Here is a 42,254-nt window from a genome sequence, read left to right as displayed (position 1 = left end):
CACCACTGATCCCCGCACACGCCGAGGGCCCGCCGCAGCGTCTGCGGCGGGCCCTCGGCGTGTGCGGCGTCCTGTCGCGGCGTCAGCCCCGCAGGATCGCGGGCACGGCGGCGAACAGCGCGGCCGCCAGCGTCACGGACAGGCAGAGGGCAGCCCACCGGGCGCAGATCCGCCGGCACTCGCTGCGGTAGCGGGCGGCGAGCCGGCGGCAGCGGTCGACGGCACGGTCCACGACCTCCTCGGCGTAGCGCAGCCGGTCGGCGGCGTAGGCCCGCTCCAGGCTCTCGCGCTCGGCAGCCGGCAGCCAGGCGAACTGGCCGGCGAAGGCCCGGGCGTCCCGTTCGGCCGCGGCGACCTCCGCCTCCCAGGCCAGGAAGCCCTCCAGGCGGGCGATCTCCACGCGGGTGTCCACCTTCTGCCGCGGGGTCCGCGCCTTCGGCGGACGCTGTCTGCCACCCATTGACCGCTCCTTCGTGCCGTCGCCAGCTCCTTCGCAGCGAAACCACGCAACTACTATCAGTGACGAACGGAGGGTGCCGGGCGACTCGCCGAGCCCCGGGCGCCAAATGGGGCCGCGAACTCCGGACACGCTCCGCGCACGGGCGTGTACCATCGGCAAGCATTGCGACGGTGCACCCCGGGCTGGCCGGGGCACGAGCCAGGAGGTCGGCCATGCCCGATGCCGGTCGGTTCAGCGGGGCGGGCGAGCAGGGCGAGCGGGCGGTCTCGGAAGCCGCCGCCGTCCTGGAGCGCGAGTTGGCGGCCGGTCTGGCCGACGCCAAGGCGGCGGGCGAGCGCCTCGTCGACGAACACCGCGTCGACCAGGAGGAGTTCGGGCGGCTGGTGCGCCGGGTCTCGGACAACACCCACGAACTTATCGACGCCGTCAGCGCCCGGGTGCTGGGCAACACGGCCGGCGACGCCGCCGAGCACACGCGCAGGATCGCCGAGAACGCCCACGACATCGTCGACCTGCTGCTCAACCTCAGCCGCCTCGCGCCGGCCCTCGCCAACCAGGGCCTGAGCACCGCCTTCGGACCGCAGCGCACCGCCGCCGGGGAGCCCGACGAGCGGCCCGGGGAGTGACACCGCCCCGGCTCACGGGTGGCGCCGAACTGGTCGAACGGGTGCTGGCCCGCTACCGGGAGCGCACGGTGGCCGCACTGCTGCGGCACATCCCCGAGCAGAGTCCGCCCTACCTCTACGACCTGGCCGCCGACTACCCGGCCCGCCCCGGCAAGGGCCTGCGCGCGGCGCTGTGCCTCGCCACCTGCGCGGCCTTCGGCGGCGACCCGGGCCGCGCACTCAACCCGGCCGTCACCGTCGAGCTGTTCCACAACGCCTTCCTGATCCACGACGACATCCAGGACGGCAGCGAGCTGCGGCGCGGCGAACCCACCCTCCCGGCCGCGTACGGCGTCGAGGTCGCGCTCAACGTCGGCAACGCCACCCACCTGCTCGGCCTCCAGCGGCTGATGGCCAACCGGCGGGGGCTGGGGGGCGAGCTGGCCTGGCGGCTGTTCGAGGAGACCGAGCTCATGTGCCGCCAGTCGCTGGAGGGCCAGGCCCTGGAGATCGCCTGGATCCGCGACAACGCGTGCGCCCTCGTCCCCGGCGACTACTACCGGCTGTGCCTCAAGAAGACGTCCTGGTACACCTTCCTCTACCCGTGCCGCACGGGCCTGCTGGTCGCCGAGGGCCCCTCGGCGGACTCCGGCCGGCTGGACCGGTTCGGCTGGTACCTGGGCGCGGCCTACCAGATCCAGGACGACGTGCTGAACCTCGCCGGGACGCAGGAGGAGTACGGCAAGGAGATCGCCGGGGACCTCTGGGAGGGCAAGCGGACGCTGATGCTGATCCACCTCCTGGAGCGCTGCTCCCCCGCCGAACGCACCAGAGCCGAGCGGTACTTGAGCCGTACGAGGTCCCAGCGCGGCCCGGAGGCCGCCGAGGACGTGCGGTGGCTGCTCGACCGGCTCGCGGCGTACGAGTGCGTGGAGAGCGCGCGGCAGGCGGCGGCCGGGCTGGTCGCGGCGGCGGAACGGGAGATCGACGGGGTGCTCGGCGCGACCGACGCCTGCGGGGAGCAAGAGGCGGACGAGGCACGGGAGTTCCTCCTCGCGCTGCCGGGATTCGTGGTCGAGCGGGGACGCTGACGGCCTGCCCGCCACCGGGACCCGTTCGCCGGACGGTCCTTCGGGACTGAGCCCGGGTCAACTATCGTCGTCGCCGGCAACGCTCCACGAGGGCGCGTTTCACGGGAGATGCGGAGTAGCTGTGCGCATCGGAATCATCGGCACGGGCGTGGTCGGGCAGACGCTGGCGAGCAAGCTGGTGTCGCTCGGCCACGAGGTCACGCTGGGCTCGCGGACCAAGGACAACGAGAAGGGGCTGGCCTGGTCCGCCGCGGCGGGCCCGCACGGCCACTGCGGCACCTTCGCCGACGCGGCGGACTTCGGCGAGGTGGTGTTCAACGCCACCGGCGGCACGGTCGCGCTGTCGGCGCTGCGGGCGGCGGGGGCCGAGCGGCTGGCGGGCAAGCTGCTGATCGACGTGTCGAACCCGCTGGTGTTCTCCCCCGAGGGCGAGCTCACCCTCGACCCGGTGAACACCGACAGCGTCGGCGAGCGGATCCAGCGGGAGTTCCCGGCGGCCCGGGTGGTCAAGGCGCTCAACACGATGAACGTCGCCGTGATGGTCGACCCGGCCGTCCTGCCGGGCGAGCACAACCTGTTCGTCTCCGGGAACGACGACGCGGCCAAGGCCGAGGCGGTCGCGCTGCTCGGCGAGTTCGGCTGGCCGGCGGAGTGGATCATCGATCTCGGGGACATCAGCGGCGCCCGCGCGACCGAGATGATGATGCCGTTCTGGCTGCGGCTCTACCGCCACTTCGGCACCGGCGAGTTCAACTACTCGTTCAAGCGCAACGCGTAACGGCCGCCCGAGGGGCCCGGGGGCGGCGCGCGGGGAGCGGAGCGCACGGGGGACAATGGACCGCATGTCCCGACGTCGCCCCGCTCCCCGAGCCGCCGCCCCCGCGCCCCGGCTGCTGCCCTCCTCCCCGTGCCCGTGCGGCCTGTCCGCCTCCTACGGCGACTGCTGCGGCCGGATGCACCGCGGTGTGGCGGAGGCCCGCACGGCCGAGGCGCTGATGCGCTCCCGCTTCAGCGCCTTCGTCGTGCAGGACGAGGCGTACCTGCTGCGCAGCTGGCACCCGGACACCCGGCCGGACTCGGTGGACTTCGACCCGGCGCTGCGCTGGACCCGGCTGGAGGTCGGCGCCACCACCGAGGGCGGCGCGTTCCACTCCGAGGGCACCGTCGCGTTCCGCGCGTACTGGACGGAGGGCGACGAGGAGGGGGTGCTCAGCGAGAACAGCCGGTTCGTCCGGCACGAGGGCGCCTGGGTGTACCTCGACGCCCTCTCGCTCGGCTGAGACCGGCTGCCCGCTCCCGGCTCCCGCCCGCACGGCTACAGGTAGTCGTCCAGACGCCCGAGGGCGTAGCCCTGTGCCGTGACCTCGTTCAGGACCTTGCGGAGCAGGTCCGGCATCGTGGCCTTCCAGTCCTCGGTGCCCCGGAAGTGGGTGAGGATGATGTCGCCCGGGTGGAGCTTCTGGTCGTCGTAGCGCCACTCCATGTGGTCCGGGAAGGCCTCCTCGTTCCACAGCGGCACCGCCTGGACCCCGCACGACCCGGCCGCGCGCAGCGTGTCGTCGTTGTACTCGCCGTACGGCGGGCGGAACAGCCGGGGGCGGACGCCGATCTGCTGCTCCAGCTGGTCCTGCTGGGTGCAGATCTCGTAGCGCTGGGTCTCGTAGTCGTGGATCTTCAGGTTGCGGTGGTTGATGGTGTGGTTGTTGATCTCCACGCCCTGGGAGTGGAGGTCGCGGAAGTAGCCGTAGTTCTCTCGGGCGAGGTAGTCGGAGACGAAGGCGCTGAGCGGGATCCCGAGCTCGGCGGCCATCTTGTTGAACTGCGGGTCCTTCTCGGCGCCGTCGTCGACGGTCAGGAACACCACCTTGTCGTCGGTGGGGACGCGGAACACCACGGGCGGGCGGCCGTCCTTGAGCTTCACGCCCTGCATCGCACGCAGCCGGGGCCTGGCGGCCGGGGGCGGGGGCGCCTTCAGCGGCGGCTCGGCCAGGCCCCAGCGCTGGGCGGTCTCGAACGCCGCGCGGACGGCGGTCTCCTGGCGGGCGACGGCCTCGCTGCTGCTCTCCTCCTCCTTGCGGGCGAGGCCCGGCAGCATGGGCGGCGCGGCGGGCGGGCGGGCCCCCGCCCGGTCGACGGCGGGCTCCCCGGCGGCCGCCGCCTCCGCCTGGGCGGCCGGTGCGGCGCTCGGGGCGTTGGCGACCTCCGCGGCCTTGGCGGCGTTGGCGGCCTTGGCGGCCTTGGCGGCGCCGGCGGGTGCGGCCTTGGGCCCGGCGGGTCCGGACGGCCCGGCGCAGCCGGCGACGACGGCGGAGAGGCAGACGGTGGCCAGCAGACCGGTCCGCAGACCCCTCCGGGCCGGGTGACTGCCCTTCAAACCCCCATTAATGCGATGATCTGATGGTGCGTTCATAACGCCACTGCTCCCCCGGAGGGCACCCCCGTCAATCCCCCCGTCACCCGCACGGCAGAACGACCCGCCCGGGACCTTGCCCAAGCTTTGCCCTGCGCAGGACGGCCGGACGGCCCCGCACGCACCGCGAAAACCCTTTGCCGCCGGGCCACCCGCAAGGCGACCATGCGGGGTATGACCACCGGCACCACCGCACCCGGCCCGGCCTGGACCGTCGCCCCCGCCGACGTGACCACCGACGAGGCACTGGCCCTGCTGCGCGAGTACTACTACGACGTCGCCAACCGGTACGGCCGGCTGCACCACGGCGAGGACTTCGACACCGAGGTCCTGGAGGCCGGCCTGGCCGACACCCCCAGCGACGACCTCGCCGAGCCCACCGGCCTGTTCCTGATCGGCCGCTACGACGGCCGCGCCCAGTCCTGCGCCGGGCTGCGTCGCCTCGACGCCGCCACCGTCGAGCTCACCCGCGTCTACGTCCGCCCCGGCCTGCGCGGCACCGGCGGCGGCGCCCGCCTGCTCGCCGCCGTCGACTCCGCCGCCCGCGCCCTCGGCGCCGGGCGCATCGTCCTCGACACCCGCCTCGACCTCGTCGAGGCCCGCGCCCTCTACACCCGCCACGGCTACCGCGAGATCCCCGCCTACAGCACGGGCCCGTACGCCGAGGTCTGGTACGGCAAGGACCTCACCGAGGCGGCGCGGTAAGGCACTTGGGGCCTACCGGGCCAGCGCCTCGGCCAGCTCGGCGGACGAGGGCGGGTTCGCGCCGGGGCGCGAGACGGTGACGGCCGCGGCCGTCACCGCGTGCGCGAGGCAGACCGCGAGCGGGGCGCCGCCCGCGCGGGCGTGCAGGAAGGCTGCCATGAAGGAGTCCCCGGCGCCGACGGTGTCCGCGACCCGCACCGGGCGGGCGGCGACCTGCTCCCGGGCGCCGTCGGCGGTGAGCGCGACGGCGCCGGCCACCCCCAGCGTCACGGCGACGACGGCCGGGCCGAGCCCGAGCCAGTGCCGGGCGACGGACTCCGGATCCTCGTCCGGGTAGAGCCAGGCCAGGTCCTCGTCGCTGGCCTTGACCACGTGGCTGAGGGCCACGCAGCGCTCGACCCGGCGGACGGCCCCGGCCCGCTCGCCCATCAGCGCGGGCCGCACGTTCGGGTCGTAGCTGACGCTCGCCCGGCCGCGCAGGCGCTCGACGACCCCCAGCACGGCCGCCGCGCCCGGCTCGGTCACGGCCGCGATCGAGCCGATGTGCAGGTACCCGGGCGCGTCAGGCCCCAGGAGATCGACACCGTGGGGAGTTCCGAGCGTCCAGCCGATGTCGAAGGCGTACTGCGCGCGCCCCTCGCCGTCCAGCTCGACGACGGCCGAGGGCGTCCGCGCCACGGCCTCCGCGCGCACCGTCACCCCGGCCGCCTCCAGGTGCGCCCGGATCAGGCGCCCGTGGGCGTCGTCCGCGAGCTGTGTGAGGAGCGTCGCCGCCCGCCCCAGACGCGCCAGGCCGTACGCGACGTTCGCCGGGCTCCCGCCGGGGTGCACCCGGTCCGGTACGCCGTCGGCGCGGACGACGTCGGCGACGCACTCGCCGATCACCAGGAAGTTCGGGGACGTGGTCACAGCGGCTCCTGGCGGTCCGGCGCGGAAGGGGCGGACCGCAAGCCTACGGCTGTGGGCGGGCATGAGAGTACGGCCGCCGGACCTGGCCAGGTTCTCCGGCGGCCGTGGCCCCGCCCGTCAGGGGGCGGAACTCTTCGACCGTATGACGGAGGGCCACCGCGCCGCTACCGCAGTGCTCCGTCCGGGGGACGCGACCGTGTCGCGGTAAACCCGCCCGGGAGGCCGCGTCCGTCCACTACCATCCGTGCCCGGAACATCTCCCGTGCCGTCAACCCGGAGAGCGGTGGTCGCCCTGATCCCCCTGCGTCGGACCCGAGCCCGCGGCCGTGCCGGGCTCGCCCTGGTGCTCGCGCTCAGCGCGGCGCTGCTGACCACCGGCGGGCCCGCGGCCACCGCGGCGGACGGGCTGGGCGACCCCGTCTTCCCGTCGCTCGGCAACCTCGGCTACGACGCGCTCGCCTACCACCTCTCGTTCGCCTACCGGCCGGACACCCGCACCGTCGACGCCACCGCGGTGATCACCGCGCGGCCCTCCCGCGACCTGGCGAGCCTGGACCTCGACGCGCTCGGCCTCGACGTCCACGAGGTCCACGTGGACGGCCGGCCCGCCGCGTTCCGCACGCACGACGAGAAGCTCACCGTCACCCCGGGCCGGGCGCTGCGCCGTGGCACTACCGCGCGGGTGCGGGTCACGTACACCGCGGACCCGCACGCCAGGCTCCCCCACACCGGCTGGGTGCCGACCGCGAACGGCTTCGCCGTCGCCGGGCAACCCGCCAGTGCGCACACCGTCTTCCCGTCCAACGACCACCCCAGGGACAAGGCCCGCTTCACGATCGACGTCACCGCCCCGGACGGACTGCTCGGCGTCGCGAGCGGCGAGCTCACCCGGACCACGCCCCTGGGCGACGGCCGCACCACCCGGCGCTACGTCTCCCGCGAGCCGATGGCCACCGAGCTCGTGCAGGTCTCGGTCGGGGACTACACCGTCCGCGAGCGCACCGGCCCGCACGGCCTGCCGCTGCGCGACGTCGTGCCCACCGCGCGAGCCGCCGACCTAGAACCGGCCCTCGCGCTCACCGCCGACCAGCTCGCCTGGGCCGAACGGCACCTCGGGCCGTTCCCGTTCGAGGCGTACGGGATCCTGCCGGCCGACACCGACGACCCGGACGCGTTCGGCTTCACCGGCCTGGAGACCCAGACCCTGACGCTGTACAAGCCGAACTTCCTGCGCCAGCCCGAGGCGGCGATCGGCTCGCACATGATGCACGAACTGGTGCACTCCTGGTTCGGCGACAGCGTCTCCCCCGCCACCTGGGCGGACCTCTGGCTCAACGAGGGCCACGCCGACTACTACGGCCTGCTCTACCGCTACGAGCGCGGCTGGCCGGACGCGTGGGGCTACACCACCCTCGTCGACCGCATGCGCTACCTGTACGGCCTCGGCGACCAGTGGCGCCACGACGCCGGACCGGTCGCCTCACCCACCGCGGCCGACCTGTTCGACAGCCAGCGCTACACCGGCGGCGCACTCGTGCTCTTCGCGCTGCGCGAGCGCGTCGGCGAGGACGCCTTCGACGCGATCGAGCGCACCTTCCTCGCCCGCCACCGGTACGGCAACGCGACCACCGCCGACTACATCCGCACCGCCTCCGAGGTCTCCGGGCAGGACCTCACCGCCTTCCTCACCGACTGGCTCTACGGCCACCGCACCCCACCCATGCCGGGCCACCCGGACTGGACGGTCGGCGCGCAGCCGGTGGCGGCCCGCGGGGCGGCCGGGCCCGTGGAGCACGGCTCCGGCACACTCTGACGGCGGGGCCGATCCCGTACGCCCCGGTCCGGTACGCCCCGATCGCGCCCGGCCCGTGCGTCCGGGCGCCCCGTGCGCGCCCCTGCGCCGCACGGGACGGGCGGCGCATCGTGGTGCCACGGCCCGCCCGCCGCCCGGCTCAGTCCCGGCCGGCTCGCGGGCCGTCCAGCGTTCGGGCCGGGCCGGGCCGCGGCCGTCCGCCGGGGCCCGGGAAAATATCCCCGGAACGGAGACAACCCGAACCGCGGGCCACCGCGTTCCACCTGCCGTGAGGACAACACCACGCACGCGGCCGACCGGGCCGCCACGGCGGACGGGAACGACGGGAACACCATGGCAGGGGCGGCGGGATGAGGGACGCGACACCGGACTTCGAGGAGTTCGTCGCCGCCTGCGGCCCGAAGCTGCTGCGCACGGCCTGGCTCCTGACCGGCGACCCGCACCAGGCCGAGGACCTGCTGCAGACCGCGCTCGCCAAGGTCTGGCCCAAGTGGGACCGGATCTCGATCGAGCACCCCGAGGCGTACGTGCGGAAGGTCCTGGTGAACTCGCACGTCTCCTGGTGGCGCCGCCGCTGGACCGGCGAACTCCCGCACGAGGAGCTGCCCGAGCCGCCGGTGCAGCGGGCCGACCCCTTCGAGGACGTCGTGCTCAGCCAGGTGGTGGCCACCGCCGTCCGGGCGCTGCCGCCACGGCAACGGGCCGTGGTGGTGCTGCGCTTCTTCGAGGACCTGAGCATCGAGGAGACGGCCGACGTGCTGCGCTGCACGACCGGCACCGTCAAGAGCCAGACGCACCGGGCGCTCGCCTCGCTGCGCGGCAAACTGCCGGTCAGGGAACTGATGTTGGACGGGGGACGGCGTGACGGGAACTGACTTCACCGACCCGGACCGGCCGGACGGACCCGGCGGCGCCGACACCGGGGAGGAGCAGGAGCTGCGGATCCTCCTCCAGCAGGCCGCGCCGCACCTCGCCGCGCCCGAGGACCGCATCCAGCGGATCCTCGACCGCGCCGACCGCACCCGGCGTCGCCGGCGGGCCGCCGGACTGGGCGCCGGGCTCACCGGCGGACTGCTCGCCGCCGTGCTGGCCGCCGCCCCGGCGATCGCGCCCTCGGGCCCCCACTCGGGCCCGCTGGGGGCCGCAGGGGCCCCGGTGCCCGCACCGAGCACGGCCGCGCCCTCGCCCTCCCCCGCGCCCGAAGGCCCGGACGCCGTGGGGCCGTTGGGGCCGGCGATCTCGTTCAGGTCGGTTCCGGAGATGGTCGTCAACGTGCCCAAGGGCTGGTTCACCCAGGACAGCGGCGGGTCCAGCCCCCAGCGCAGCATCGGCACCCTCGCCAATCAGGAGCTCATCCCCCTGTCCAGCTGCCCCGCGCAGCAGTCGATCTGCTTCCCGGTCGGGAAGCTGTACGCCGGCGGAGTCGTCCTGACCTTCCGGCTCGTCGACGACGCCGGCACGTTCTACAGGTACGTGGGCCAGTCCGGCCCGGGCGAGGTCACCGCCGTGGGCAAGGAGTGCGCGAGTGCCGGAGGCAGCGACCAGCTGGTCGGCTACCGGACCGTCGGGACCGGTGCGACCTCGACGCTGGTCGAGCTGACCGCGTGCTTCCGGGGGCCGTCCCTGATCGCCGCCCAGCAGGTGGCGCAGGTGCTGGAGTCGATCCGCTCCGCGGAGCGGAACAGCCCTGCCGCCAAGGACTCGGTCGGCTGACCTCCGCCGCCCCTGCCCTCCGTACTCCTTCCGAAAGCCGAACCGCCATGTCCCTACCCCGTTGTGCCCTCGTCGGGCTGGGCGCGCTGCTCCTGGTGAGCTGCGCGCCCGGCCCGGCCGCTTCGCCCGCCACCTCCGTCAGCGCCGCACCGACCGCCCCACCGGCGACCGCTCCGGCCGTCACACCCGCCTCCGCGGGCCGCCCCGCACCGCCCGAACTTCCCACCCAACTCCCCGGAGTGGGACCACAGTTGCTCGCCGATGTCCCCGCCGGGACCAGGCAGGCCCTGGTCGTCACCGGCGACGGCGCCGACCTCTCGACCGGGCGGGCCACGCTCTACCGCGACGACGGCTCCGGCTGGCTCGCCGGACCGACCTGGCCCACCCGCAACGGCAACCGCGGCTGGAGCGCCGACCACCGCCTGGGCGATCTGCGCTCCCCCGTGGGCGTGTTCACCCTCACCGCCGCCGGCGGCAGGCTGCCCGATCCGGGATCCCGCCTGCCGTACGACCACGACGGGGGATTCACCGTCTCGGGCACGGGCTTCGAGGGCGAACCGCTCGCGGGCTCCTTCGACTACGTCGTCGCGATCGACTACAACCGCGTCCCCGGCTCGACCCCGCTCGACCCGCACCGCCCGAACGGCAGCGGCCGCGGCGGCGGCATCTGGCTCCACGTCGACCACGGCGGCCCGACCCACGGCTGCGTCGGCCTGCGCGTCGACGACATGCGCGAGCTGCTCCGCGCGCTCGACCCGGCGCTGCACCCGGTGGTCGTCATGGGCGACGCGGCGGCGCTGGCGCGGTGAGCTGTCCATCCCCTCTCTTCCAGATTCGGCGATCGGCCGGGGAAGAACAAGACTGCAATTTCCGGGCGGAGAGGGGGACCCTGGCACCCATGACCTCTTCTCTCCCGGACACCGGGACCAGCAGAGACTCCCTCCCCTCGACTTCCGCGTCCCTGGCCCACGTCCGCTGGATCGCCGGCGGCACCGGCAGCGGCAAGAGCACCCTGGCCCGCCTGCTCGCCGCCCGCCACGGTCTCCCGGTGTACGACGGCGACCTCGCGGAGCACCGGTGGCTGACGCTCTGCACGCCGGAGCAGCACCCGTACCTCTCCGCCCTGCGCGACCTGCCGCCGGGTGCGATGTGGGACGGCCGCACGGCGGACGAGGTGCTGCGCGCGATGCCGAGCATGCACGGGGAGATGCTCGGCTTCGTCGTCGACGACCTCCTCGCCATGCCCACCGACCGGATCGTCCTGGTCGACTACTTCGGGATCCTGCCCGCCGACCTCGCGCCGCTGCTGGGCCGGCCGGGCCAGGCCGTCTTCCTCCTGCCGACCGCGGAGTTCCGGCGGGACGTGCTCCGCGCGCGCTACGCGGATCCGCAGCGCGCGCGGGCCACGTGGGGCGGCCGCGACCCCTCGGCGGTGCTCGCCGGGCGGCTCGCGCGCGACGTCCTCTGGGACGCGGAGGTCCGTGCCCAGGCCGCCGGCCACCGGCTCGACGTCCTGACCGTCGACGGCGCCACGCCGGCCGCCGACCTGGCCGACCGGGTGGCCGCCCGCTTCGGCCTGGACCCCGGGGCGTAGCGGGCGTCAGTACCGCAGGACGGCCGCGATGTGGTCGCGCGAGGCGAGCTCGCCGGACGGGACGAACTGCACGCGGGCGCCGGTGTCGAGGGCGCGCTCGACGATCTCGTCGACCATGTCCACGCGCACGTCCGGCCCGCCGTCGTCGGTGGGCACCAGGTGGGTGTCCGTCACCCGGACGGGCTGCCAGTAGTCCTCCTCCACCGCGACGACGGCGGCCCGGCCCTGCGTGACGTTCTGCCAGACCTCGTCGATGCCGGCGGCCAGGCCCTTCACGCCCTGGGCCTGGCTGAGGCGCTCCTGGACCTCGGCGACGGCCTTGCGGCCCTGGTCGGCCACCGTCGCCCGGACCGCCTCGGCCACCGCGGCCGGGGAGGCGTGGCCGAGTCCGCCGCGCGCGACCTGGGCGGAGGCGCGCTTGGCCGCCGTGCCGACGTCGTCGAGCAGGGAGATCGCCGCCGCCTCGCCGAGCACGTAGAGCGGGCGGGCGTCGGCCTCCAGGACGGCGGCCAGGGCGGTGTCGGCCGAGCGCAGGAACCTGCGGGTCTCCTCGTCGGTGAAGGTGCTCGGCACGTTGCCGATCCGCTCCGTGCGCTCGACGTCCCAGTCCGGCCGGACCTGGTCGACCGGGAACCCGCCGTCGTGCGGCACCAGCTTCGGCCCGGAGCCGCTGAACAGGGCGGCCCGGTCGGCGGAGACGGTGAGCACCCAGTAGGGCGCGCCGGAGACGTACGCGGCGACCAGGTTGCGGGTCAGGAAGGTGTCCGAGACGACGACCCGGGCCGGCACCGAGCGCGGGAGCGACCACACCTGGTGCTCGCCGGGCGCCGCGAAGATCACCAGGCCGTCCTCGGCGTGCACGAGGTCGACCTCCGCGAGCGCGCGGTCCAGCTGCTCGACGACGTCCAGCCGGTCCGCCCGGCTGACCGCCTCGTCGGCCTGCAGCCTGGCCTTCGCCTCGGCGACGAGGTTGCGCAGGCGCACCGGGTCCTGGGTGTTGTCGGGCTCGCTGCGGTGGGTCGGCAGCAGGACGGAGACGGCCGGGTAGCGCCGGGGGCGGCGCAGCTCGGCGAGGACGGCGGAGGTGAGCTCGGCTGCGTGCATCGGGTGCCCTTCGTGTCGCGGGGGTGGCGGGGCCTGGGACGGTCGGCGAACCCGGCCGGAAGGGAGGGGCGGAAAGATCGATTTGCCGGATTCGTTCCGGAACCCCTCCCCATCCCACCCCGCTCCTAAGCCCCCCGCCACCGGAACGCCCGCGCGCCGGGCCCGTAGCCCGCGCGCCAGGCCCCCGACCCGCGCGCCCGGCCCGCGCCCCCTGCCCCGTGACCCGCGCGGTGCGGGCTCGTTAGCCCGGGCATGAAGAAGCGCAGCATGCTTGCCGTGGCCTCGCTCGCCGTCGGCGTCGTCGCCTCCCTGACCGCCCCGAGCGCACACGCCAGCGCCGTGGGCGGGCAAGAGGGGCTGCCCGCGCCGCTCGGCTCGACGGCCGACCTGGCGCCGGGGCAGGTCGGCGACGCCGGTGGCGTGGTCGGGCACGCCACCGGCTACGTGACCGGGCAGGCGGACGGGCTCGTCCCGGTCACGTCGGCGTAGTCGGGGCGGCGGCCCGGCTCAGGAGAGCGGGGCGCCGAGGTCCTGGGCCCAGTAGGTGCCGGCCGGCCCGGCGGCGACGCCGACGCCGACGTCCTTGAAGCCGCAGTCCAGCAGGTTGGACTGGTGGATGCCGCCGTCCATCCAGTGCGAGACGACGGCCGAGGGGTTGGTCGTACCGCGGTCGAGGTTCTCGCCCCACTGGGACCAGCGGTAGCCGGCCGCGGTGATCCGGGCGTCGGGGTGGACGCCGTCGGGGTTGACGTGGTCGAAGAAGTTGCGGGCGACCATGTCGTCGGCGTGCTTCTGGGCGGCGCCGTGCAGCCGCGGGTCGATCCGCAGTGGGGCGCAACCGGCCTTCGCCCGTTCGGCGTTCACCAGGTCGACGAGCTGGCGCTCCAGGCTGGGCGGGGCGGTCGCCCTGGACGCGGTGGGCGACGGGGTCGGCGTGGGCGTGGCCGTGGGGGTGTCGGTCGGGCTCGGGGTCGGCGTCGGCGTGGGAGTGTCGGTCACGGCCGCCGGGGCCGGTACCGGGAGGGCGAGCGGCGTCCAGGTCGGGGTGTCGGGCGCGGCGGCCGGGGTGGTCGGCTCCGGTGCCGCCTCCAGCGGCTTCTCGGCGGGGGCCGGCCAGACCAGGGCGAGCGTCGTGACCGCCACGGCGGCCGCCGCACCGCTCACCAGGACGGCCTTCTTGGCGGCGAGCGCGGCCCAGCCGCCGTGCGAGCCGGCCCCGGTGGCGCCCGCGGTGCCCGCCGCGCCGCCGGCTCCGCCCGCGCCGGTGGCGCCAGTCCCCGCCGCGGAGGCGACCGCGGCCGCGGTGACCTTGAAGTGCAGCAGCACCGGCGACCCCATCGGGATCGGCACCAGCGCCAGCCCGGCGAGCAGCCCCTCCGCCGGGAAGAGGTCGCGGCCCAGCCGGTCGCAGGTGGCGCAGCCGCGGATGTGCCGGGCTATGCGCTTGCGCCACACCGAGTTCGGCGTCCCGTCGAAGCCGGCGGTGACCTCGGCGAGCTCCGGACAGCGCGGGTAGGCACCGAGCGCCCGGACGACCACGCGGCCGGACTCCAGCTGCTTCTTCATCCGCTGCACCCGGACGGCGGTGTGCTGCGGGCTGAGGTCGAGCGACTCGGCGAGTTCGGCGCGGGTCAGCTCGCCGTTCGCCTCCAGCCACCACAGGGAGAGCAGTTCGCGGTCGTCCGGGTCGAGCCAGCGGGTCGCCTCCGCGACCTCCCGGCGCTGGCCGGAGAGGCCGAGCCGCAGGATGGTGAGGTCGGTGAAGTCCGCGCGGGGGTCGGCGACTTCCCACGTCTCGTCGAGGCCGCCGACGGTCGGCTGCTGCTGGCCGGCGGCGTGCCGGCGGCGGACCTGGTTCATCGTGATCGCGACCAGCCAGGAGCGGAACGACGACGGGTCGCGCAGCCCCTCCAGGCCGTCCAGGGCGCGGATCATCGTCTCCTGCGCGACGTCGTCGACGTCGGCGTGCCCGCCGAGCGCGCGCCCGGCCACGTTGTAGACGAGCGGCAGCCAGGCGGCGACCAGCGCCTCCTGGGCCTGCCGGTCGCCCGCCTGGGCGGCGCGCACCAGGGTCGTCCCGGTGCCGCGCACGTCTGTGTTGCGCACGTCAGCGTTCTGCACGTCAGCGTTCATCGTCCGCACTCCGTCTTGCCGTCTTCCGCCCGCCGATGCCTCCTCGGAGACCCCTGGGGAGTGATCAGATAACAACAATTTGCGCGGAATCGGAAAACGGGCCGGTGACGGGCCCGCGGCGGGGTCACGCCGGGGCGGCGAACACCTGGGTCCACCACGGGCCGCCGGAGCCGGTCCGGACGCCCACGCCGAGCTGCTTGAAGGCGCAGTTGAGGATGTTGGCGCGGTGGCCGGGGCTGTTCATCCAGGCGTCCATGACGGCGGCCGGGTCCTTCTGGCCGCGGGCGATGTTCTCGCCCCAGGTGCTCCAGCGGTAGCCGGTCGCCTCGATGCGGTGGTCGGCGTGGTAGCCCTCGGGGCTGGCGTGGTCGAAGTAGTTGCGGTCGGCCATGTCGTCGCTGTGCGACTGGGCGGCGGTGGCCAGGCGGGGCTCGGCCGCGACCGGGTCGCAGCCGGCCTTGGCCCGCTCGGCGTTGACGAGGTCGACGACCTGCTGGGCGTACGAGGGGGACGCGCCGCCGCCGACCGGGGTGGGCGCGGACGTCGCCGCGGGGGCGCTCCCCGTGGCGGTGCGCTGGGCGGTGGTGGGCTTGGCGGTCGGGGTCGGCTTGGTGGTGGCGGTGGCGGTCGGGGTGGGCGTCGCGGAAGCGGAAGCCGTGGCGGTGGCGGTCGCGGTGGCGGAGGCGGTGGCGGTGGGCGACGGGGTGCCCGGGTCGGTGGCGGACAGGTTGACGGGCGACTGCGGCGTACCGGGCACGAGGGCCGGCCCCCCGCCGGCCCCGGGCACCTGGATGCCCTCGTGGGTGCCGGCCTCGGCGGCCATCAGCGCGTCCAGTGCCACCGCCTGCCCCGGGTCCCGGTCGGACTGCTTGCCCGCGTACGCCGCGTACCCGGCGCCCGCCAGCGCCGCGAGCAGGCCCGTCCCGGCCACCGCGACGACGACCGTCGACACCGGGACGAACGCGCCGCGCCTGCGGCCCCGCCTGCCGCGCCCTTCGTGGCGATCGGTGTGCCGCTCGGCTGCCCGGCGCGCGGCACGCCCTCCGGAACGGCCGCCCGCGCCGTCGGCCGATCCGGTCGCCGGGAGGATGGTCGTCCTGTCTTCGCTGTTCACCTGGCCACGCTTTCTGTCCGGGTCGGCGGTCGGGTGCCGACACCTGGGAGACCCTCCGGCGCGCCGCCGATAACAAAAATTCCGAACGAATGTCCGGCGGACCGGTCACGGACCCCGCCGCGGGGACCGGGCACCGTCCGGACGGTGCCCCCGTGCCGTGTCTCCGTGCCGCGTCTCCCGGCGGGCGCTGCGGAGGCCCGACAGGGATTCTGGAGGTGTCCGAAGCCGTCCGCCCGAGGAGGTGCCATGGCCCTGCGCGAGCTCGCCCTCACCTCCCGGGCCGTCGCCGCCGAGTCCGGCCGCAAGGCGAAGACCGCGCTGCTCGCCGCGTGCCTGCGGGAGTTGGGACCGGACGAGGCACCGGCGGCCGTGGCACTCCTGTCGGGCGAGTCGCAGCGGCTGCGCACCGGCGTCGGGTACGCGGGCCTGCGCGACCTTCCGCCGCCCGCCGACGGGCCCGGCGAGCTCGGCGTGCGGGAGGTCGAGCGGGAGCTGGAGCGGATCGCCGCGGTGCACGGGGCCGGGGCGCAGGGCGAGCGGCGGCGGCTGCTGACGGAGCTGTTCGGCCGGGCGACCGAGGTCGAGCAGGGGTTCCTGCGGGCCGTGCTGGTCGGCGAGTTGCGCCAGGGCGCGCTGGACGCGGTGGTCGGGGACGCCGTCGCGCAGGCGGCCGGGGTGCCGGTCGCGGCGGTGCGGCGGGCGCTGATGTTCCGCGGCTCGGCCCGGGCGGTGGCCGCGGCGGCGCTGACCGGCGGGGTGCCCGCGCTGGCCGCGTTCCGGCTGGAGGTGGGACGCGCGGTGCGGCCGATGCTGGCCGCGTCCGCACCCGACGTGGCCTCGGCGCTGGAGCGCACCGGCCCGGCGGCGCTGGAGTGGAAGCTGGACGGCATCCGGGTCCAGGTGCACCGGGACGGCGGGGACGTCGCCGTGTTCACCCGCAGCCTGGACGACATCACCGCGCGCGTGCCCGAGGTGGCCGAGGCGGCGCTCGCGCTGCCGCTGCGCTCGGCCGTGCTGGACGGCGAGGCGATCGCGCTCGGGCCGGACGGCCGCCCGCGCCCGTTCCAGGAGACCGCGGCGCGGACCGCCACCCGCCGGGACCCGGACCGGCTGCGGGCCGAAGTGCCGCTCAGCGCCTACTTCTTCGACCTCCTGCACCACGACGGCGAGGACCTCGTCGACCGCCCCGGCGGCGAGCGCTGGGCGGCGCTGGCCGACGTGGTGCCGCCCGGCCTGCGGGTGGCACGCACGGAGACCGGGGACCGCGCCGAGGCGCTGGCGTTCTTCCGCGACACGCTGGCCCTCGGCCACGAGGGCGTGCTGGTCAAGGACCCCGCGGCCGGGTACGCGGCCGGCCGGCGCGGCGCGGGCTGGATCAAGGTGAAGCCCCGGCACACCCTGGACCTCGTGGTGCTGGCCGCCGAGTGGGGCAGCGGCCGGCGCCGCGGCCGGCTCAGCAACCTGCACCTGGGCGCCCGGGCGGCGGGCGAGCCCGGGCTCGGCCCGTGGGTGATGCTCGGCAAGACGTTCAAGGGCCTCACCGACGAGACGCTGGCCTGGCAGACCGCCGAACTCCTCGCCCGGGAGACCGGCCGGGACGACCGGACCGTGCGGGTCCGGCCGGAACTCGTCGTGGAGATCGCCTTCGACGGCGTCCAGCGCAGCCCCCGCTACCCCGCCGGGCTGGCCCTGCGCTTCGCCCGGGTGGTGCGCTACCGGCCGGACAAGGACCCGGCCGAGGCCGACACGGTCGCCGCCGTCCGGGAGATCGCGGCCGCCGAAGGGCTGTGAGCGGGGTCGCGCCGAACCACCCTTGACAAACTGACGTCAAATCAAACCTCGTGCTGCCAAAGGTCGTTCCGTCCCGGACCGAATCGGCCAATCTGCGCAAACCCGCCACGACACCCTCCGGGTGCGCCGCACCACCGGGTTAGGTTGGCAATGCCCAGGTTGGCATTGCCAACGAGCAACGAGTGCAGGAGGGAACGCCCATGAAGGTGAGCCTCGACCGGGACCGCTGCTGCAGCTCCGGCCTGTGCGTCTCGAACGCCCCGGAGATCTTCGACCAGGACGACCACGACAGTCTGGTGAGACTGCGCCGGACGACCTTCCAGCCGAGCGAGTACCCCGACCTCAGACTCGCCGCCGAACTCTGCCCGTGCGGCGCGATCACCGTCACCGAGGACACCGCCCCGGCCGACGGACCCGCCGCGACCGGCCGTTAGCCCAGCGCCTGCGCTCCACCCGACCCCACCCGGGAGATCCCCACCGCGACGCCGAGGAGTACCGCCTTGACGACCACGCCCGCGCCCACCACCCCGGTGCTGCCCGCCCCGCACGACATGCGCTGCCCGTTCAGCCCGCCGCCCGCCTACACCGACGCCGCCCGCACCGGCTCCGTCAGCCGCGCCGCCCTGCCCGACGGCACCCCCATCTGGCTCGTGACCGGCTACGCCGAGGTGCGCACCGTCCTGTCCGACCAGCGCTTCAGCGCCGACGCCCGCCACCCCGCCTTCCCCCTGTTCGCCCCCGACCGGCGTGAACTCATCGCCGAGAACCCGGCGTTCATCCGGCTCGACGACCCCGAACACGCCCGGCTGCGCCGCATGGTCACCGGGGACTTCCTGGTCAAGCGGGTCGAGGCGATGCGGCCCGAGATCCAGCAGATCGTCGACGACGCCCTCGACCGGATGACCGACGGCGTCACCGAGGCCGACCTGGTCGGCGCGTTCGCCCTCCCGGTCCCGTCGCTGGTGATCTGCCTCCTGCTCGGGGTCCCCTACGAGGACCGGGAGATGTTCCAGGCCCTTAGCGCCACGCTGCTCAACACCTCCGCCCCCAAGAAGGAGGTCGCCCGGGCCAACGACGAGATCCTCGACTACCTCGGCGGACTCGCCGCCCACAAGAAGGAGCACCCGGCCGAGGACATCCTCAGCCGCCTCGCCGCCCGGGACGACCTCACCCTGCGCGAGATCGCCTCCACCGGCGTGCTGCTCCTGATCGCCGGCCACGAGACCACCGCCAACATGATCGGGCTGTCCACCGTGCTGCTGCTCCGGCAGCCCGAGCGGATCGCGAAGCTCGCCGACCCGGCCGCCGTGCCCGGCGCGGTCGAGGAACTGCTGCGCCACACCACGATCGTCCACACCGGCCTGCCGCGCGTGGCCGTCGAGGACATCGAGCTGGACGGCACGCTCATCCGGGCCGGGGACGGCGTCTTCGCGATGCTGTCCACCGCCAACCGGGACGAGGGCATGTTCGGCGGCCCCGACCGCACCTCGCCCGACGACGTCGACCTCGACCGCGACGCCCGGCGCCACCTGGCCTTCGGCTTCGGCGTGCACCAGTGCCTCGGCCAGCCGCTGGCCCGGGCCGAGCTGCAGATCGCGCTCGCCACCCTGTTCCGCCGACTGCCCGGCCTGCGGCTCGCGGTGCCCGAGGACGAGTTGCGGTTCCGCTCCGAGAACATCATCTACGGACTGAAGTCGCTGCCCGTCACCTGGTGACCCGGCTGGCCCCCGGGCCGGGGCGGGGGCAGGCTGGAAGGGCGAACGACAGACCCGGCCTGCCGCGCCCCGTCGAGGCGTGCCCGGACCGGCCGAGGAGACGGAGCCCGCAGATGACCGACATGAGCGACCGGGCCCACGTGAGCACCGAGACCGACGAGGACGTCCGCGCCGCGGACCCCGAGGAGGGCGTCACCTCGATGCAGAACCTTCACGCGCAGGACGAGTCCCGGGCGGAAGGCGAACCCATGCTGGACGAGAACGGTACGAGCAGCAGCTGACCAGCTGACGGACGAGGGCGTGTCTTCCGGTCCGAGCCGGAAGACGCGCCCTGAGGCCGCCCGGACGTCCCGGGCGGCCTCCGGCTACCGCTGGTGTCGCTCCCGGACGGGCGGCCGACCGGCGGGGGAGGATAGGCGCATGACCGAGCACACTCAGGGCGGCGGGCGGGTCCAGCCGCCCGCGGACCCGCGCGCTTCGTGGGCGACCTGGACCACGCAGTCGATCATCAGCGGGCCCGGCGGGGTCACCACCGCCGAGGTCGGGCCGATCTCCGGCGACCTCACCGTGCACACCACGTGGGTGGACGGCGAGGCCCGGCTGACCGTCCAGTACACCGGCGCGCTGGACTGGTACACGGTGTCCGGCAGCCCCGTCCCGGCGGCGGACGAGACGACCGCGCGGGCGATCCACCAGGCGATGGTCAACGGCGTCAAGGCCGGCCGCGGCGCCGCGGCACCGCCCGTCGCGGGGTAGCCGGGCAGCGGGGAGCCGGCCAGCGGGGTAGCCGGGCAGTCGGCTACCGCGCGGCGGCGTCCCAGTAGGAGGCGTCCGCCGGACGGCGCCGGCGCAGGTCCTCGCGGACCTCGCCGGCCAGCCGTCGGGTGTCGCGCCGGTTCACGGTGGCACCGATGCCCGCGCCGACCAGCAGCGGCGTCACCGAGGGCAGCCGGCGCAGCGAGCTGCGGGTCAGCCGGCGCCGGACCTGCTGGCGCACCTCCGCGCCGAGCGCCAGCGCGGCGAAGCCCGCCGGGCGGGCCAGCAGCGTGGCGTCGACGCCCCGGCGGTTGGCCCACGCGGAGAGGTAGGCGGTGGCCCGCTGGGTGACGCTCCCGGTCGCCGGGACGCCGTAGACCTCGTGCAGCTCGGCGATCAGCTTGACCTCCACGGCCGCCACGGCGAGCGTCTCGGCCGCGATCTCCACCGGCATCGCGGGCGGCACCGGCAGCATCGCCGCCGCGCCGACACTCGCTCCGAGCGCGCCCGACGCCCTGGTCGCGCCGAGCACCAGCAGGTCGGCGAGCTGCTCGGGGTCGGCGGCGCCGGGGTGCTGGGCCCGCAGCGTGGCCAGGCTGCGGACCGGGATGCGCGGCGCGGCCCGCACGAGCTGCTCGGTGAGCGCCCGGCCGCCGATCGCGGCGCCCTTGGCGGCGGCGCGGCCACCCGTGCCGAGCCGCCGGGCGACGCCGCGCACCAGGGACCGGCCGCGGCCGCCCTCCGCCCGGTACTCGGCCACCTGCCACTCGCCGACCGGCCGCTCGGCCTCCTCGACCAGGCCGGCGAGCTCGTCCGCGAGCTGCTCGGGGACGGCGGCACCGGGCTCGGAGCGGTCCGAACGGCCGGGCTTGCGGAAGATTGCCATGCACATCCGCTACCCGGTCCGGGCGGGTGCTAGTCGGTTCGTCGCGCCCTCCGGCCCTTATGGCAGCGGCTCGGCGTGCACCGGGAGGTGCGGGGACTGGTGACCGCCGCTGGCGAGCATGCGGACCTCGCCGGCGTCGCTGATCTCGGCCCGGACGATGCCGCTCGCGTCCTCGTACACCGGATGGCCGCCCGGGCCCGTCGCGCTCGTGCGCGCGACCACGACCACGTCCTGCGGCGCCTGGGTGCCGGGGGTGCCGGGGAAGGTGAGTGCGTAACGTGTGGGCGGGTTCATCACCGACCTCCTCCTGGTACCTGTACGCCCTGCCCGCGTCCCGGGGCCGTCTCCCGGCCCGGTGGGCGGCGGTCTACGCGGTGGCCTCGGCCGTGGCCCGGGCGGAAGCGCCGCGGACCTCCAGTTCGTCGAGCAGCCGGGCGGTCGCCTCGGTGACCGCCTCGACGGCCCGGTCGAAGGCCTCCCGGTTGTGCGCGGCCGGGGCGCGGAACCCGGACACCTTCCGGACGTACTGCAGCGCGGCGGCGCGGAAGTCGTCCTCGTCGGCGTCGGGAGTCACGGGGGGTCGCAGCGTCTTGATGTTGCGGCACATGCCCCCAGTCTCCCGCGCGGGCGGCCCGCTGGCGAGCCCTTCCGACGAGCCCGTGACGTCACCCGGCGTGTCCGCCCCGGCCGGCCGCCTCCGCACCACCCCGCGTCACCGGCCCGTCATGATCGGCTTACGGGACCGTCACCCGGGCGGATTAGGATGCCGGACGAACGAATGCGCCCCGATCCGTCCGCACTTCTCCCCCGGAGCCACCCCCTTGCCTCTCGCGCTGGTCGCCCTGGCCGTCACCGCGTTCGCCATCGGCACCACCGAGTTCGCCGCCATGGGGCTCCTCCCCCAGGTGGCGGACAGCCTGCACGTCTCGATCCCCCAGGCCGGCTGGCTGATCTCCGCGTACGCCGTCGGCGTCGTGATCGGCGCTCCGCTGCTCACCGCGCTCGCCGCCGGACGCCCGCGCAAGGCGGTGCTGGTCGCCCTCGCCGGGGTCTTCGCCACCGGCAACCTGCTGTGCGCGCTCGCCCCCGACTTCTGGACGCTCGCCGCCGCCCGGCTCGTCACCGGGCTGCCGCACGGCGCGTTCTTCGGCGCCGGAGCGGTGGCCGCCGCCGAACTGGTCGCCCCCGACAAGAAGGCCCGCGCGGTCGCCGTCATGTTCTCCGGCCTGACCGTCGCCAACATCGTCGGCGTGCCCGCCGCGACCCTGCTCGGGCAGCACCTCGGCTGGCGGGCGACGATGCTCGTCGTCGTCCTCATCGCCGCCGCCGGCACGCTCGCCATCGCCCGCCTCGTACCGCACCTGCCCTCCCCCGCCCAGTCCGGGCTCCGGCACGAGCTGCGCGCCTTCCGCAGCGGGCAGCTGTGGCTGGCGCTGGCCACCGTCGTCTTCGGGTGCGGCGGGTTCTTCGCGTGCTACAGCTACATCACGCCGCTGCTCACCGAGGTCTCCGGGTACGCCACCGGGTCCGTGACGCTGGTGCTCGCGCTGTTCGGCGTCGGAATGACGATCGGCAACGTGCTGGGCGGCTTCGCCGCCGACCGGGCGCTGCGGCCGACCGTCTGCGCGGCGTTCCTGCTGCTGGCCGCCGCGCTCGGCCTCTTCGCGGTGACCGCGCACGCGGAGTGGTCGGCGGCCGTGACCGTCGTGCTGATCGGGCTGTTCGGCTTCGCGATCGTGCCGGCCGTGCAGACCCTCGTCATGCAGAAGGCGCGCAGTGCGCCGACGCTGGCCTCGGCGACCGTGCAGGGCGCGTTCAACCTGGCCAACGCCCAGGGCGCGTACTTCGGCGGCCTCGCGCTGGACGCCGGCCTCGGCTGGACCTCGCCGACCCTCGTCGGCGCCGGGCTCGCGGCGTCGGGCGCGGTGGTCGCGCTGCTCGCGTGGGCCGCCGACCGGCGCCGGCCCGCGGACGGTGCGCCCGCGGCGCCGGTGCCGGCCGGGGAGGCCCGGGAGGCCGCGGCCGTCTGGGGCACGCCTTAGCCGACGGGCTCGATGTCCCGGTGGGCGTCGGCCAGGAGCTGGTAGCCGGCGCCGTTGAACTTGATCCCGGCCCGCTCGTCCTCGGTCAGCTCGCGCCGGACCTTCGCGGGCACGCCGGCGACCAGCGAACCCGGCGGCACCTGCATCCCCTGCGGCACCACGGCACCGGCCGCGACCAGCGAACCGGCACCGATCCGGGCGCCGTTGAGGACGGTGGCGTTCATCCCGACCAGGACGTCGTCCTCGACGGTGCAGCCGTGCAGCACCGCGTTGTGCCCGACGGAGATCCGCTCACCGATCACCAGCGGGAAGCCCGGGTCGGCGTGCAGGGTGCAGTTGTCCTGGATGTTGCTGCCCGCGCCGACCGCGATGGCTTCGGCGTCGCCGCGCAGCACCGCGCCGTACCAGACGCTCGCCCCGGCGGCGACGGTCACGTCCCCGACCACGACGGCGTTGGGCGCGACGAACGCCCCGGGATCGACGGCGGGCACCCTGCCCCCGACGGCGGCGATCAGCGGCTCTGCCATGTCTCGTCCTCCTGCTGACGATCAACTGCTCTCTCGCCGGTCACCGTAGGACGTCGGCCGACGGCACCGGAAGAGGGGTCCGTCCCAGCGACCGCCGCCTGTCCCGCAACCGGCAGCCGCATCCCCCGTTTGGGCGACTTTGCATCGGAATGGCCGAGGCGAGTTGTAAAGTCTTTACATGACCACCGCTCCGCACGACCGGTCAGAGGTTCCGGCCACCGTGCCCACGGTGGCGCTGGCCGATGCCCGCGCCGAGCTCTCGAAGATCGTCACTCTGGCCGAACACACCGGCCGCATCACCGCCATCACGCGCTACGGCAAGCCCGTCGCCGCAGTCGTGCCGGCCGCGTTGCTCCACCTGCTGTCCGGCGCCCACATCGGGCCTCGCCCCATGGCGGCCACGGACATCGAGCGGATCGCCGCTCGGGCCCGGTCCGCGGACACCCAACCCTCCAGCGACGACATCCGCACGGTCATGGACGACGTCAAGGCCGACAGTCCCGATCCCCATGCCGTCGCAGCCCCCGCCGACTTGCGGGAAGAACGCGTACGCGCCATCGCCGAGGCGCTCAGCGAATGGATCGACACTCCGCTCTCCGCCGTCATCGGCGTGCACCGGCCGCGCGCCGAGCCGCCCGTTGACAGCGAGCCCGGAGCCGCTGACAGCGAGCCGACCATAGGTGACGTGCTGGAAGCCCTGGCCATCCGAATCAGCCGCGAGGCAGCGGAGTGATCGTCATCGATGCCAGCGCGACCGTCGAATTACTGGTCGGCACCGGACCCACCGCCGACCGCGTACGGGAGCGCCTCATCGGCGAGGACGTGTACGCCCCGGCACACCTCGACCACGAGGTCAGTCGTGTGATCTGCCGCCTGTGGCAGAAGCACCTGCTCGCCGAGGCCGACGCAACCGCTGCGGTCAACGATCTGGACGCCCTCGACGTCCAGCGCATCCCGATTCCCGGGCTGCTCCAGCGGGCTTGGTCGCTGCGGGACAACACCTACGTGGGTGACGCGTTCTACATCGCGCTCGCCGAGACGTTGCTCTGCCCGCTACTCACGACCGACGCGAAGATGGCAGGTGTCCCTGGGATCACGTGCCTCGTGGAGCACGTCCCAAAGGTCTGACATCGCACGGTACTTGCCCCATCCGGCCCCATCCGGCCGCGCCCCCGGGGTGGGGCGGGGGCGCGGCGGGGGCGCAGGTCAGGAGGCGGGGGCCTTCGTGCGGAGGACCTCGATGAAGGCGCGGAGCCAGGCGGGGTGGTCGGGCCAGGCGCGGGCGGAGACGACCACGCCGTCCACGACGGCCTCGGCGTCGACGAACTCGGCGCCCGCGGCCTTCACGTCCGGGGCGAGCGCGGGGTAGGCGGAGCTGCGGCGGCCGGCGAGGTCGCCGGTGGCGGCGCTGATCAGCGGGCCGTGGCAGATCTGCGCGACCGGCTTGTCGCCCGCGAAGAAGTGGCGGACGATGCGCTGCACCTCGGGGTCGTTGCGCAGGTACTCGGGGGCCCGGCCGCCGGGGATCACGAGCGCCACGTAGTCGGCCGGGTCGACGTCGGCGAAGGCGACGTCCGCGGGCCAGGTGTAGCCCGATTTCTCCGTATAGGTGTCGAATCCGTCGACGAAGTCGTGCACGACGAACTGGAGGCGCTTCTTCGTCGGCGCCGCGATGTCGACCTGGTAGCCCTCCTCGCGCAGCCGCTGGTACGGGTAGAGCACCTCCAGCGACTCGGCGGCGTCCCCGGTGACGAGCAGGATCTTCGATGTCATCGCCGACATCCCTCCGTGTGATCGATCGTCAGGCACGAAACGGGCCGCGGGCCCGGTACAACCTCCCGCACCCGCCGCGGCGTTCGCAACAGGGCGCACCGGGTGAACTGCGGCGCGTGACGGTTCTCGCGCGCCCCGAAAGGGCCGTGCGCGCCGGGCCCTGGCCGTCCTAGACTCCTCACCGCACGAACCACGTTCCAAGGAGTCACATGTCGGACCGCACCACCTACCTCGTCCTGGCGGGCTACGAGAACTCGGGGCCCGAGCACTGGCAGACCCGGTGGGAAGAGGCCGAGCCGGAGGCGTTCCGTCGGGTCCAGCAGGCCGACTGGGACCGGCCGGAGGCCGGGGACTGGGTGGCCCGGGTGGACGCCGCGGTCGCGGAGGCCGCGGCGGCGGGGCCCGTGGTGCTCGTCGCGCACAGCCTCGGCTGCATCACGGCGGCGCGCTGGGTGGCCGGTGCCGCCGCGGAGCGGACGGCCGCCGTGCGGGGTGCGCTGCTGGTCGCGCCCGCCGACATCGACAACGCCGACGTCCCGGTGCTGGCCGGCTTCCGCCCGGTGGCGCTGGCGCCGTTCCCGTTCCCCGCGGTGGTGGTCGCCAGCACCGACGACCCGTGGGTGACGACCGATCGGGCGCGGGAGTTCGCCGGGGCGTGGGGTGCCCGGCTCGTCGAGGCCGGGGCCCACGGGCACCTCAACTCGGCGGCCGGACTGGGAGACTGGCCGGCGGGCCGGGCACTGCTCGCCGAGCTCTGACGGCAGCGGGCCACCAAAGACGGGCAACCGAAGACGGGCAACGACACCGAGGCTCCCCCTCCGGGAGCCCTCGCACCGACGACCGGGGGGACGACGGGGGATGCGCGGACGAGTCACGCCGCGGATGCGGCGCACACTGGTGCGGGCGCTCGCGGGCGCCGGGCTGGCGGCCGTCCTGCTCTACACCGTGGGGCAGTGGGAGAGCCGCTCCGGCGGCCGGATGCAGGTCGCCGACCTGCTGAACCGGCCCGAGGCGCTGCTCGGCGCGGCGCTGGCCGCGATGATCGGCGCCGCGTGGCTGGCCGACCGGCGCAGTGCCGTGCGGTCGGCCACCCGGGCGGTCACGGTCACCGCCGGGGTGGTGTTCCTGCTCGGCGCGGTCGCCGTGCACAAGGTGTCGGCGGCGGAGACGCGCAGCCGCGAGAGCGCCCCGGCGGGGGCCGAGCGGGCGCTCGTCGTGGTGCACCGCTCGTACGGGACGGGGCCGGAGCCGGGCGAGCACTGGCAGGTGCTGCTGGAGTCCGGCAGCGGCTGGGACGCCCGCCGCTGGACGCTGGCCGACGTCGGCGGTGCGCCGGGCGACGGGCGGCTGGTGCAGGCGAGTTGGACGGGCCGGGACCGGATCACCATCGTGACGGACGCCTACCAGCGGGTGTTCACCGTCGACCCGGACACCGGCGATCCGGTGGAGGCGCGGTAGGCGAACGGACGGAGGGCCCCGCAGGAGCGTTCCTGCGGGGCCCTCCGTCCGTCGTCCGCCATCTGCCGTCCGCCGTCCGCCCGGCTCAGCCGTCGTCGGAGTGGTCGGGTGTGGGCGTGCCGTGCGGGCGTCCGGGGCCCTGGGTCGTGCCGCCGGGGCTGCCGGAGGCGGACGGGCTGCCGCTCGGGCCGGCCGGGTCGCGCTTGGGCGGCGGGTCCGGGATGTAGACGGTCGTGAAGTCGTCCTCCGGCATGGACTTCACCGCGTCGCTCATCGCCTGCCGCCAGATCGGCCCGGGGCCGGTCGCGCCGAAGACCTCCTCCTGGTAGTGGCCGCCGATCCGGATGTTCTTCATCGGCACCTTGGTGCCCGGGCTGCCCAGCCACACCGAGCCGGCCAGGTTGCCGGTGTAGCCGGTGAACCAGGCCGACTTCTTCTCGTCGGTGGTGCCGGTCTTGCCGGCGATCTGGCGGCCGTCGTCGAGGCCGAGGTCCTTGCCGGTGCCCTTCTCGGTCACGCCGAGGAGCACGGTGTTGACGACGTCCGCGGTGTTCTGGGACATCACCTGGTCGCACTTGGCGGGGGGCACGGGGACGTCCTTGCCGTCGACCGTCGAGATCCGGGTGATCGCGGCCGGCGCGCAGTACCTCCCGCGGGCGGCGAAGGTCGCGTACACGTTGGCCATGGTCAGCGGGCTGACCTCCTGCGTGCCGAGGCCGATCGCGGGCACCTCCTGGAGCGCCTCGCCGCTGGCCTTGGCCGTCACGCCCAGCTTGTTGGCCATCTGCTTGACGGCGCAGAGGCCGATCTCCTGCTCCATCTGCACGAAGTAGGTGTTGACCGACTTGGCCATGGCCTCCTTGAGCTCGTAGGGGCCGACCTCGCTCGCGCTCTCGTTCGGGATGGTGCCTTCCTTCTTGCCCTTGCTCAGGTTCTTCCACGTGCCGTTGCAGGTCGACATCGTCGGCCAGTCCATCCGGTTCGGCGCCGAGTAGGACTGGGTGGGCGGCAGCCCCGCCTCCAGGGCGGCGGCGGCCACGATGGGCTTGAAGTTGGAGCCGGGCTGGAAGCCGATGCCGCCGCCCATCACCGCGTCGACGTTGTAGTTGACGACGGTCTCGTTCTTCTCCTTCGCGAGGCCGTACGGGCGGGTCTGGGCCATCGCGAGGATGTCGCCGGTGCCGGGTTCGACCATCGTCATCGCCGCCGAGACCGGGTCGGTCACGTACACCAGGTCGGAAACGGCCTTCTGGGCGGCGGCCTGCTTCTCCGGGTCCATGGTGGTGAAGATGTTGAGGCCGCCCTGGTCCCACAGCTTCTTGCGGTCGGCGGCGCTCTTGCCGAACGCCGGGTCCTGCTTGACGACGTGGCGCACGTAGTCGCAGAAGAAGCCCATGCCCGCCCTGGCGGTGATGCAGCCGTTCTGCGGGTCGCGGTAGTTGAGGCCGAGCGGCGCGGCCTTGGCCTCCCGGGCCTGATCGGCGGTGATGTGCTTGTTCTCCACCATCTTGTCGATGACGGTGTCCCGGCGCTTCTGCGCGGCCACCGGGTGGAGCTTGGGGTCGTACTGGGACGGGTTCTGCACCAGCCCGGCGAGCATGGCCGCCTCGGGGAGGGTGAGGTCCTTGGCGTCCTTGGCGAAGTAGCGCTGGGAGGCGGCCTCGATGCCGTACGCCTGGTGCCCGTAGAAGGTGATGTTCAGGTAGTTGGTGAGGATCTGGTCCTTGGTCAGGTCCTCCTCCAGCTTGATGGCGTACTTGAGTTCCTGGATCTTGCGGCCGAGCGTCTTGCGCTGGGCCTCGGCGACCGCGACCGGGTCGTCGCCGGCCTTCTCGACGTTGACGTTCTTCACGTACTGCTGGGTGAGCGTGGAGGCGCCCTGGACGGTGGCGCCGCTCTCCGCGTTCTTGGTGATGGCCCGCAGGATGCCCTTGAGGTCGACGGCGCCGTGCTCGTAGAAGCGGGCGTCCTCGATGTCCACCTGGGCATGTCTGATCAGCGGTGACATCTGCTCGGCCGGGATGACCGTGCGGTCCCGCTCGTAGACCTTGGCGATCAGGCCGCCCTTGGCGTCGAAGATCTGCGTCGCCTGCGTCAGTGGAGGCGTCTTGAAGTCGTCGGGGATGCTCTCGAAGCTTTCCGCACCGTTCTTCGCACCCAGCCCGATCGCGCCGGCCCCGGGGAGCACGATCCCCGCGAGCAGGACGCCACCGAGCACACTGCTGCCGAGGAACGTGGCCGTGTGCCCGACCAGCCCGAGCGGGGTTTCCCGGCGCCGGGGTCGTGGCACCCACGTGTCGCCGGGGTCCGGGGCAGGTATGCGGCTCTTCCGTGACATAGCTGGAACACTACGGCCACGAAAAGCCGCTGAGGAGCGGGTGTTGGCCAAGCTTTGTCACAAAACCGCGACAGGTTCGACTCATTCGAGACGATCGGTCACACGTCCGGGCGGAGGCCGGGGCGATCACTCACGGTTTGTCGGCCCCCGCCCGGTTTGGCACGCGTGGATCATGTGCGCGTCATCCGGCCGGGCAGGTCACGTCCTCGGCGGGGAGCCGCCCGCTGAGCAGGAACGCGGTGACGGCCGCGTCGCCGCAGGCGTTGCCGTTGGCGGCGTACGCGTCGTGGCCGCCCGAGTCGATCGACACCATGCGGGCTCGGGGGCCGAACGCCTTACGGAGCTTCAGGGCACCCTGGTAGGGGGTGGCGGGGTCGCGGAGGTTCTGGGCGAGGAGCACGTTCGCCGGGCCGCGGGAGGTGACGCGGGTCGGCGGCTCGGCGGGCTTGAACGGCCAGAACGCGCACGGCATGACGTTGACGGGCATGCCGGCGGTGAGCGGGCGGGCGGCGCGCTCGGCGGCGGTGTCCCGGGCGTACGCCGCGGGGTCGGTGGGCCACGCGACGTCGTTGCACAGGGTGCCGACCGAGACGGCGATGGTGTTCTGGACGGCCTGCTCGGGCGGCGTGACCGGGGCCGGCAGCGGACGGCGCCCGAGACCGGCCAGCATCAGCCGGGCCAGGTCGGGGAACTTGGCGTCCGCGTAGAGGCTCTGCAGCATCGTCTCGCGCAGCACGTTGCCGTTCAGCTCGGCCGGGTTGGCGCCGGGCCAGGTCAGCGGCGCGCGGTCCAGGCGGGCGGCGAGGTCGAGGAAGAGCGGGCGGACCTCCTCGGGGCTGTCCGCGACGCGGTCCGGGTTCCCGGGCGCCGAGGCCCACTTGGCGAAGTCGGGGAACCGGTCCTCCGCACCGGGGCCGAAGTTGGCGAGCCAGCCGCGCTCGACGCGGGACGGGTCCGGGTCGTCGTTGCTGTCGAGGACGACCCGGTCGGTGCGCCCGGGGAACATCGTGGCGTAGACGGCGCCCGCGTACGTGCCGTACGACGTGCCCCACGCGGAAAGCCGGCGCTCGCCGAGGGCCTGGCGGACGCGGTCGATGTCGCGGGCCTCGTTGCGGGTGGAGATGCTGCGCAGCACCGGGCCGCCGTTGCGGGCGCAGGTCTCGGCGACCCGGCGGGCGGTGGCGAGGTTCTCGTCGATCGAACCGTCGGCGGCGGGCCAGGGGCGCAGCTTGACCATCGCGAGGTCGGGCGTGTCCAGGCCGCAGCCGACGGGCGTCGAGCGGCCGACGCCGCGCGGGTCGAAGCCGACCAGGTCGAAGCGGTCGAGGACGGACTGCGGCAGGTGCCGGGCCGCGCTCGTCGGGAGGTTCAGGCCGGAGCCGCCGGGCCCGCCGGGGATGGTGAGCAGCACGCCGTGGCGCTCGTCCGGCTTGGCGGCGCGGATCCGGGAGACGGCGAGCGTGATCTGCTCGCCGTGCGGATCGGCGTAGTCCAGCGGGACGGTGACGGTGGCGCACTGCTGGCGGGGGTCGACGGTGCCCTGGCAGGAGGTCCAGGCGAGGCCCTGGCCCGGACGGTCGGCGGCTGCGGCCGCGGCGGGCAGGGCGGTGAGGGAGAGCGCGGCCACCGCGGCGACGGCGGCGGCCCGCTTGAGGTTCGACTTCGTGTTCGGCATGGTCAGAATTCTTCGCCGGAACGCCACTTGACCCCATCCGGCCAACCGGCCGGTCCCCGGTAGGGTAATCCCCCGCCCGGCCGCTGCGGCACGCCCACGGGTTGGTCACTGCGGTGGTCCGGCCGGTCCGGCGCCGATGATTTCGGGGGGCTGCGGCGGACCTTGGCAGCCGCGCGACCGCTGAGGAGGCGTGAGGTGGACGAGGGGACGCACGAGCACGACGACGGGCAGGAAGGTCACCAGGACGGGCACGGCAAGGAGCACGGGCACGGCGGGGCCGGGGCCGCGGCGCACGGGCACGGGCACTCCCACGGACCGGCGGCGCCCGTCTCCGCCCGCCTGCGCCGGATCATCGCCGCCGTGCTCATCCCGTTCGCGCTGGCCGTCCTGGCCGGTCTCGTGGTGCTGTGGCCCGGCGGCGTGCCGTCGCACCCGCGCACCGGGGTCGGGTTCGACCAGCAGGTCCGGCACGGCCGGGTGACCAGGGTGCAGGAACTGCCGTGCAGCGCGGTCAACCCGGCCGACCAGGGCACCTGCCGGCAGGACACCGTCGAGGTGACCACCGGTCCGGACAAGGGCCGCACCTTCGCCGTCGTCGTGCACCCGGGCGAGCCGCGGCAGTACGACGTGGGCGAGGAAGTCGTCCTCACGTACGCGCCGGACGCTCCGCCGGACCTCCAGTACAGCGTGGTCGACGTCGACCGGAACCTGCCGATGGGGGTGCTCGCGGGCGTCTTCGCGGTGGCCGTGGTCGCCGTCGGGCGGTGGCGCGGGCTGGCCGCGCTGGTCGCGCTCGCGATCAGCTTCGCGGTGCTGTCGCTGTTCATCCTGCCGGCCGTCCTGCGCGGCTCGGACCCGCTGCTGGTGGCCATCGTCGGGGCGAGCGCGATCATGCTGATCGCGCTCTACCTGTGCCACGGGCTCTCCGCCCGGACGTCGGTCGCGGTGCTCGGCACGCTCGTCTCGCTCGTCCTGATCGGCGTGCTGAGCCTGGTGTTCGCCTCCTGGGCGCACCTGACCGGCAACACGTCTGAGGAGACCGGGCTGGTCCACGACCTGTACCCGGGCATCCAGATCCGCGGCCTGCTGCTGGCCGGGTTCGTCATCGGCTCGCTCGGCGTGCTCTTCGACGTGACGGTCACCCAGACCTCGGCGATCTGGGAGCTGCACGCGGCCGACCCCGGCATGGGTGTGCGCAAGCTCTACCGGACGGGCATGCGGATCGGCCGCGACCACATCGCGTCCACCGTCAACACCCTGGTGCTCGCGTACGCGGGCGCGGCGCTGCCGCTGCTCCTGCTGTTCTCGATCGCGCACCGCAACGTGATCGACGTGGCGACGAGCGAGCTGGTCGCCGAGGAGATCGCGCGGACCCTCGTCGGCAGCATCGGGCTCGTCGCCTCCGTGCCGGTGACCACCGCGCTGGCCGCGCTGATCGCCGCGGCCGACCACCCGGGGGCGGCGGCGCGCGGCGGTCGGCACCGGCACGCGTAGGGGCTCTACAGGCCCAGCAGCACCGGGTCGGAGGCGGCGGCGCGCAGCGCCTCGCGGGGGTCGGCGACCAGCCGGCGCTCCGTCAGATCGAGGATGCCGCCGACACCGGTGACCTCGGCCGCGACGACGCCGTCGGTGCGGGTGATGCGCTGCACCACCTGGAAGGTCTTGCCGTCGCGCCACACGAACGCGCAGCTCACGTCGACGGTGTCGCCGGCGCGCAGCTCGCGCAGGTACCTGACGGTCGTCTCCAGCACCACCGGGCCGACCCCCTTGGCGACCAGCTCGGCCTGGCGGATGCCGGCAGCCAGGAGGTACTCCCAGCGGGCGTGCTCGGCGTACTGGAGGTAGACGGACTGGTTGAGGTGGCCCTGGGTGTCGGTCTCGTACCCGCGGACCGTCACCCGCGTCGTGAAGTCGTGATCGGTCATGGTCGGCACGCTACTCCGGGGGCCGGCGGGGCCACCGTGTGGTGTCGGTCACCAGGGGCTCACGGGAGGAGGTCGAGGAGCGGGGCGAGGGCGGCCGGGCGGCGGTCGACCGGCAGGTGGTCGACGGGGTGGAACGCGCAGCCGAGGGCCGTCGCGCCGCCGTCGCAGGTGCGGTCGTCGCCGACCATCAGGACGTCGGCCGGCGCGAGGCCGAGCCGTGCGCAGGCCGCTTCGAAGATGACCGGGTCCGGCTTCTGCGCGCCGACCTCGACGGACAGGACGTAGACGTCGACGAGCTCGTCCAGGCCGTGCGCGCGGAAGACCGGGCGCAGGTCCCAGCCGATGTTGCTGACCACGGCCACCGGGACGCCGCGGCGGCGCAGCTCGCGCAGCGTCGGTTCGGCGTCGGGGTAGGGCTGCCAGCTGGCCGGGGCCATGTGCGTGTCGTAGAGGGTGTCGACGTCGAGCCCGGCGGGCGGCTCGGCGGCGCGGGCCAGCGCGGTGTACGCGCTCCGGTGCAGCTCGGCGCTCAAGTCCCGGACGTCCCAGGCCTCCTGGACGTCCGCCGGGATCCGCCGGGGCGCCACGCCGCCCGGCAGGGCGCCGAACTCCTCCAGGCGGGCGACCAGTTCGGCCCGCTCCCGGTCGGTCAGCGCCGGGCCGGCGGCGGCCGTGTGGGCGTCGAGCCACCGGGCGGTGGAGACGACGCGGAAGAGCGTCCCGGAGAAGTCGAACATCACGCCTTTGGTCACGCCGCCGAGACTACCGGGCACCGGGGGCGGGCTCGCCGGCGTCCGGCGGTTCGACGGCGGACGTTCAGCGGACGGACATGTCGCCCTACGGGAGGGTGAGGATCCGCGGGCCGTCCTCGGTGATGGCGACGGTGTGTTCGATGTGGGCGGCGCGGGCGCCGTCCGTGGTGCGGAGCGTCCAGCCGTCGGGGTCGGTGGCGTAGTCGTCCCGGCCGCCGGCGATGAGCATGGGCTCGATGGCCAGCACCAGGCCCGGGCGCAGCGGGTAGCCCCGGCCTGGGCGGCCCTCGTTGGGCACGTGCGGGTCCTCGTGCATGCGGCGTCCGATGCCGTGGCCGCCGTAGCCGTCCAGCAGGCCGTAGCGGGCGCTCCGGGCGACGGTGCCGACGGCGTGCCCGATGTCGCCGGTGCGGTTGCCCGCGACGGCGGCGGCGATCCCGGCCTCCAGGGCGCGGCGGGTGGTGTCGATCAGCGCGGTGTCCTCGGGCCGGGCGGTGCCGACGGTGAAGCTGACGGCCGCGTCGCCCGCCCAGCCGTCGAGGAGAGCGCCGCAGTCGATGCTGACGAGGTCGCCGTCGCGCAGCCGGTAGCCGTCGGGGATCCCGTGGACGACGGCGTCGTTCACCGAGGCGCAGATGACGGCCGGGAACGGGACGGACGCGAAGGAGGGCCGGTACCCGAGGAACGGCGAGGTGGCCCCGGCCGCCCGCAGCACTCCTCGCGCGATCTCGTCCAGCTCCAGCAGGCTCACCCCGACCGCCGCTTCGGCCTGCATGGCGGCGTGGGCATTGGCGACGACGCGGCCGGCTTCGCGCATCGCGGCGAGGGCGGCGTCGGACTTGATCTCGACCATGGGGGTGGGGCGTCCTCTCGGAATCCAATTCTTATACCGGTATTTGTATCACGGTCGAGGGCGGGAAAGGGACACCTCTCCGCCCGGGAAGGCTTAGGATCGGCAGCATGGTGAGGACTCCGCTGACCCCGTGGGAGCGCGAGCGCGGCGAGCGCTTCGGGGCGTTGCTGCGCGAGGCGCGCGGCACGCGCAGCATGGTCGAGGTGGCCGCGTCGGCGGGGATCTCGGCGGAGACGCTGCGCAAGATCGAGACCGGCCGGGCGCCGACGCCGTCGTTCTTCACGATCGCCGCGCTCGCCTACGCGCTCGACCTCTCGCTCGACGAGATCGCCGCGGCCTGCGCGCTGCCGGAGGACGGCGAGGCGCTGTCGGCGTGAACGCGGACGCCCGCCCGGGCGCAGGTGCACCGGGCGGGCGTCGCCTTCGGATCGACGGAGGGCGTCAGCCGACCGAGCTGTTGTAGCTGTCGATCGCCGGCTGCAGCTCCTTGGCCGCGTCGGCGAGCGCCTGCTGCGCCGTCTTCGAGCCCTTGATCGTCTGCTCGATGGCCGTCTCGACGCCCTTGCGCGCCTGCGGCATCACACCGAGCAGGCAGCCGGCCGTGGCCGGGGTCGGCTTGGTGGCCTTCAGCTGGTCGATGGCGGTCTGGAACTGCGGGTACTTGGCCACCCACTCCTTGTCCTTGGGGTCGTCCAGGGACTTGGTGTTCACCGGGAAGTAGCCGGTGCCGCTGTGCCAGGCGGCCTGCTGCTCCGGCGAGGTCAGGAACTTCTCGAACTCCCAGGAGGCGCGCTTCTCGGCGTCCGAGTGGCCGGGACCGCTGATCCACAGCGAGGCGCCGCCGATCACCGGGCCGCCCTGGTCGCCCGCGGCGACCTTCGGGAAGGCGGCGGTGCCCACGGTGAACTTGGCCGCCTGGGTGTAGCCGCTCAGGACGCCGGTGGACTCCAGGTGCATCGCGACGGTGCCGGCCTTGAACGCGGCCTGGGCGTCGTCGGTGTTGCGCCCGGTGTTGGCCGCGTAGCCGTTCTTGACCAGGTCGGCCCACCACTGGACGATCTGCGCGCCCTGGGCGGAGTCGAAGACGACCTTGCCGGCCTTGTTGCTGCGCCCGTTGTCCTGGTCGCAGTACATCGTGCCGGACTCGGCCAGCAGCTGCTCGACGAACCAGCCGTAGATGGCGGCGCCGAAGCCGTAGCGCACCGTCTGGCCGCTCGCGTCCTTCTTGGTCAGCTTCTGCGCGAGGTCGCCGAGTTCGGCGAGGTTCGTCGGCGGCTTGGCCGGGTCGAGGCCGGCCTCCTTGAAGGCGTCGGTGTTCAGGTAGAGCAGCGGCATCGAGGAGTTGAACGGCATGCTCTGGAGCTTGCCGCCGGCCGAGTAGTAGTTGCGGATGTTCGGGTCGAGGTCGGCGAGCGAGTAGCCGTCCTTGTCCGCGAAGGCCTGGGCGGGGACCGTCTGCTTGGAGTCGATCATGAAGCGGGTCCCGATGTCGTAGACCTGCACGACGGCGGGGGTGCCCTTCTGCTGCACCGCGGCCTTGTACTTGGCGACCAGGTCGTCGTACTTGCCCTGGAACTCCGCCTTGACCTCGATCTTGCCCTGGTGGGCCGCGTTGAACTGGCTCACCAGGCCGTTCAGCACGTCGGCGTTCTTGCCGGTCATCGAGTGCCAGAACTCGACGGTGGTGACGCCGGATGCCTGGTCGAGGGCCTGGGCGCCGGGGGCCGCCGCGTCACCGGAGCCGCCGGAGCCCGACGTCGAGCCGCTGGAGCTGCAGGCGGTCAGGGACAGGCCGGCCACCAGCAGGGCCGCGAGCGCGCGTGCACTCTTCTTCACGGGGGTTCTCTCTCTGTGGGGTGCGGGAGGGACGGACGAGCTGATCAGCGCACGGCGCCCGCGGTCAGGCCGCGGACGATGAACCGCTGGCCGAAGACCACCAGGGCGAGGGTCGGCAGCAGCGAGAGGACGACGCCGGCGAGGATCAGGCCGGGGTCGGACATCTCGGAGTCGCGCAGCGAGGTCAGACCGATCTGCAGCGTCTGCATGTTCGCCGTGCGGGTGATGATGAGCGGCCAGAAGTACTGGTTCCAGGCGGACAGGAACACGTAGATCGACAACGCCGCCAGGGCCGGCTTGTTGAGCGGGACGGCGATCTTCCACAGGAAGCGCCAGTGGCCGGCGCCGTCGATCCGGGCCGCGTCGCGCAGCTCGGCGGGCAGTTGGCGGAACGACTGCCGCAGCATGAACGTGCCGAAGCCGGAGGCGAGGAAGGGCAGCACCAGGCCGAAGTAGGTGTTGCCGAGGCCCCAGTCCGACAGCGTCAGGTAGTTGGGGATGATGATGGCCTCCCAGGGGACCATCAGCGTCGCCAGGAACACCCCGAACACCACGGCCCGCGCCCGGATCGGCAGGAAGACGAAGGCGTACGCGGCCAGGATCGAGGTGAACAGCTGGGCCAGGGTGATGGCCGTCGCCGTGATCGCCGAGTTGGCGTACTGGCGGGCCAGCGGGATGGTCTCGACGGCGCCGGAGAAGTTCCGCCCGGTGACGGAGTGGGGCACCAGCGCCGGCGGGTACGAGGAGAGTTCGGACGGGCCCATGAAGGCGCCGGCCACCGCGTAGTACACCGGGAAGGCCACGGTGACGACGGCGACGGCGAGCACCAGGTAGACGGCGGCGCGGGCGAGCAGCTCGCGCGGGGACCGGCCGGCCAGGACGCCCGTGCGGCGACGGGGCTCGGCGGCCTCCGTGACGACAGTGGTCATGCGTAGTGCACCTTCCGCTCCAGGACGCCGAACTGGACGGCCGTGCAGGCGAGGACGACCAGGAGCAGCACGACGGCCTGCGCGCTCGCGGTGCCGAAGTCGCTGGAGCCGTACGCGAACGCCTTCTCGTACACGGAGTAGACGAGCGTGCGCGTGGCGCCGTCCGGACCGCCCTTGGTGAGGATGTGGATCTGGCCGAAGCTCTGCAGCGAGTGGACGGTGGAGACCACGGTGAGGAAGAACAGGTGCGGGCCGAGCATCGGCACGGTGATCGAACGGGCCAGCCGCAGGCCGGTCGCGCCGTCCAGCCGCGCCGCCTCCATGATCTCGCCGGGGATCGAGCCGACGCCGGCCGAGAGCACCAGGACGTTGTAGCCGAGGTTCATCCACACGGTCGTGGCGGCGACGGACACCAGCGCGTACCGGTCGTCGGTGAGCCAGCCCACCGGGCCGAGGCCGACGTGCGAGAGCAGACCGTTGATCACCCCGCTCGCGGGGTTGAAGAACACCGCGAAGACCACGGACGCGCTGGCCACCGAGAAGGCGAACGGCAGCGCGAACGCGGACCGCAGCAGCCGCACACCGCGGATCCGGTTCTCCAGGAGCAGCACCAGCACGAGCGCGCCGAGGACCCCGGGCACGACGGTGAGCAGCGTGAACAGGGCGGTGGTGACCAGTGTGCGGCCGAAGTCGGCGGAGCTCAGCAGGTCGGTGTAGTGCTGAAACCCGACGTAGCGGGAGGGCGCGCCGAACAGGTCGTTGGCGTGGGCGCTCAGGTAGAGGGTCCGCCCCAGCGGGTAGCCGATGAACAGGACGAAGACGGCCAGCGAGGGCAGCAGGAAGGCCCAGGCGAGGCCGTGTTCGCCCCAGCGGCGGCTGCGCCGCGGGTGGGGCGCGGGGTGCGGTGCGGTCGGCATGGGTGAGCGCGTCCGCCTTTCGTGATGTCGGTTCCGGCCGAAACCGTGTCCTGCCCGTGCGACGCGCCGGGAACCCTGCGGTGATCAACCGGTGACCACGGGATTACGCGTTCGCGTCAAATCCGGACGGTCGTGCGCGGAGCAGCGTTCGGGCCGTCGGTGGTGCGGCGTACGGTTCCCACGTGAACGACGAGATCTTCGACGTGCGGGCCGGAATGGCCGAAACCTTGCGGGGGCGGGAGGGTGCCTGGGCGTTCGTCAGGCCCGGCCGGACGCACTGGTGCTCGTGATCGAGGACGACATCATCGCGGCCAGGGCCCGTACGGAGGAAGCGTTGAACGCGCTTTGCGAATGCTGCGGCCCAACGGCCCGGCGTGGCCGGACCGTTGGGCCGTGGTGCGCTCGTCAGGCCGTGACGCCGCCGTCGAGGACGAGGTCGGCGCCGACGGTGTACCCGGCCTCGGGCGAGGCGAGGTAGAGGACCGCGGCGGCGGCCTCCTCGACCGAACCCGTCCGGCCCAGCGGGACGGCGTCCTTCATCCGCTCGGCCTTGTCCGCGGCGCTCTCCCCGGGGCGGGTGGACATCGTCGTCTCCACCGGGCCGGGGCTCACCAGGTTGATCCGCACGCCGTCCGCGATGTGGTCGCGGGCGGCGGCCCGGGTGATCGCGGTGACGGCGGCCTTGCTGGCGGCGTAGGCGCCGAGGCCCGCGACGCGCTGGTGCACGCCGATGTTGGAGGAGATGTTGACGATCGCGCCGCCGCCGTTGGCGCGCAGGTGGGCGATCTGGTGCTTCATCGCGAGGAAGGTGCCGGTCAGGTTGATGCCGATGACGCGGTCCCACTCGGCCTCGTCGATGTCGGCGACCGGGCCGGCGCCGCCGAACACGCCCGCGTTGTTGACAGCGACGTCCAGTGCGCCGAGGTGCTCGACGGTCTCACGGACCAGCCGGGCCGCGTCCGCGCCGTCCGTGACGTCGCCGGTGAGCGCGACGGCCTTGCCGCCCTCGCGCTCGATCAGCTCGACGGTCTCGGCGAGCGGGCCCCCGGTGCGGCCCGCGACGGCGACCCGGGCGCCCTCCCGGGCGAAGGCGAGCGCGACCGCGCGCCCGATGCCGGTGCCGCCTCCGGTGACGAGGACGGCGCGGTCGGCGAAGCGCTTGCTCATGACGTGAACTCCTTGATGTGGATCGTGCTTTCGGATGATGTGGCAGTGCGGGTGGTTCGGGTAGTTCGGGGGTTTCGGGTGGTGCGGGTGGTGCGGGTGGTGCGGGTGGTGCGGGGCAGCGTCGCGACCGCGGCGCCGGTGAGCGCCAGGGCGGCGGCGCCGGCCGCGAAGGCCGCCGCGTAGCCGCCGACGACGGTCGGCCGGGTGGCGGCGAGCGCCATCAGGGCGGCGACGCCGGCCGTGGGGCCGAGTTCCATCGCCGTGTTGAACAGGCCGGCGGCGAGGCCGGTCCGCTCGGGCGGCACCCCGCCGGTGGCGAGGACGGCCGCGCCGGCGAAGGCCGGTCCGGCCCCGGCGGGCAGGAGGAGCAGGCCGGGCAGCAGCCCGACGGCGTACCCGCTGCCGGGTGCGAGGCCGGCCAGCAGGGCGAGGCCCGTGGCCGCCACGGCCAGGCCGCCCGCGGTGACCGTGACGGCGCCGTACCGGGCCGTCAGCGGCGCGGCGCGGCGGCCGGCGAGCACCAGCACCGCCGCGTACGGGAGGAAGGCGGCCGAGGTGGCCAACACGTCCCAGTCGCGGACCTGTTGGAGGTAGAGGGCGAGCAGCAGGAAGGTCAGCGCGGTGCCGGTGGCGGTCACCATGACGGCGGCGAGCGCGGTGGCGCGGCGGCGGTCGGCCAGGAAGCCGGGCGGCAGCAGCGGGTCGACGGCGCGCCGTTCGGCAGCGGCGAAGGCGAGGAGCAGGACGAGCCCGGCGGCGAGCGGGGCGAGCACGACGGACGTGCCCCAGCCGTGGTCGGTGGACGCGACCAGACCGTAACTGGCCGCGCACACACCGGCGGTGGCGAGGACGGCACCCCGCAGGTCCAGGCCCGGCCCGGGCCCACGACCGGGCTCGGCGGGCGGCAGGCCACCGGAGCGCACCAGGGCCAGGGCCGCGACCAGCACGGGCACGGCGAACGGCCAGCGCCAGGACGCCCACGCCGTGACCACGCCCGAGACCAGGCTCCCCGCGGTCGCCCCGAGCACCGAGAGCCCGCCCCACGTCGCCGTCGCCCGGCGGTAGTCGGCGGCCCCGGGGTGCAGCGCCCGGACCACCGCGACCGCCGCCGGGGCGACCAGCGCCGCACCGGCACCCTGGCCGAACCGGCCCGCCAACAGCGCGGCGAAGCCGGGCGCGACGGCGCAGGCGGCGGAGGCCGCGCCGAACAGGGCGAGCCCGGCCCGTAACACGCGGCGCCCGCCGTACCGGTCGGCGAGCCGCCCGCCGAGCAGGAGCAGCGAGCTGAACGAGAGCCCGTAGGCCGCGCTCAGCACCAGCACGCCGGACGGGCCGAGCCCGAACTGCCGCGCCACCAAGGGCAGCGGGACGGTGAGGAGCATGAGCGTGAAGATCAGCGCGACCTGGACGGCGCCGAGCAGCGCGAAGCCTGTTCGCGCCGTTGCCATTGCCGCTGCCATTGCCGTTGCCTTCGCCGGAGCCCGAGAGCCCGGCATGGACAACCCCCTCATGACCACTCCCCCTATGTAGACCGTTCGGTTCAGAATAAGGACACAAAAAGGCCGCGCGGCCGCCACCCCGCGACCTCGGTCAGCCCAGCAGCACGAGCGCCTGCTCGGCGGCGTCCCGCACGCGCGCCGGCCCGTCCGCGACCTTGCCCATCACGCGCATGCCCTGCATCAGCACCATGAGCGTCCGCGCCAGCGCCCGGGGGTCGCGCCCCTCGGACAGCTCCCCCTGCGCCTCGGCGCGCACGAGCGCGGCGGTCAGCAGCGCCTCCAGGTGGCCGAGGCTCGCCTCCACCCGGCGCGCGGCCGACGGGTCGTGCGGCGCCAGTTCGACCGCCGTGTTGACGACGAAGCAGCCGCGCTCCCGCTCGCTCCCGGTGGATTCCGCCGCGTACCGACGGACCACCGCGCGGACCGCCGGCAGCACCGGCCCGGGCCGGGAGAGCTCGGCGAGCAGCACCGGGTCGGTCTGCTCGCCGTAGCGCTCCAGCGCGCGCAGGTACAGCTCGTGCTTGCTGCCGAACGTGGCGTACAGGCTCGCGCGGCCGATCCCGAGCCCCTCGACCAGGTCGGCCATGGACGTGGCCTCGTAGCCGCGCCGCCAGAACAGCTCCAGGGCCGCCTGCAGCGCCGCGTCCGGGTCGAATTCCTTCGTTCGCGCCATGGTGGAACGCTAAACCTTTCTGGACCGCTCGGTCAATATAGAAGTTTGCAAGGGGCTCGTCCGACTCTTCTCCTGCCGATCGACGGCCGGCCCGCGCGCCGGCCGACTTGACGGAATTCGCCAGAGCCGAGGGGAATCTGACGGACCATTGTCAAGTGGACTAGACCATAGCTACCCTTGCCGACCACCCCTCCTCCCCCACACCAGGAGGCGTTGCCCCATGTCCGTCCACTTCCCCACCACCCCGCGCGCCGTGACCGACACCGCCCGCCCGCTCGCCCTGGCGGCCTTCCGGGTCGTCGTCGGCCTGCTCTTCGCCTGCCACGGCGCCGCCTCCCTGTTCGGCGTCCTCGGCGGCGCCAAGGGCGGCGGCACCGTCCCGTTCGGCCAGTGGCCGGGCTGGTGGGCCGCCCTGATCCAGCTGGCCGGCGGCCTCCTCGTCGCGGTCGGCCTCGGCACCCGCTGGGCCGCGCTGCTCTGCTCCGGCTCGATGGCCTACGCCTACTTCACCGTCCACCAGCAGCACGCGCTGCTCCCGCTGCAGAACGGCGGCGAGCCGTCCGTCATGTTCTGCTGGGCGTTCCTCGCCATCGCCGCCATCGGCTCCGGCCCTTACGCCCTGGACCGGCTGCTGCCGGGCCGGACCCAGGCCGCCGACCACGCCACGGAGCCGGCGGCGGAGCGCGCCCGGGTGAGCCAGCCCTGACCGTTCTCCGCGAGGTGCCGGCCGGGCTAGGACCGCTCCCCCTCCGCGAGGTGCCGTTCGACGGACGCGACCTTGGCGGTGAGCCCGTCGGTGACGCCGGCCCGGTCGTCGATCTTGATGACCGTGCTCACCCGGCCGCTGTAGGCCTTCACCGCCTCGATCGCCGCCCTGATCACCGGCATCACCTCGTCCCACTCCCCCTCGACGCTGGTGAACATCGCGTCCGTGCGGTTGGGCAGCCCGCTCGCCCGCACGACGCGGACGGCGGCGGCGACCGCCTCCCCCACGTCCTCGCCGATGCCCAACGGGGTGACCGAAAACGCAGCGATCACGGCTGCACTCCTCTCGAACGGCACTGGTCGCGGTCCCCGGGCACCCCGGGGAC

At 74.2% G+C, this 42,254-nt stretch carries 47 protein-coding genes; 24 read left to right on the top strand and 23 right to left on the bottom strand.

The genetic code is table 11. The annotated features are described in order from the left end of the window. Nucleotides 1-82 precede the first annotated feature (82 nt). On the bottom strand, nt 83-460 hold the full coding sequence (locus ACFV4F_RS05560; RefSeq protein ID WP_380436359.1) for a hypothetical protein: 378 nt from the start codon (nt 458-460) through the stop codon (nt 83-85). A 212-nt stretch (nt 461-672) separates the two neighbouring features. On the opposite strand from ACFV4F_RS05560, the gene ACFV4F_RS05555 reads away from it, so the two are divergent. The 4 genes from ACFV4F_RS05555 to ACFV4F_RS05540 all read left to right on the top strand — a co-directional run bounded on the left by ACFV4F_RS05555 (nt 673) and on the right by ACFV4F_RS05540 (nt 3,436). Further along, a complete protein-coding gene (locus ACFV4F_RS05555) occupies nt 673-1,086 on the top strand; it encodes a hypothetical protein (RefSeq protein WP_380494136.1) in 414 nt (137 codons plus the stop codon). After that, on the top strand, nt 1,083-2,156 hold the full coding sequence (locus ACFV4F_RS05550; RefSeq protein ID WP_380436355.1) for a polyprenyl synthetase family protein: 1,074 nt from the start codon (nt 1,083-1,085) through the stop codon (nt 2,154-2,156). Before ACFV4F_RS05555 ends, ACFV4F_RS05550 begins: the two co-directional genes overlap by 4 nt. A 121-nt stretch (nt 2,157-2,277) precedes the next feature. Continuing rightward, nucleotides 2,278-2,934 (top strand): NADPH-dependent F420 reductase, encoded by a 657-nt coding sequence (locus ACFV4F_RS05545; protein WP_380436353.1) that lies wholly within the window; start codon nt 2,278-2,280, stop codon nt 2,932-2,934. Nucleotides 2,935-2,998: 64 nt separating this feature from the next. Then, nucleotides 2,999-3,436 (top strand): YchJ family protein, encoded by a 438-nt coding sequence (locus tag ACFV4F_RS05540; protein ID WP_380500547.1) that lies wholly within the window; start codon nt 2,999-3,001, stop codon nt 3,434-3,436. A 35-nt stretch (nt 3,437-3,471) separates the two neighbouring features. Here the strand turns inward: ACFV4F_RS05540 and ACFV4F_RS05535 are convergent, their stop codons facing one another. Continuing rightward, nucleotides 3,472-4,530: a polysaccharide deacetylase family protein gene (locus ACFV4F_RS05535; RefSeq protein ID WP_380500546.1), complete on the bottom strand. Its 1,059-nt coding sequence runs from the start codon at nt 4,528-4,530 to the stop codon at nt 3,472-3,474. A 210-nt stretch (nt 4,531-4,740) separates the two neighbouring features. On the opposite strand from ACFV4F_RS05535, the gene ACFV4F_RS05530 reads away from it, so the two are divergent. Next, nucleotides 4,741-5,271, top strand: a complete 531-nt coding sequence (locus ACFV4F_RS05530; protein WP_380500545.1) for a GNAT family N-acetyltransferase — start codon at nt 4,741-4,743, stop codon at nt 5,269-5,271. 12 nt (nt 5,272-5,283) lie between these two features. Here ACFV4F_RS05530 and ACFV4F_RS05525 read toward each other — a convergent pair whose 3' ends face one another. After that, nucleotides 5,284-6,180, bottom strand: coding sequence for a carbohydrate kinase (locus ACFV4F_RS05525; protein ID WP_380500544.1), 897 nt, complete (start codon nt 6,178-6,180; stop codon nt 5,284-5,286). 283 nt (nt 6,181-6,463) lie between these two features. Between ACFV4F_RS05525 and ACFV4F_RS05520 the strand changes: the two genes are divergently transcribed. From ACFV4F_RS05520 to ACFV4F_RS05500, 5 genes are all read left to right on the top strand, one after another. After that, nucleotides 6,464-7,993 carry a M1 family metallopeptidase gene (locus tag ACFV4F_RS05520; protein ID WP_380500543.1) on the top strand — a complete coding sequence of 510 codons (1,530 nt, stop codon included), beginning with the start codon at nt 6,464-6,466 and terminating at the stop codon, nt 7,991-7,993. Nucleotides 7,994-8,343: 350 nt separating this feature from the next. Next, nucleotides 8,344-8,868, top strand: coding sequence for a SigE family RNA polymerase sigma factor (locus tag ACFV4F_RS05515; protein ID WP_380436341.1), 525 nt, complete (start codon nt 8,344-8,346; stop codon nt 8,866-8,868). Beyond that, complete coding sequence (locus tag ACFV4F_RS05510; protein WP_380436339.1) at nt 8,855-9,706, top strand: hypothetical protein; 852 nt, start codon at nt 8,855-8,857, stop codon at nt 9,704-9,706. The genes ACFV4F_RS05515 and ACFV4F_RS05510 overlap by 14 nt, the downstream gene beginning before the upstream one ends. 47 nt (nt 9,707-9,753) lie before the next feature. Beyond that, nucleotides 9,754-10,515: a L,D-transpeptidase family protein gene (locus ACFV4F_RS05505; RefSeq protein WP_380500542.1), complete on the top strand. Its 762-nt coding sequence runs from the start codon at nt 9,754-9,756 to the stop codon at nt 10,513-10,515. Nucleotides 10,516-10,604: 89 nt separating this feature from the next. Further along, a complete protein-coding gene (locus ACFV4F_RS05500; protein WP_380500541.1) occupies nt 10,605-11,300 on the top strand; it encodes a hypothetical protein in 696 nt (231 codons plus the stop codon). Between the two features lie 6 nt (nt 11,301-11,306). Here ACFV4F_RS05500 and ACFV4F_RS05495 read toward each other — a convergent pair whose 3' ends face one another. Beyond that, a complete protein-coding gene (locus ACFV4F_RS05495; protein WP_380436333.1) occupies nt 11,307-12,404 on the bottom strand; it encodes a chemotaxis protein in 1,098 nt (365 codons plus the stop codon). Between the two features lie 267 nt (nt 12,405-12,671). Between ACFV4F_RS05495 and ACFV4F_RS05490 the strand changes: the two genes are divergently transcribed. Then, entirely contained in the window at nt 12,672-12,893 is a 222-nt protein-coding gene (locus ACFV4F_RS05490; protein WP_380500540.1) for a hypothetical protein, read from the top strand. Between the two features lie 18 nt (nt 12,894-12,911). Here the strand turns inward: ACFV4F_RS05490 and ACFV4F_RS05485 are convergent, their stop codons facing one another. Together ACFV4F_RS05485 and ACFV4F_RS05480 are read right to left on the bottom strand one after the other, a co-directional pair. Then, complete coding sequence (locus ACFV4F_RS05485; protein ID WP_380436329.1) at nt 12,912-14,510, bottom strand: sigma-70 family RNA polymerase sigma factor; 1,599 nt, start codon at nt 14,508-14,510, stop codon at nt 12,912-12,914. A gap of 151 nt (nt 14,511-14,661) precedes the next feature. Further along, nucleotides 14,662-15,651, bottom strand: coding sequence for a CAP domain-containing protein (locus ACFV4F_RS05480; RefSeq protein ID WP_380500539.1), 990 nt, complete (start codon nt 15,649-15,651; stop codon nt 14,662-14,664). Nucleotides 15,652-15,897: 246 nt separating this feature from the next. Between ACFV4F_RS05480 and ACFV4F_RS05475 the strand changes: the two genes are divergently transcribed. The 5 genes from ACFV4F_RS05475 to ACFV4F_RS05455 all read left to right on the top strand — a co-directional run bounded on the left by ACFV4F_RS05475 (nt 15,898) and on the right by ACFV4F_RS05455 (nt 19,913). Next, nucleotides 15,898-17,442, top strand: coding sequence for an ATP-dependent DNA ligase (locus ACFV4F_RS05475; RefSeq protein ID WP_380436325.1), 1,545 nt, complete (start codon nt 15,898-15,900; stop codon nt 17,440-17,442). A 200-nt stretch (nt 17,443-17,642) separates the two neighbouring features. Next, the gene (locus ACFV4F_RS05470; protein ID WP_380436323.1) at nt 17,643-17,876 is read left to right on the top strand and encodes a ferredoxin; all 234 of its coding nucleotides are present in this window, start codon (nt 17,643-17,645) and stop codon (nt 17,874-17,876) included. A gap of 66 nt (nt 17,877-17,942) precedes the next feature. Next, nucleotides 17,943-19,157, top strand: a complete 1,215-nt coding sequence (locus ACFV4F_RS05465; RefSeq protein ID WP_380500538.1) for a cytochrome P450 — start codon at nt 17,943-17,945, stop codon at nt 19,155-19,157. A 113-nt stretch (nt 19,158-19,270) separates the two neighbouring features. Then, nucleotides 19,271-19,438, top strand: coding sequence for a hypothetical protein (locus tag ACFV4F_RS05460; RefSeq protein WP_380436319.1), 168 nt, complete (start codon nt 19,271-19,273; stop codon nt 19,436-19,438). Between the two features lie 139 nt (nt 19,439-19,577). After that, complete coding sequence (locus ACFV4F_RS05455) at nt 19,578-19,913, top strand: hypothetical protein (RefSeq protein ID WP_380436317.1); 336 nt, start codon at nt 19,578-19,580, stop codon at nt 19,911-19,913. A 43-nt stretch (nt 19,914-19,956) separates the two neighbouring features. On the opposite strand, the gene ACFV4F_RS05450 is transcribed toward ACFV4F_RS05455, so the two are convergent. From ACFV4F_RS05450 to ACFV4F_RS05440, 3 genes are all read right to left on the bottom strand, one after another. Next, nucleotides 19,957-20,799, bottom strand: coding sequence for a hypothetical protein (locus tag ACFV4F_RS05450; RefSeq protein WP_380500537.1), 843 nt, complete (start codon nt 20,797-20,799; stop codon nt 19,957-19,959). A 57-nt stretch (nt 20,800-20,856) separates the two neighbouring features. After that, nucleotides 20,857-21,093, bottom strand: a complete 237-nt coding sequence (locus tag ACFV4F_RS05445) for a DUF6296 family protein (protein ID WP_380436313.1) — start codon at nt 21,091-21,093, stop codon at nt 20,857-20,859. Between the two features lie 73 nt (nt 21,094-21,166). Then, entirely contained in the window at nt 21,167-21,406 is a 240-nt protein-coding gene (locus tag ACFV4F_RS05440; RefSeq protein WP_380500536.1) for a DUF2277 domain-containing protein, read from the bottom strand. A 214-nt stretch (nt 21,407-21,620) separates the two neighbouring features. Between ACFV4F_RS05440 and ACFV4F_RS05435 the strand changes: the two genes are divergently transcribed. Further along, nucleotides 21,621-22,841, top strand: coding sequence for an MFS transporter (locus ACFV4F_RS05435; RefSeq protein WP_380436309.1), 1,221 nt, complete (start codon nt 21,621-21,623; stop codon nt 22,839-22,841). Here the strand turns inward: ACFV4F_RS05435 and ACFV4F_RS05430 are convergent. Continuing rightward, nucleotides 22,838-23,368 (bottom strand): gamma carbonic anhydrase family protein, encoded by a 531-nt coding sequence (locus tag ACFV4F_RS05430; protein ID WP_380500535.1) that lies wholly within the window; start codon nt 23,366-23,368, stop codon nt 22,838-22,840. The genes ACFV4F_RS05435 and ACFV4F_RS05430 overlap by 4 nt on opposite strands. Before the next feature lie 178 nt (nt 23,369-23,546). Here ACFV4F_RS05430 and ACFV4F_RS05425 point away from each other — a divergent pair, with 178 nt between their 5' ends. After that, nucleotides 23,547-24,101 (top strand): type II toxin-antitoxin system Phd/YefM family antitoxin, encoded by a 555-nt coding sequence (locus ACFV4F_RS05425; RefSeq protein ID WP_380500534.1) that lies wholly within the window; start codon nt 23,547-23,549, stop codon nt 24,099-24,101. Beyond that, the gene (locus tag ACFV4F_RS05420) at nt 24,098-24,496 is read left to right on the top strand and encodes a type II toxin-antitoxin system VapC family toxin (protein ID WP_380500533.1); all 399 of its coding nucleotides are present in this window, start codon (nt 24,098-24,100) and stop codon (nt 24,494-24,496) included. Before ACFV4F_RS05425 ends, ACFV4F_RS05420 begins: the two co-directional genes overlap by 4 nt. Before the next feature lie 78 nt (nt 24,497-24,574). Here the strand turns inward: ACFV4F_RS05420 and ACFV4F_RS05415 are convergent, their stop codons facing one another. Beyond that, nucleotides 24,575-25,141, bottom strand: a complete 567-nt coding sequence (locus ACFV4F_RS05415) for a DJ-1/PfpI family protein (RefSeq protein ID WP_380436301.1) — start codon at nt 25,139-25,141, stop codon at nt 24,575-24,577. A gap of 209 nt (nt 25,142-25,350) precedes the next feature. On the opposite strand from ACFV4F_RS05415, the gene ACFV4F_RS05410 reads away from it, so the two are divergent. After that, nucleotides 25,351-25,899 (top strand): RBBP9/YdeN family alpha/beta hydrolase, encoded by a 549-nt coding sequence (locus ACFV4F_RS05410; protein ID WP_380500532.1) that lies wholly within the window; start codon nt 25,351-25,353, stop codon nt 25,897-25,899. Between the two features lie 124 nt (nt 25,900-26,023). Beyond that, entirely contained in the window at nt 26,024-26,599 is a 576-nt protein-coding gene (locus ACFV4F_RS05405) for a hypothetical protein (RefSeq protein WP_380500531.1), read from the top strand. A gap of 85 nt (nt 26,600-26,684) precedes the next feature. On the opposite strand, the gene ACFV4F_RS05400 is transcribed toward ACFV4F_RS05405, so the two are convergent. Together ACFV4F_RS05400 and ACFV4F_RS05395 are read right to left on the bottom strand one after the other, a co-directional pair. Continuing rightward, nucleotides 26,685-28,937 carry a transglycosylase domain-containing protein gene (locus ACFV4F_RS05400; protein WP_380436295.1) on the bottom strand — a complete coding sequence of 751 codons (2,253 nt, stop codon included), beginning with the start codon at nt 28,935-28,937 and terminating at the stop codon, nt 26,685-26,687. Between the two features lie 181 nt (nt 28,938-29,118). Continuing rightward, a complete protein-coding gene (locus tag ACFV4F_RS05395; protein WP_380500530.1) occupies nt 29,119-30,612 on the bottom strand; it encodes an alpha/beta hydrolase in 1,494 nt (497 codons plus the stop codon). Between the two features lie 195 nt (nt 30,613-30,807). Here ACFV4F_RS05395 and ACFV4F_RS05390 point away from each other — a divergent pair, with 195 nt between their 5' ends. After that, complete coding sequence (locus ACFV4F_RS05390; protein WP_380500529.1) at nt 30,808-32,106, top strand: YibE/F family protein; 1,299 nt, start codon at nt 30,808-30,810, stop codon at nt 32,104-32,106. Between the two features lie 5 nt (nt 32,107-32,111). Here ACFV4F_RS05390 and ACFV4F_RS05385 read toward each other — a convergent pair whose 3' ends face one another. From ACFV4F_RS05385 to map, 3 genes are all read right to left on the bottom strand, one after another. Then, nucleotides 32,112-32,537: an acyl-CoA thioesterase gene (locus tag ACFV4F_RS05385; protein ID WP_380500528.1), complete on the bottom strand. Its 426-nt coding sequence runs from the start codon at nt 32,535-32,537 to the stop codon at nt 32,112-32,114. A 59-nt stretch (nt 32,538-32,596) separates the two neighbouring features. Then, nucleotides 32,597-33,289, bottom strand: a complete 693-nt coding sequence (locus ACFV4F_RS05380) for an HAD-IA family hydrolase (RefSeq protein WP_380500527.1) — start codon at nt 33,287-33,289, stop codon at nt 32,597-32,599. A gap of 85 nt (nt 33,290-33,374) precedes the next feature. Further along, nucleotides 33,375-34,142, bottom strand: a complete 768-nt coding sequence (map, locus tag ACFV4F_RS05375; protein WP_380436285.1) for a type I methionyl aminopeptidase — start codon at nt 34,140-34,142, stop codon at nt 33,375-33,377. A 107-nt stretch (nt 34,143-34,249) separates the two neighbouring features. Here map and ACFV4F_RS05370 point away from each other — a divergent pair, with 107 nt between their 5' ends. Then, entirely contained in the window at nt 34,250-34,519 is a 270-nt protein-coding gene (locus tag ACFV4F_RS05370) for a helix-turn-helix domain-containing protein (protein ID WP_380500526.1), read from the top strand. A gap of 64 nt (nt 34,520-34,583) precedes the next feature. Here the strand turns inward: ACFV4F_RS05370 and ACFV4F_RS05365 are convergent, their stop codons facing one another. The 6 genes from ACFV4F_RS05365 to ACFV4F_RS05340 form a co-directional block, all read right to left on the bottom strand. Continuing rightward, nucleotides 34,584-35,978 carry an ABC transporter substrate-binding protein gene (locus ACFV4F_RS05365; RefSeq protein WP_380500525.1) on the bottom strand — a complete coding sequence of 465 codons (1,395 nt, stop codon included), beginning with the start codon at nt 35,976-35,978 and terminating at the stop codon, nt 34,584-34,586. A gap of 44 nt (nt 35,979-36,022) precedes the next feature. Next, nucleotides 36,023-36,907: a carbohydrate ABC transporter permease gene (locus ACFV4F_RS05360; RefSeq protein ID WP_380500524.1), complete on the bottom strand. Its 885-nt coding sequence runs from the start codon at nt 36,905-36,907 to the stop codon at nt 36,023-36,025. Continuing rightward, entirely contained in the window at nt 36,904-37,824 is a 921-nt protein-coding gene (locus ACFV4F_RS05355) for a carbohydrate ABC transporter permease (RefSeq protein WP_380436279.1), read from the bottom strand. The genes ACFV4F_RS05360 and ACFV4F_RS05355 overlap by 4 nt, the downstream gene beginning before the upstream one ends. 405 nt (nt 37,825-38,229) lie before the next feature. Next, nucleotides 38,230-38,991 carry an SDR family NAD(P)-dependent oxidoreductase gene (locus ACFV4F_RS05350; protein ID WP_380500523.1) on the bottom strand — a complete coding sequence of 254 codons (762 nt, stop codon included), beginning with the start codon at nt 38,989-38,991 and terminating at the stop codon, nt 38,230-38,232. Then, complete coding sequence (locus ACFV4F_RS05345) at nt 38,988-40,451, bottom strand: MFS transporter (RefSeq protein ID WP_380500522.1); 1,464 nt, start codon at nt 40,449-40,451, stop codon at nt 38,988-38,990. Before ACFV4F_RS05345 ends, ACFV4F_RS05350 begins: the two co-directional genes overlap by 4 nt. 130 nt (nt 40,452-40,581) lie before the next feature. Then, entirely contained in the window at nt 40,582-41,163 is a 582-nt protein-coding gene (locus tag ACFV4F_RS05340) for a TetR/AcrR family transcriptional regulator (protein ID WP_380436271.1), read from the bottom strand. Between the two features lie 220 nt (nt 41,164-41,383). On the opposite strand from ACFV4F_RS05340, the gene ACFV4F_RS05335 reads away from it, so the two are divergent. After that, nucleotides 41,384-41,869 carry a DoxX family protein gene (locus tag ACFV4F_RS05335; protein ID WP_380500521.1) on the top strand — a complete coding sequence of 162 codons (486 nt, stop codon included), beginning with the start codon at nt 41,384-41,386 and terminating at the stop codon, nt 41,867-41,869. 26 nt (nt 41,870-41,895) lie between these two features. On the opposite strand, the gene ACFV4F_RS05330 is transcribed toward ACFV4F_RS05335, so the two are convergent. Beyond that, entirely contained in the window at nt 41,896-42,201 is a 306-nt protein-coding gene (locus tag ACFV4F_RS05330; protein ID WP_380436267.1) for an MTH1187 family thiamine-binding protein, read from the bottom strand. Nucleotides 42,202-42,254 lie beyond the last annotated feature (53 nt).

The sequence above is a fragment of the Kitasatospora sp. NPDC059722 genome, from assembly GCF_042733235.1.
GTDB lineage: Bacteria > Actinomycetota > Actinomycetes > Streptomycetales > Streptomycetaceae > Kitasatospora.
Note: the sequence above shows the minus strand (reverse complement) of the source record. Positions and strands in the feature narration are given on the sequence as shown.

Coding starts and splice junctions, on each gene's coding strand:
- ACFV4F_RS05560 (WP_380436359.1), bottom strand. CDS start 460: ATGGGTGGCAGACAGCGTCCGCCGAAGGCGCGGACCCCGCGGCAGAAG.
- ACFV4F_RS05555 (WP_380494136.1), top strand. CDS start 673: ATGCCCGATGCCGGTCGGTTCAGCGGGGCGGGCGAGCAGGGCGAGCGG.
- ACFV4F_RS05540 (WP_380500547.1), top strand. CDS start 2,999: ATGTCCCGACGTCGCCCCGCTCCCCGAGCCGCCGCCCCCGCGCCCCGG.
- ACFV4F_RS05530 (WP_380500545.1), top strand. CDS start 4,741: ATGACCACCGGCACCACCGCACCCGGCCCGGCCTGGACCGTCGCCCCC.
- ACFV4F_RS05515 (WP_380436341.1), top strand. CDS start 8,344: ATGAGGGACGCGACACCGGACTTCGAGGAGTTCGTCGCCGCCTGCGGC.
- ACFV4F_RS05505 (WP_380500542.1), top strand. CDS start 9,754: ATGTCCCTACCCCGTTGTGCCCTCGTCGGGCTGGGCGCGCTGCTCCTG.
- ACFV4F_RS05500 (WP_380500541.1), top strand. CDS start 10,605: ATGACCTCTTCTCTCCCGGACACCGGGACCAGCAGAGACTCCCTCCCC.
- ACFV4F_RS05495 (WP_380436333.1), bottom strand. CDS start 12,404: ATGCACGCAGCCGAGCTCACCTCCGCCGTCCTCGCCGAGCTGCGCCGC.
- ACFV4F_RS05490 (WP_380500540.1), top strand. CDS start 12,672: ATGCTTGCCGTGGCCTCGCTCGCCGTCGGCGTCGTCGCCTCCCTGACC.
- ACFV4F_RS05475 (WP_380436325.1), top strand. CDS start 15,898: ATGGCCCTGCGCGAGCTCGCCCTCACCTCCCGGGCCGTCGCCGCCGAG.
- ACFV4F_RS05470 (WP_380436323.1), top strand. CDS start 17,643: ATGAAGGTGAGCCTCGACCGGGACCGCTGCTGCAGCTCCGGCCTGTGC.
- ACFV4F_RS05460 (WP_380436319.1), top strand. CDS start 19,271: ATGACCGACATGAGCGACCGGGCCCACGTGAGCACCGAGACCGACGAG.
- ACFV4F_RS05455 (WP_380436317.1), top strand. CDS start 19,578: ATGACCGAGCACACTCAGGGCGGCGGGCGGGTCCAGCCGCCCGCGGAC.
- ACFV4F_RS05450 (WP_380500537.1), bottom strand. CDS start 20,799: ATGGCAATCTTCCGCAAGCCCGGCCGTTCGGACCGCTCCGAGCCCGGT.
- ACFV4F_RS05445 (WP_380436313.1), bottom strand. CDS start 21,093: ATGAACCCGCCCACACGTTACGCACTCACCTTCCCCGGCACCCCCGGC.
- ACFV4F_RS05440 (WP_380500536.1), bottom strand. CDS start 21,406: ATGTGCCGCAACATCAAGACGCTGCGACCCCCCGTGACTCCCGACGCC.
- ACFV4F_RS05430 (WP_380500535.1), bottom strand. CDS start 23,368: ATGGCAGAGCCGCTGATCGCCGCCGTCGGGGGCAGGGTGCCCGCCGTC.
- ACFV4F_RS05425 (WP_380500534.1), top strand. CDS start 23,547: ATGACCACCGCTCCGCACGACCGGTCAGAGGTTCCGGCCACCGTGCCC.
- ACFV4F_RS05415 (WP_380436301.1), bottom strand. CDS start 25,141: ATGACATCGAAGATCCTGCTCGTCACCGGGGACGCCGCCGAGTCGCTG.
- ACFV4F_RS05410 (WP_380500532.1), top strand. CDS start 25,351: ATGTCGGACCGCACCACCTACCTCGTCCTGGCGGGCTACGAGAACTCG.
- ACFV4F_RS05405 (WP_380500531.1), top strand. CDS start 26,024: ATGCGGCGCACACTGGTGCGGGCGCTCGCGGGCGCCGGGCTGGCGGCC.
- ACFV4F_RS05400 (WP_380436295.1), bottom strand. CDS start 28,937: ATGTCACGGAAGAGCCGCATACCTGCCCCGGACCCCGGCGACACGTGG.
- ACFV4F_RS05395 (WP_380500530.1), bottom strand. CDS start 30,612: ATGCCGAACACGAAGTCGAACCTCAAGCGGGCCGCCGCCGTCGCCGCG.
- ACFV4F_RS05385 (WP_380500528.1), bottom strand. CDS start 32,537: ATGACCGATCACGACTTCACGACGCGGGTGACGGTCCGCGGGTACGAG.
- map (WP_380436285.1), bottom strand. CDS start 34,142: ATGGTCGAGATCAAGTCCGACGCCGCCCTCGCCGCGATGCGCGAAGCC.
- ACFV4F_RS05370 (WP_380500526.1), top strand. CDS start 34,250: ATGGTGAGGACTCCGCTGACCCCGTGGGAGCGCGAGCGCGGCGAGCGC.
- ACFV4F_RS05360 (WP_380500524.1), bottom strand. CDS start 36,907: ATGACCACTGTCGTCACGGAGGCCGCCGAGCCCCGTCGCCGCACGGGC.
- ACFV4F_RS05355 (WP_380436279.1), bottom strand. CDS start 37,824: ATGCCGACCGCACCGCACCCCGCGCCCCACCCGCGGCGCAGCCGCCGC.
- ACFV4F_RS05350 (WP_380500523.1), bottom strand. CDS start 38,991: ATGAGCAAGCGCTTCGCCGACCGCGCCGTCCTCGTCACCGGAGGCGGC.
- ACFV4F_RS05345 (WP_380500522.1), bottom strand. CDS start 40,451: ATGGCAGCGGCAATGGCAACGGCGCGAACAGGCTTCGCGCTGCTCGGC.
- ACFV4F_RS05340 (WP_380436271.1), bottom strand. CDS start 41,163: ATGGCGCGAACGAAGGAATTCGACCCGGACGCGGCGCTGCAGGCGGCC.
- ACFV4F_RS05335 (WP_380500521.1), top strand. CDS start 41,384: ATGTCCGTCCACTTCCCCACCACCCCGCGCGCCGTGACCGACACCGCC.